The organism is Streptomyces sp. NPDC041713 (assembly GCF_055591085.1).
Genome location: NZ_JBVIZY010000006.1, coordinates 115,344 through 172,699, shown reverse-complemented (window position 1 = coordinate 172,699; position 57,356 = coordinate 115,344). Strand labels below are relative to the sequence as shown.

Sequence of the window (57,356 nt, the reverse complement as noted above, 5' to 3'; positions counted from 1 at the left end):
GTCGACCGGTTTGCGCTCCACGATCTGGTTGTCGCTGCGGGCGAGCAGCAGCAGGCCCTCCACGAGCTGCTCACTGCGTTCGTTGGTGGCGAGCAGGGTCTTGCCGAGCTGATGGAGCTCGGGCGGCGCCCCCGGGTCGGAGAGCGACACCTCGAGAAGCGTGCGGTTGATCGCCAGGGGGGTGCGCAGTTCGTGCGAGGCGTTGCCCACGAACCGCTGCTGGGCGGTGAAGGCCCGCTCCAGGCGGTCCAGCATCTCGTCGAAGGTGTCCGAGAGCTCCTTCAGCTCGTCGTCGGGCCCGTCCAGCTCGATGCGGCGGGACAGGTCCGTGCCGGCCACCCGCCGCGCGGTGCGCGTGATGCGGCCGAGCGGCGAGAGCACGCGGCCCGCCATCGCGTACCCGAAGGCGAAGGCGATCACGGCGAGGCCGAGCAGGGCGAGCAGCGAACGGCTGAGCAGGTTGTCCAGGGCGTGCTGGCGCACCTGGTTGACGCACTCGTTGAGGGCGTCGTTGAGCTGTACCTCGGAGGGACGCTCGGGCAGCCCGTGGAAGCTCGCGCAGGTGCTGCTGCTCACCTGGCTGTTGCCGGTGACGGTGAAGGGCAGCTCACTGCCCACGTTCAGCGCCTGGGCGGCGAGCAGATAGATGATCGAGAGCAGCAGGATGCCCGCGATCAGGAACATCCCGCCGTAGAGCAGGGTGAGCCGTATACGGATGGTGGGGCGCAGCCACGGGAAGGGCGGTTCGACCTTCCGCGGGTCCCACGTGGGCTTCGGAGGCGCTCCTGGTGGCGCCGGGGTCGCGGCCACCGGGGGTCAGATCCGGTAGCCGGAGCCCGGCACCGTCACGATGACGGCGGGCTCGCCGAGCTTGCGGCGCAGCGTCATGACGGTCACCCGGACGACGTTCGTGAACGGGTCGGTGTTCTCGTCCCAGGCCTTCTCCAGGAGCTGCTCCGCGGAGACGACGGCGCCCTCGCTGCGCAGCAGCACTTCGAGGACGGCGAACTCCTTGGGCGCCAGCTGGATCTCCTTGCCCTCGCGGAAGACCTCGCGGCGGTTGGGGTCGAGCTTGATCCCGGCGCGCTCCAGGACGGGCGGCAGCGGCACGCTGGTGCGCCGGCCGAGGGCACGCACGCGTGCCGTGAGCTCGCTGAAGGCGAAGGGCTTGGGGAGGTAGTCGTCGGCGCCGATCTCCAGGCCCTCGACGCGGTCGCTGACGTCGCCCGACGCGGTGAGCATCAGGACACGGGTCGGCATGCCGAGCTCGACGATCTTGCGGCAGACGTCGTCGCCGTGGACGAGCGGGAGGTCCCGGTCGAGCACCACGACGTCGTAGTCGTTGACGCCGATGCGCTCCAGGGCGGCCGCTCCGTCGTACACGACGTCGACGGCCATGGCCTCCCGGCGCAGTCCGGTGGCCACCGCATCGGCGAGCAGCTGCTCGTCCTCGACGACGAGTACGCGCACGTCGCTGTCCTTCCTGTGTGCCCTTTGCGGGCATGTCTGTGTGTCGGTCTCTCGGGGGTAGGGCTCCATCCTGCCCCTTTCGGCCATAAACCGGCTGTAAGACGGCCTGTCATCGCGTCCGGAGCGGGGAATGCCGGATTTTCTCCGGCGGTTGAGGTTTCTGCGGAAGGGAGCGAGGGGAGGACGGCTTTACACCCGCGATCACGCTTTGTATGTGGCACGCCCAAACTGCTTTCCGCAGAGCGGCTTGAGACGTGATCGCCCCTTCTTTGAGGCACACCCCCGTGCCGACGACCCACGACCCAGCCGAGGGGGCGCAACCATGGACGCATTCACCGCAGGACTCCTGCAGCGCATAGAGGCCACGGAGTCCGACCTCACGAAGGCCCGTGAGACGGGCGACGACTTCCTTGCCGAGGTCGAGCTGGCGGAGCTGGAGGATCTGCACCGCCTGGCGGCCGAGCACGGCGTCGAGGTGGGCGCTCTGCAGGCCTGACCGACGTCCCAGGACACACACGGAAGGGCCCCGGCACCTGTGGGACGAGGTGCCGGGGCCCTTTCGTGTGTGCGGGGGTCCTCCGCTCGTGTGTGCGGGGTCCTCCGCCCGTGCGTGCGGGGATCCTGTGCGGGTCAGTCGTGCCAGGCGCCGAGGTCCTCCAGGAGGCCCTGGAGCGTCTCGAAGAGGGCGGGCGGGGCCGCGACGGCCAGCTCGCCCGAGAGGGCCTCTCCGGGGCGGCCACCGGTCAGCGCGCCCGCCTCCCGGGCGACGAGCTCCCCGGCCGCGTAGTCCCAGGGGTTGAGACCGCGCTCGTAGTACGCGTCGAGCCGGCCGGCCGCCACGTCGCACAGGTCGATCGCTGCCGAGCCGGCCCGCCGGATGTCCCGCACCCGCGGGATCAGCTGCCGGACGACCTCGGCCTGCCGGACGCGGCGCTCGGTGATGTACCCGAAGCCGGTGCCGACCAGCGCCTGGTCGAGGGAGGGCGCGGGGCGCACGCGGGCGGGCACGTCGTTGAGGAAGGCGCCCTCGCCGAGGACCGCGCGGCAGGTCTCCCCGCGCATCGGGGCGTGCACGACCCCGACGAGCGTCTCGCCGTCCTTGCGGGCGGCGATGGAGACGGACCAGTCGGGGCGCCCGTACAGGTAGTTGACGGTGCCGTCGATGGGGTCGACGACCCACTGGATCCCGCTGCTGCCCTCGAAGCTCGCGCCCTCCTCGCCGAGCACCCCGTCGTCCGGCCTGTGCTCGGCCAGGAAGCCGGTGATCAGCTTCTCGGAGGCGACGTCCATCTCGGTGACGACGTCCACGGCGCTGGACTTGGTGGCGGCCACGCCGAGGTCGTCGGGGCGCCCGTCGCGCAGGAAGGCGCCGGCACGGTGGGCGGCCTCCAGGGCGACGCGGAGGAGTTCTGCCTTGAGGTCGGTCACGTCGGTCACAGCGTTACCTCGGGGTTCTTACGCGTACGGGCTGTCGGCACCCGCGGCCGCGGGCTTGGGGGCGCGGGCGGGACAGCAGCCCACCGGGCACAGGTCGTGGCTCGCGCCGAGGGAGCCCAGGGCGCAGGGGGTGACGGCCGCGCCGCTCTCCGCGGCGGCCCGCTCCAGGACCAGTTCCCTGATGGCCGAGGCGAACCGCGGGTCGGCGCCGACGGTCGCCGAGCGGCGCACCAAGAGCCCCAGCTCCGCCGCCTTGGCCTCGGCCTCGGTGTCGAGGTCGTACAGGACCTCCATGTGGTCGGAGACGAAGCCGATGGGCACCATGACCACGGCGGGGACGCCGGCCGCGTGCCGCTCCTCCAGGTGGTCGCAGATGTCCGGCTCCAGCCACGGGATGTGCGGGGCGCCGCTGCGCGACTGGTAGACGAGCTGCCAGGGGTGCGCGATGCCGGTCTCCTCGCGGACGGCCTCGGCGATCAGCCGGGCCACGTCCAGGTGCTGCTTGACGTACGCGCCGCCGTCGCCGTGCTCCGCCACCGGGCCCGAGGTGTCCGCCGCCGCGGTCGGGATGGAGTGCGTGGTGAAGGCCAGGTGCGCCCCCTCCCGTACGTCCTCGGGGAGTTCGGAGAGGGACTTCAGGACACCGTCGATCATGGGGCGGACGAAGCCCGGGTGGTTGAAATAGTGCCGCAGCTTGTCGATCTTCGGCAGCTCCAGGCCCTCGGACGCCAGGACGGCAAGGGACTCCGCGAGGTTCTCGCGGTACTGGCGGCAGCCCGAGTACGAGGCGTACGCGCTGGTGGCGAGCGTCAGGATGCGGCGGCGGCCGTCGGCGGCCATCTCGCGCAGGGTGTCGGTCAGATACGGCGCCCAGTTGCGGTTGCCCCAGTAGACCGGCAGGTCGAGGCCGTGCTCCGCGAAGTCCTTGCGCAGGGCGTCGAGCAGCGCGCGGTTCTGGTCGTTGATCGGGCTGACCCCGCCGAACAGGAAGTAGTGCTGCCCCACCTCCTTCAGGCGCTCCGTGGGGATGCCGCGCCCGCGCGTCACGTTCTCCAGGAACGGGACGACGTCGTCTGGGCCCTCCGGGCCACCGAACGAGAGCAACAGCAGGGCGTCGTAGGGAGTCGAATCCAGCGCGTCGGACATGCATCCGATCCTGCCACCCGCCACCGACAGCCGGAAAACGGCCTCCGCCGTTCGGAAAACCCGGTGCGCCGGACCGCCCCGCGGCCGTAAGCTGTATCAGCCATCTTTACGCCTTACCCGGAGCCTCCGCCCTCGGAAGCCGCCCGGAGCCCCAGCGGAGTCCCCCGTGCCCAGCCCCTACCGCGCCATCTTCGCCGCCCCCGGCACCAAAGCCTTCGCCGGGGCGGGTTTCCTCGGCCGTATGCCGCTGTCGATGATGGGCATCGGCATCGTGACCATGGTGTCGCAGCTCACCGGGCGCTATGGCCTCGCGGGCGCCCTGTCGGCGACGGTCGCCCTGTCGGCCGCCGCGATCGGCCCGCAGATCTCCCGGCTCGTGGACCGGCACGGACAGCGCCGGGTGCTGCGGCCCGCGACGCTGGTCTCCCTGGCCGCCGTCGCCGGGCTGCTGCTCTGCGCCAAGTTCGAGGCGCCCGACTGGACGCTCTTCGTCTTCGCCGCCCTGGTCGGCTGTGTGCCGAGCGTGGGCTCGATGATCCGGGCGCGCTGGGCGGCGCTCTACCGCGGCACCCCGCAACTGCACACCGCGTACTCCTTCGAGTCGGTGGTCGACGAGGCCTGCTTCATCTTCGGGCCGATCATCTCGATCGGGCTCTCCACGGTGTGGTTCCCCGAGGCCGGACCGCTGCTCGCCGGCGCCTTCCTCGCCGTCGGCGTCTTCTGGCTGACCTCCCAGCGGGCCACCGAACCGGTGCCGCACCCGCGCGAACACCACACCAAGGAGTCGGCGCTGCGCTCGGTGGGGCTGCAGGTCCTCGTCGCCACCTTCGCCGCGACCGGTGCGATCTTCGGTTCGATCGACGTGGTCACCGTGGCGTACGCGGAGGACCAGGGCCACAAGTCCGCGGCCAGCCTGGTCCTCGCCGTCTACGCGCTCGGCTCCTGCCTGGCCGGTGCCGCCTTCGGGCTGCTGCACTTCAAGGGGGCGCCGGCCCCCCGGTGGCTGCTGGGCGTCTGTGCGATGGCCGTGAGTATGATCCCGCTTCAACTGGTCGGGAACCTTCCGTTGCTGGCCGTGGCGCTGTTCGTGGCGGGCCTCTCCATCGCACCGACGATGATCACGACGATGGCCCTCGTCGAGCAGCACGTACCACGCGCGAAACTGACCGAGGGCATGACCTGGGTGAGCACCGGACTCGCGGTCGGCGTCGCGCTCGGCTCCTCCGCGGCCGGCTGGGTCATCGACGCCGCCGGTTCGGACGCCGGGTACGCGGTGCCGGGGGTATCCGGAGCCGTCGCGGTCGCGGTCGGCTTCCTGGGATATCGCCGGCTGAAGCGGCCGGTTCCGCGACGGGGAGGGACCCATGAGTACGGGCACGGGCAGCGGGAAGAGCACAGCGACGTGGCGTAACTGGGCGGGGAACGTGACCGCGCGGCCGGTCCGCGAGGCCACCCCCGCCTCGGTCGGCGAACTGGTCGCGGCGGTGCGCCGGGCCAAGGAGGACGGCCTGAAGGTGAAACCCGTCGGCTCGGGCCACTCCTTCACCGCCACCGCCGTGACCGACGGCCTCCTGATACGTCCCGACCTGCTCACCGGCATCCGCGCCGTCGACCGCGCGGCGGGCACGGTCACCGTGGAGGCCGGCACCCCGCTGAAGCGCCTGAACGCGGCGCTCGCCCGCGAGGGCCTGTCGCTCACGAACATGGGCGACATCATGGAGCAGACCGTCTCCGGCGCCGTCAGCACCGGGACGCACGGCACGGGCCGCGACTCGGCCTCGATCGCCGCCCAGATCACGGGCCTTGAGCTGGTCACCGCGGACGGCACGGTCCTGAACTGCTCGGCCGACGAGAACCCCGACGTCTTCGCCGCCGCCCGGATAGGGCTCGGCGCGCTCGGCGTCATCACCGCGATCACCTTCGCCGTGGAGCCGGTCTTCTTCCTCACCGCGCGCGAGGAGCCGATGACCTTCGACCGGGTCACCGAGGACTTCGACGCACTCGTCACCGAGAACGAACACTTCGAGTTCTACTGGTTCCCGCACACCGGCAACTGCAACACCAAGCGCAACAACCGCAGCCCGGGTCCCGCGGCGCCGCCCAGCAGGATCAGCGCCTTCGTGGAGGACGAACTGCTCTCCAACGGCCTCTTCCAGGTGGTCAATTCCCTCGGCCGCGCCGTCCCCGCGGCCATCCCCGGGATCGCGAAGATCTCCAGCAAGGCGCTCTCCGCGCGGACGTACACGGACATCCCCTACAAGGTCTTCACCAGCCCGCGCCGCGTGCGGTTCATGGAGATGGAGTACGCGGTGCCGCGCGCGGCCCTCGTGGAGACGCTGCGCGAACTGAAGGCGATGGTGGACCGCTCCCCGCTGCGCGTCAGCTTCCCGGTGGAGGTGCGCACCGCCCCCGCGGACGACATCGCGCTCTCCACGGCCTCGGGCCGGGAGAGCGCGTACATCGCCGTCCACATGTACCGCGGTACGCCCTACCAGGCGTACTTCGCGGCCGCCGAGCGGATCTTCACCGCGCACGAGGGGCGGCCGCACTGGGGCAAGGTGCACACGCGCGACGCGGAGTACTTCGCGAAGGCCTACCCCCGCTTCGGCGAGTTCACGGCCCTGCGCGACCGCCTCGACCCGGACCGCCTGTTCGGCAACGACTACCTGCGGCGGGTCCTGGGCGCCTGACCGGACTCCGGGGAGTGGGCGCCCGCTACGGAGTGGGCGCTCCGCCGTCCTTGGCGTCGTCACCGGCGCCCGACCCGTCGCCGTTGGACGGCGTGGGCGTCGGGGTCGGCGGGGTGGGCGTGGGGGTCGGGGTCGGGTCCGTCTTGGAACCGTCGTCCCCGGAGTCGGAGCCGTCGTCCTTGCCGGTGTCCGTGCCCGTGCCCTTGTCCGGGTCGTCCTGCGAGCCGGTGCCGGTGCCGTTGCCGCTCTCCGGGGTCTGACCGGTTCCGTCCGGGTCCTGCGTGGCGTTGCCGTCGCCCTGCTGGGAACCGTCGCCCGTGCTCGGGGTGCCGTTGCCCGAGGGCTCACCGGCGGGTTCGTCGTCGGACGGCGTGGACTGCTTCTTCGGCGCGGAGTTGTGCCCCGAGATGCCGTTGCCGATCGAGGTGCCCTCGCCGCCGCTGAGGTTCGTCCCGGAGACCACCTCGTACGTGGTGATCCCCGCCATCGAGACGCCGAAGACGACGGCCGCGGCGATCAACGGCCGCTTCCAGCTGCGGACCCGCGTGCGGTGCGTGGTGCCGGCCGTGAACTCCTCCGGCGGGAGCGGCGGCGGCGCGAAGGCGGTCGTCGGCGCCGGGTCCGTGGCGCCCGGGCCCATGGTGCCCGGGCCTGTGGTGCGCAGCACGCGGGTGGCGTCGTCGCGCGGCACCGCGCGGGTGGCGTCAACGGCCCCGAGCAGCTGGGTCCGCTCGGCGTCCGCGCCGGGTGCCGCGGCGGGCAGCATCGTCGTCGCGTCGTCGTCCCCGACGGCGGGCGGCACGGTGGTGGGCGGCACGGTGGTGGGCGGCACGGTGGTGGGGTCCGCGCCCTCGGTGGCCGGCAGCAGGGTGGTCGCCTCCGCGTCGGCCTCGGCCGGGGCCTCCGCGGGCTGCTGCGGCCTCCCCCAACTCGTGGTCACCGGCCCGGTGGCCCGCATGGCTCCCGTGTACGCGGGAGACCTGAACGTCTCGGGCACCGGCGTCGCCGCGGTCACCGGGACCTGCCGCGCCCTCGGCTTGGCCTGCACCGTGACGTCACGTATCTGCTCGCCCGTACGCTTGAAGAAGTGCTGGAAGACGGTGCCGCCACAGGTCGCGATGGCGCTCACGACACCGGCGCCGAGGATCGTCCCGTAGACACCGAGGTTCGAGGCGAGCTTCGCCGCCACGACCGCGGCGATGGCGCTTCCCGCCACCTGCGGCAGACTCAGATCCAGGCGCCGCTTCTCGCCCGGCTCCTCCGGCCCCTTCGACTGGTCCTTCGACTCCTTGCCGGAATCCGGCTTTTCACGCATCTCCGACCCTTGCCTGCCTTTCTCAACCTTTCTCAACTGACCACACGAGACAGGGACGTATGGGCGAAGTGTTTAGTTCCGGTTCGGGACATTCAGTGAAGTGCGCCACCCGCGCGCGGGCGCGGCACAGCGGAGGCGGGGGCCAACTCCCGTCCGGTACGAGAAGTTCGGCGGCGCGGCGGTCCACCCACATGGCCCGAATGGAGTACTGTTGCGAGCCCTGGGTCCGGTCTCCCGCCAGGGTGCCCGGGGCCTTCCAGGACCGCCGGGTGGGGGGCTCGCTGCACAGGGTGACGAACCTCGTCACTTAGCGTTGCGAAAAAGGTAACCGTGCCATAACGGCGATCCAGGGCCCATGCCCGACACGCCGGGCAACTCGGCAAGGTTGTGGCAGGCTGCACCCGGGCAGGCCACACTCGACTAGCGGAAGCAGCGACGCACGTGACGTCGGCAGGCACCACCCGGGAGGTCCCCATGCCCGAACTGCGTGTCGTGGCCGTCAGCAACGACGGCACACGGCTGGTGCTGAAGGCTGCGGACAGCACGGAGTACACGCTTCCGATCGACGAGCGGCTGCGTGCGGCCGTCCGCGGCGACCGGCCCCGACTCGGACAGATCGAGATCGAGGTGGAGAGCCACCTCCGCCCGCGCGACATCCAGGCACGGATACGTGCCGGCGCCAGCGCGGAAGAAGTGGCCCAGTTCGCCGGCATCCCCGTCGATCGCGTCCGCCGCTTCGAAGGACCCGTCCTCGCGGAGCGCGCCTTCATGGCGGAGCGCGCCAGGAAGACCCCCGTCCGCCGCCCCGGCGAGAACACCGGACCCCAGCTCGGCGAGGCCGTGCAGGAGCGCCTGATGATGCGGGGCGTCGACAAGGACACCGTCCAGTGGGACTCCTGGCGCCGCGACGACGGCACCTGGGAGGTCCTGCTCGTCTACCGCGTCGCGACGGAGCCGCACTCCGCGAGCTGGACGTACGACCCGCCCCGGCGGCTCGTCCAGGCCGTGGACGACGAGGCCCGTTCGCTGATCGGCGAGACGGACGACATCTCCGCGCCCGAGCCCAGCTTCCCGTTCGTGCCGCGCATCGCCCGGCTGCCCCGGGACCGCCCGGCGGACCGGCCGCTCGACCGCGCCCTCGAACGCCAGTTGGAGCGCCCGAGCATCCCCGCCCCGCCGGCCGATCCGCCGGAGGAGGGTGCCACCGGCGCGGGCTCCGCGGTCGCCGAGCAGGAACGCGACTCGCTGACCAGCCTTCTGGAGGCGGTGCCGAGCTTCCGCGGCGACATGGTCGTGCCCGAGCGCCCGACGGCCGCCACCACCACGGAACTGCCGCCGGCCGCCCAGGAGGAGCCCGACGAGCAGGAGCCGGACGCCGAGGAGCCGCCCGCGGCATCGGCGGGCGCCGGTGCGGCCTACGCGGACGTGCTGATGCCGCGTTCGGTGGCCAGCCACCGTGACCGCCTGGTCGGCTCCACGGACCGACAGGCCGAGGCCGACGGCGTGCGGCCGGGACGCCGTGCGGCGGTGCCCAGTTGGGACGAGATCGTCTTCGGCACGCGCCGCAAGAAGCAGGAGTAGCCGAGCAGCCGGCCTGAGCGGCCCGCTGCGCAGAGGGGCCCCACCGACGCGGTGGGGCCCCTCTGCAATGTGCGCCTGCGCGCCGCTGGCGCTACCGCGGGTCCGGGCCCGTCGCCACGGGACGCGAGGAGTCGGCCGACCACTCCGACCAGGAGCCGACGTAGAGCGAGGCCGGGATACCGGCCACCGCGAGCGCGAGCACCTCGTGGGCGCCCGAGACGCCGGAGCCGCAGTAGACGCCGATCTCCGACGTGCCGGACGCGCCCAGCGCCTTGAAGCGGTCGGCGAGTTCGGCGGCGGGCTTGAAGCGGCCGTCCTCCTCGACGTTCTCCGTGGTCGGCGCCGACACCGCACCCGGGATGTGCCCGGCGACGCTGTCGATCGGCTCGACCTCGCCGCGGTAGCGCTCGCCCGCGCGGGCGTCCAGGAGCAGGCCGGAACGGGCCAGGGCCGCGGCCGAGTCCGCGTCCAGGAGGTCGGTGCTGTTCGGCTCCGGCTCGAAGGTGCCCTCGGCGGGGGTCTCGCCGGGCCCCTGCTCCAGTGGGCCGGTCCACAGGGCGAGGCCGCCGTCCAGGACGCGCACGGACGTGTGCCCCGTCCAGCGCAGCATCCACCACAGGCGCGCCGCCGCCCAGTTCTGGCCACCGTCGTACACGACGACGTCGCGGTCCGCCGAGACCCCCGCCGCGCGCAGCACGGCGCCGAACCGGCCCAGGTCCGGCAGGGGGTGCCGGCCGGCCGCGCCCGCGGCACCCGCCAGGTCGGCGTCCAGATCGATGAAGACGGCGGACGGAATGTGCCCCTCCGCGTAGGCGGAGCGCTGGGAGCCCTGGTGCTGCCAGCGGACGTCGAGAAGGACCGGCGGGTTCTGGCCCGCCAGCTCGCCCGCGAGTTGGGATGCGGAGATGATGGGATTCATGGGCCCATCCTTGCGTACGGGGTGGTCGTGTCGCCAAGGTCCGGCTACCCTGCCGCCCGGACCACACCGAACACGGGGCGTACGGAACCATGCACACCCTGTACGCCCGATGAACATCTCCCGGTCCTCGCGCGGTCACGGATGAGCAACCGGAAATCGGGCATCTTCCGCGGGAAGCCGGACAGCGCGGCGCGGCCGGGACGCAAGGTGTGGAAGGCGGTGCGAGCATCAGCACGGGCGCGGGTACGCGCGGCGATCGTGCGGCGGTCGTGTGCGCAGTCGAGAGTGGTAGCTGACCGGCCGTCACGACGGCCGAGGAGAGGGTGACGATGACCGAGGCGCGGGCGAATGGGGTCCCCCCTGGTGAGGACTGGTCGCAGTCCTTGGGGAAGGCGCGGCGCGAGGGCGCGGGGACCGGTCGGCGCAGGCCGGGCACGCCCTGCTGGGTGAGCCTGATGACGCACGACCTGACCGCGACTCAGGAGTTCTACGGAGCTCTCTTCGGCTGGGATTTCCGGCCGGGCCCGGAGCAGCTCGGGCCGTATGTGCGGGCGTTTCTCGACGGCCGTGAGGTGGCGGGCATCGGCCGGCTGCCGGCCGACCGTCATCTGCCCATCGCCTGGACGACGTACCTGGCGTCGGACGACGCGGACGCCACGGCCGACGCGGTGCGGCACTGCGGCGGCACGGTCGGCGTCGGTCCGCTCGACGCGGGCGAGGATGCCGGGCGGCTGGCCATCGCCTCCGACCCGGCGGGGGCCGTCTTCGGTGTCTGGCAGGCCGTGGCCCACCTGGGCACGGCGGTGTTCGGCAGGCCCGGCACGCCGGTCTGGAACGAGCTGCTGACCCGGGAGACCGCGAGCGTGCTCAAGTTCTACCAGTCCGTGTTCGGCACGGACGAGGCCGTCGTCTCGGCGGGCTCCGGCGCCGACCACGCGACGATGTGCGTGGGGGGCCGCCCGGTGGCCTCCGTGCACGGTCTGGGCCAGGCTCTGCCGCGCGACCGGGGCCCGCACTGGATGACGCACTTCGAGGTCGCCGACGTGGACGAGGCGGTCGAGCGGGTGGTGGAGCTCGGCGGCCACGTCGTCGAGCCGCCGAGCGACGGCGATCACGGCAGGACGGCGACGGTGGCGGACCCGGAGGGCGCGGTGTTCTCCGTCGTGCACACCGCCGACGCGGACTGATCACCTGAGGCGTCGCCAGCCGGACGCGTACGCAGGTGAACCGCGATGTTCATGTGTACGCGATGTACATGTGTACGCGTACATGTACCCGTACATGCAGATGTACGCGTCCGGCGTGCCGTCGTCAGGCGGAGGCGATGGGCAGGACGTCCGGGGAGAGCGCCGCCGCGCGGGCCGTCGCGCTCGTCATCCGGTTGCGGTGGTGGCGTCGGCACAGCACCTCGTAGCCGACCTCCTCGGCCGACCGGTCGACGTCCCCGACGACGACCTGCTCGCCCTCGACCACCATCTGCCCGTCCACCGTACGGGCGTTGTGCGTGGCCCGCGCCCCGCACCAGCACATCGCCTCGACCTGCAACGTCTCCAGGCGGTCCGCCAGTTCGATCAGGCGCTGGGCGCCGGGGAACAGCTTGGTGCGGAAGTCCGTGGTGATGCCGAAGGCGAACACGTCGAGGTCGAGGTCGTCCACCACGCGCGCCAGCTGGTCGATCTGCTCCGGGGCCAGGAACTGCGCCTCGTCCACGATCACGTAGTCGACCCGGCCGCCCTGCGACAGCTCCCTCACCACACGGCCGTACAGATCGAGGCCGGGCCGCGCCTCCACCGCGTCCGTCACCAGGCCGAGACGCGACGACAGCTTGCCCTCCCCCGCGCGGTCGTCCCGGGCGAAGATCAGGCCCTGGAGTCCACGAGCGGACCGGTTGTGGACGATCTGCAGGGCCAGGGTCGACTTTCCGCAGTCCATCGTCCCGGAGAAGAACACCAGCTCGGACATGCGAAGTTGCGGGCCTTTCAACGGAGTGCGGGGCAAGGGAGGGCGGCGGTCAGGAACGTACTTCGAGCAGCGGGACGAGCTGCTCGACGGGGGTCATGGAGCCGTGCATGCCGACCAGGGCCGACTCGTTGGGCTCGCGCTCCGTGGCGATGATCGCGGCGTCGTCGTGGGCGGCCACGATGATGTCGCCGAGACGCCCGTACACACGTTGATCAATGTGTGGACCGAACCAGCCCGCCTCGATGGCCTCGTCGCGGGAGGCCACCCAGAACTGCTCGCCGAGCACCTCGCGCCAGACCGTCAGGACGTCGTTCTCGGCACCCGGCACCGCGTAGACGTGCCGGGCACGGCCCTCGCCGCCGAGGAGGGCGACACCGGCGCGCAGCTCCCAGTCCTCGTCGAAGTCGATGCGGGACCGCTCGTCGAACGGAATGTCGATCATGCCGTGGTCCGCGGTGACGTACAGGGCACTGCGCGGCGGCAGTTGCTCGGCGAGGCGCTGGGCCAGCCGGTCGACGTACATGAGCTGACCGCGCCAGGCGTCGGAGTCGACGCCGAAGCGGTGTCCCTTGCCGTCCACTTCCGCGTAGTACGTGTAGACCAACGACCGGTCCCCGGCGGCCAGTTGCCGCGCGGCGAGGTCCATGCGGTCCTCCCCCGAGAGCCGGCCACGGAAGGTGCCGCCGCTCAGCGCGACCTTGGTGAGCGGTGTGTGCTCGAAGGTCGGGGAGGAGACCTGCGCGGTGTGCACGCCGGCGTCGTGGGCCCGCTGGAAGACCGTGGGGTAGGGCTGCCAGGCGTGCGGGTCCGTCCACGGGTTCCAGCGGAGCTGGTTCATCAGCTCGCCGGTGCCGGGGTCGCGGACGGTGTAGCCGGGCAGGCCGTGCGCGCCGGGCGGCAGTCCCGTGCCGACCGAGGCCAGCGAGGTCGCCGTGGTGGCGGGGAACCCCGCGGTCAGGGGCCGGCCGGTGCCGCCCCGCGAGCTCTGCAGGAGCGAGCTCAGGAAGGGCGCCTCGTCCGGGTGCGCCTTGAGCTGCTCCCAGCCGAGGCCGTCGATCAGGAAGACGCAGTTCCGGTCGGCCGGGGCGAGCTCGGGGATGACGGGCGCGAAGCCGTCGACGCCCTGGTGGGCGACGAGGGTGGGCAGCAGGTCGGCCAGCGAGCCCGCGCCGTACGCGGGCACCGGGGCGGTGTCGAGGGCGAGCGGTTGTACGTCGTCCCAGGCAGGCAGGGACATCAGCGGGCGGTGTCCGCGGTCGCCTCGGACAGCGCCTGGGCGAAGGCGAGGGTCTGCCGCACGGCGTCGGGGCCGTCGCCCGCCTCGCTGACGCGCAGGCTGAGGTCGTCGGCGGTCGAGCTGCCCGTGTAGCCGTGGTCCGCCTCGCAGTTGGGGTCACCGCAGGCCGCGGGCTCCAGGTCGATGCGGGACACCGCGCCCCAGCCGATGGTCAGGACGACCTCGCGCGGCGGCGTCCCCGGCACGTACTTCTCCGGGTTGGCGACGACGCGGCTGACCACGACCGAGGAGATGCGGCCGATCTTGACCGACTCGGTGGAGGTGGTCGCGTACGGCGTCGGGGAGGTGCTGTCCGCCGCCTGCTCGTCGGTGTGGCTGACGATGAAGCGCGTGCCGGTCAGGACGAGGACGGTGACGTGCCGGCGCACTTCGTTGGCGTCGAACGTCGTCTCCTGGTGGACCAGGTAGGACCCGATGGCCTCGCCGCCGATCGCGGCCTCCACCGCCTCGGCCACGAGGGCCGGGTAGTAGCCGCTGCGCTCGATCGCCGCGCGCAGCCCCTGGGTCGTCGTACCGGTCTTTGCCATGCCGTCCATCCTACGGCCCGGTGCGGGGCGCACGGTGCCCCGTGGCCGCCTCGGCGGGGAGCCGGACGCTCCGGTGCCCGGAAAGGGCGGCTCAGTACCCCGGAAGGGTGCGCGGGCCGAGGTCGTCGCGGGCGGGCGGCGGCGCGAGCCGTACGGAGGCGCCGAGCACGGAGAGGCCGCGCTGGGCGACGACCACGGGCTCCAGGGAGACCCCGACCACCTCCGGGTGGTCGTCGACGAGCCGGGACACCCGCTGCAGCAGCTCTTCGAGGGCCGGGGTGTCGACGGGCGCGGAGCCGCGCCAGCCGAACAGGAGCGGCGCGGTCCGGATGGATCGGACCAGGGAGTTCGCCTCGCGGTCGGTGACCGGGACGAGGCGGTGCGCGGTGTCGCCCAGCAGCTCGGATGCGGCGCCCGCGAGGCCGAAGGAGAGCACCGCGCCCGCCGCCGGATCGATCACCGCGCGGACCACGGTGTCCACACCGCGCGGCACCATTCCCTGCACCACGGGGCGCAGCTCGGCGGGCCCTCCGAAGAGGTCCGTCAACTCCTGGTACGCCCGGCGCAGTTGTTCCTCACCGGTCAGGTCGAGGCGGACCCCGCCGAGGTCCGCGCGGTGCCGCAGGTGCGGGGCGGTGGTCTTCAGGGCGACGGGATAGCCGATCGCCCGCGCGGCCGCCACCGCCGCGTCCGGATCGGGCGCGGGCAGCGCCTGCCGTACGTGGATGCCGTACCGCGCGAGCAGCTCGTGGGCGTCGTCCGGGGCGAGGGTGGCGCCGCGCGGGTCGCCGTCCTTGGCGAGCAGCTCCTCGATGCGCGCCGCGGCCCCGCTCTCGTCGATGTCGTCGTACTCGTGCACCCGCCCCGGCTCGTCGGCCTCGCGCCGCCACTGCGCGTACTTGACCGCTTCGGAGAGGGCCCGGACGGCGCGCTCGGCGGCGGGGTAGGCGGGGATGCGGTACTGGTCGGTGGGTTCGGCGGGCTCGGTGGATTCGGCGGGGTCCGCGGGTTGCGTGGGCTGGGCTGCGGGAGCTGCCGCAGGGCCGGCGGGGGGCGTCGCGGGTACGGGGGCGGGCGCGTCCGGCCGGGTGCTGGTGGCGACCGCCAGCGCCTCCGCGAGACCGCCGAGCTCCACGTGGACCACGGCGACCGGCTTGGCGGGGCACCCCGCGGCGGCCGCCCGCAGCTCCGTGGCCAGCGTCTCGGGGTCGGTGGTCGCCCCGTCCTCGCCCACCCAGGGGATCGCGTTGACGATCACCGCGTCACAGCCGTCGTCCGAGAGCGCCTCGGCGAGCGCCGCGCGGAAGTCGGCCGGGACGGCGCCGGTCGTGAGGTCGCGGGGCGGCAGCGGCCGCAGTCCGTCGGCGATGCACGCGTCGTACGTGAGCAGGCCGAGCGACTCGGAGTTGCCGAGGATGCCGACCCGGGGCCCGGACGGCAGCGGCTGGCCCGCGAGCAGCAGCCCCGCGTCGACCATCTCGGTGACGGTGTCGACGCGGATGACGCCGGCCTGGCGCAGCAGCGCCGAGACCGTGGCGTGCGGCAGCCGGGTGGCCTGCACGGCATGGCCGGTCGGCGCGATGCCGCTGTGCCGGGCGCCCTGGACCACGACGAGCGGCTTGGTGGTCGCCGAACGCCGCGCGAGCCGGGTGAACTTGCGCGGGTTGCCGATGGTCTCCAGGTACATCAGCGTCACGTCGGTGTCCGGATCCTCGTACCAGTACTGGAGGAGGTCGTTGCCGGACACGTCCGCGCGGTTGCCGGACCCGACGAAGGTGGAGAGCCCCGCGCCCCTCCGGTGCAGTCCGGACAGCAGGGCGATGCCGATCGCGCCGGACTGGGTGAACAGGCCGATCCGCCCGCGCGCGGGCGACTGCGGGGCCAGCGAGGCGTTGAGCCGTGCCCGGGGGGCGGTGTTGATGACCCCGAAGGCGTTCGGGCCGATGATCCGCATCCCGTAGGACCGGGCCTGGCGGACCAGTTCGCGCTGTCGCTCGCGCCCCTCGGGGCCGCTCTCGCCGTACCCGGCGGAGAGCACCACGAGGCCCTGCACGCCCCGCTCGCCGCACTCGGCGACGACTTGGGGCACCCGGTCGGCGGGGACGGCGATCACCGCGAGGTCGACGGGCTCCTCGATGGCCGCGACGGAGCGGTACGCCGTCACCCCGTCGATGTCCGGGCCGTCGGTCTCCTCGTCGTACGCGCTGTTCACCGCGGAGAGCCGCCCGGTGAAGCCGGAGTCCCTGAGGTTGCGCAGCACGCTGCGGCCCACGCCGCCCGCGGCCCGCCCCGCGCCGATCACCGCCACCGAGCCGGGCGTCAGGAGGCGCTGCACGGAGCGGCCCTCGGCACGCTGCTCACGGGCGCGCTGCACGGCGAGCGAGCGGTCGGTGGGCTCCAGGTCGAACTCGAGACGGACGACGCCGTCCTCGAAGCTGCGCTTCTGCTGGTAGCCGGCGTCGGTGAACACCTTGATCATCTTGGTGTTGGCGGGCAGCACCTCGGCGGCGAAGCGGCGGATGCCGCGCTCCCTGGCGACGGCGGCGATGTGTTCCAGGAGCGCGGAGGCCACACCGCGGCCCTGGTGGGCGTCCTGCACGAGGAAGGCGACCTCGGCCTCGTCGGCGGGCGCGCTGGCGGCCATGCCGCGCTCGTCGATGCGGTCGTAGCGCACGGTCGCGATGAACTCGCCGCCCACCGTGACCGCGAGCCCCACCCGGTCGACCTGGTCGTGGTGGGTGAAACGATGGACGTCCTTGGCGGACAGCCGTGGGTAGGGCGCGAAGAAGCGGTAGTACTTCGACTCGTCCGACACCTGTTCGTAGAAGCTGACCAGGCGGTCCGCGTCCTCGGCCGTGATGGGCCTGATCCGGGCGGTCCCTCCGTCACGCAGCACCACATCGGCTTCCCAGTGGGCGGGGTAGTCGTGCCGATCCTGCCGATCCGACGCGGTCTGCATGGGGCCAGGGTACGGGTCGCGCGGCCGCCCTGGCCGGGGCAGGCTAGGACGGGTCGAACGGCCACCGGGACCAGGACGTATGTCCGACAGAGCACCCGTGACGGCATGAGACACTGGTCTAGACAAGTGTGAGACACCTGGAAGGGCAGCAACACATGGCTGAGCGCCGCGTCAACGTCGGCTGGGCCGAGGGCCTTCACGCCCGACCCGCCTCCATCTTCGTCCGCGCGGCCACGGCCGCGGGCGTTCCCGTGACGATCGCCAAGGCCGACGGCAACCCGGTCAACGCCGCGTCGATGCTCGCGGTGCTCGGCCTGGGCGCCCAGGGCGGCGAGGAGATCGTGCTCGCCTCCGACGCCGAGGGTGCCGACGCCGCCCTCGACCGGCTGGCGAAGCTCGTCTCGGAGGGGCTCGAGGAGCTTCCGGAGACGGTCTAGGACGCGTTTCCGAAAAACGCCGAAGGGGTCACCCGGAGTATTCCGGGTGACCCCTTCGACGTTTTTCAAGCCTTACGCCGAAAAGGCAGCCCCCGGAATTCCTGCTTTCTCACTCGGCCCCCTCTTTCATAAGGGTCCTCTTTTTATACGGCTCCTCCGTTAATTCCGGAGGCCCACCGTGTTGACGGCATGTTGCGGATCCCTCACACCGCCGCGCCCGGCCCGCCGCGCGGGACGCAGCCGTTGGGCGACCGCCGTCCGCTCGGCGTGCGCGGCGGCGACGGCTCTGGCCCGCTCCACGTCCCTGCGGGCCACCGCGTCGAGGATCGCGGCGTGTTCGGACCACGTCTCGGCCGGCGCCGCCGGGGACTCCGCCACGTACATCCAGGCGACCTTGTGGCGGAGCTGGGTGAGCAGCGCGCCGAGGCCGGGGCTCGCGGACGCCTGGGCGAGCGTCTCGTGGAACCAGCCGCCCAAGGGCCGCAGATCCTCCCCCAGGCCGCTCCTGGCGCGCTCCTGGCCCAGCCGGACGAGTCCGCGCAGAACCTTCAGGTGCGCGTCGTCGCGGCGCTGTGCGGCGCGTGCCGCGGCGAGCGGTTCGAGCAGCGTCCGCATCTCCAGGAGATCCGCGGCCTCCTGCTCCGTCGGTTCCGCGACGCACGCGCCCGCGTGCCTGCGCGTGACGACGAAACCCTCGGCCTCCAAGGTGCGCAGCGCCTCGCGCACGGGGACGCGCGAGACGCCGTAGCGGCGCGCGAGGAGCTCCTCGGTGAGCCGGCCGCCCCGCGCGTGGACTCCGGCGACGATGTCGTCCCGGATGGCCGTGCTGACCGAGTGCGCCGGAATGCGCGTGACCGGACCTCCGCCCACTGACCGGACCTCCATTGAATTCCCCGCGTCAGGCGGTCGACCCGACGCTCGTCCGGTGACTCTATTGCAGAGTGCCGCGATTTCCGATGGCGTCCGGGAATTCATGGATATCTTTTGGCCACCGCGGGACGAGGCGCCGACACGGCAACGCGAAAGCCCCGGCTCATCAGGAGCCGGGGCTTTCGAAGCGATGCTGCGGGGTTCGCGTCCGTCAGACGTTGACGCCGTGTCCGCGCAGGTACGCGATGGGGTCGATGTCCGAGCCGTAGTCCGGGCCGGTGCGGGCCTCGAAGTGCAGGTGCGGGCCGCTGGCGTTGCCGGTGGCGCCGGAGATGCCTATCTGCTGGCCCGGGGTGACCGTCTGGCCGACGGAGACACCGAGGGAGGACATGTGGCCGTACTGGGTGTACGTGCCGTCGTTCATCTTGATGACCACGTTGTTGCCGTAGGCACCGCCCCAGCCGGCCTCGACGACGGTGCCGGCGCCGACCGCGTGGACCGAGGTGCCGGACGCGGCGTGGAAGTCGATGCCGGTGTGGCTGCCGGAGGACCACATGGCGCCGCCGGTCTGGTAGCCCGTGGAGACGTACGAGCCGGAGATCGGGGAGACGTAGCTGTTCAGGCGCTTGCGCTCGGCCGCGCGGGCTGCGCGCTCCTTGGCCTCGCGCTCCTTCTCGGCCTTCGCCTTGGCCTCGGCCTCGGCCTTGCGCTTCTCCTCGGCGGCCTTCTTCTTGGCGGCCTCTTCGGCCTTCTGGGCGGCAGCGGCGTCGTCGGCGGCCTGGCGCTGGGCGGCCGCCTGCGCGTCGATGTTCTCGGCGAGCGAGTCGCCGACGGAGATGGCCTGGGTGAAGCCGGTGTGCTCGAGGGCCGCGTCATCGGCGGCGGCGAGCGCCGGACCGGCGAGGCCTCCGATGACACCGGTGGTGGTGAGCGCTGCGACGCCCGCGACGTTCGCGGTGGTACGCGTGAGGCGGCTCGGACGACGGTGCTTCCCGGTGGCACGGGTGAACGCCATGAAGCGGCTGATCCTTTCCTTCCCTCTCGCCTACCGGGTTAGCTGACGGGTTCGGAGCAGGAAGGTCTCCTACGGGTTCCTCGCCTCGCGGCAAGGTGCCCGATTCACCCCAGGGGACATGTGGGTCCCCGGCTCCCCTGGCTCGCGCCGTACGGGGACTCGGCGATGACTGTCCGGTGCCGCGGGTGCGGCGTACTGCGCGACGAACAGCCGGACCGACGCTAAGCGGGCGCACTTTCAATCGACAAACAGAACTCGACTTTTGTAGCGCACGCCACAGGGCAGACGGGCAACCTCCGTATGAATCCGGACATATGAGGACCCTGGCGCCCGAAGCGGTCACCAGGGGCTCATTTGTCCGGCCTGACGGTCACTCAGCCGGTGACCACACTCACGTCACCGATCCCGAGGGCCCTGACGGGCTCCTCGATCTGCGCGGCGTCCCCGACGAGGACCGTCACCAGCCGGTCCTCCGGGAAGGCGTTCACGACGGCCGCGGTGGCCTCCACGGTGCCGGTGGCCGCCAGCTGCCGGTACAGCTGCGCCTGGAAGTCGTCCGGCAGGTTCTGCTCGACCTGGTCGGCGAGGGTGGCCGCGACGGAGGCCGCCATCTCGTACTTGAGCGGGGCGACGCCCACCAGGTTCTGCACGGCGACGTCGCGCTCGGCGTCGGTGAGCCCGTCGGCGGCGAGGGTGCGCAGCACCTTCCAGAGGTCGTCGAGCGCCGGGCCGGTGTTCGGGGTGTCCACGGAGCCGCTGATGGCGAGCATCGCGGCGCCCGTGCCGTCCGGCGCCGAACGCAGCACCTGGCCGAACGCCCTGACGCCGTAGGTGTATCCCTTCTCCTCGCGCAGGACGCGGTCCAAGCGGGAGGTGAGGGTGCCGCCCAGGCAGTACGTGCCGAGCACCTGGGCGGGCCAGACGCGGTCGTGCCGGTCGGGGCCGATGCGGCCGATCAGCAGCTGCGTCTGGACCGCGCCGGGGCGGTCCACGATGACGACGCGGCCGCGGTCGTCGGCGGTCACCGGCGGCACCGGGCGTGGCTCGCCTGCGGAGCCGGTCCAGGCACCGACGGTGTCCGCGAGGACGGCGTCCAGGTCGGTGCCGGTCAGGTCGCCGACCACGACGAGGGTGGCCGTGGCGGGCCGGACGTGCTTCTCGTAGAAGGCCCGTACCGCCGCCGAGTCGATGGCGGTGACCGTCTCCTCGGTGCCCTGGCGCGGCCGCGACATGCGCGAGGTCGCCGGGAAGAGCTGCCGGGAGAGCTCCTTGGCGGCGCGCCGCGCGGGGTTGGCGGCCTCGTGCGGGATCTCGTCCAGGCGGTTGCGTACGAGCCGTTCGATCTCGCTGTCGGCGAAGGCCGGGGCCCGCAGCGCGTCGGCGAGCAGGCCGAGCGCCTTGGGGAGCCGGGAGACCGGGACCTCCAGGGAGACGCGGACCCCCGGGTGGTCGGCGTGCGCGTCGAGGGTCGCGCCGCAGCGGTCGAGCTCGGCGGCGAACTCCTCGGCGGAGTGCTTGTCGGTGCCCTCGTTGAACGCCCTCGCCATGATCGTGGCGACGCCGTCGAGGCCCTCGGGCTCGGCGTCCAGGGGCGCTTCGAGGTGGATCTCGACGGCGACCACCTGCTGGCCGGGGCGGTGGCAGCGCAGGACGGTGAGGCCGTTGGGCAGGGTGCCGCGCTGGGGAGCGGGGAAGGCCCAGGGCTTGGCCGTGCCCGCCTGGGGCTGGGGGTGGAACTGCATGGTCGCGGCCTCGGTCACTTCGCCGCCTCCTCTTCTTCCTCGTCGTCCTCGTCCGCGTCGGCCGGGGTCGTCGGCTCGTACACGAGCACCGCGCGGTTGTCCGGGCGCAGACGGGCCTTGGCGACCTCCTGGACCTCCTCCGCGGTGACGTCGAGGACGCGCTGCACGGCGGTGAGGGCGAGCTGCGGGTCGCCGAACAGGACGGCGTACCGGCAGAGTTCGTCGGCGCGGCCGGCGACCGTGCCGAGCCGGTCGAGCCACTCGCGCTCCAACTGTGCCTGGGCGCGCTCCATCTCCTCCGGAGTGGGGCCCTCCGCGGCGAACCGGGCGAGCTCCTCGTCGACGGCGGCCTCGATGACGGGCACCTCGACGTCGCCGGACGTCTTCACGTCCAGCCAGCCGAGCGACGGTGCGCCGGCGAGCCGCAGCAGGCCGAACCCGGCGGCGACCGCCGTGCGGTCATGGCGCACCAGGCGGTTGTAGAGCCGGGAGGACTCGCCGCTGCCGAGGACGGTGAGGGCGATGTCGGCCGCGTCGCACGCGCGCGTGCCGTCCTCCGGGAGGCGGTAGGCGGCCATCAGGGCACGGGCCGGCACCTCCTCCTCGACGACCTCGCGCAGCTCCTCGCCGATGCGCTCCGGCAGGGAGCCGTCGCGCGGCGGCTGCTTGCCGTCGTGGCCCGGGATCGAACCGAAGTACTTATCGACCCAGGCGAGCGTCTGCTCCGGGTCGATGTCGCCGACGACCGACAGGACGGCGTTGTTCGGCGCGTAGAACGTACGGAAGAAGGCGCGGGCGTCCTCCAGGGTGGCCGCGTCCAGGTCGGCCATGGAGCCGATCGGCGTGTGGTGGTACGGGTGGCCCTCGGGGTACGACATGGCCGTCAGCCGTTCGAAGGCGGTGCCGTACGGGACGTTGTCGTAGCGCTGGCGGCGCTCGTTCTTGACGACGTCGCGCTGGTTCTCCATGGACTGCTCGTCGAGCGCGGTGAGCAGCGAGCCCATCCGGTCGGCCTCGAGCCACAGGGCCAGCTCCAACTGGTGCGCGGGCATGGTCTCGAAATAGTTGGTGCGCTCGAAGCTCGTCGTGCCGTTGAGCGAACCGCCCGCTCCCTGGACCAGCTCGAAGTGGCCGTTGCCGTGCACCTGCTTCGAGCCCTGGAACATCAGGTGCTCGAAGAGGTGGGCGAGGCCGGTAAGCCCCTTGACCTCGTGGCGTGAGCCGACGTCGTACCAGAGGCAGACCGCGGCGACCGGGGTCAGGTGGTCCTCGGAGAGCACCACGCGCAGGCCGTTGGCCAGCCGGTGCTCGGTCGCTGTCAGGCCGCCGGAGCCGGCCTCGGCCGTGGCCGTGTGACCCATGGGCATGTACGTCCCTTCGATCGCTGGATCATCGCTGGATCAGAACCATTGCTGCCAGTCCTGCCACTGTATGCAAGCGTGTCAGCACCTGACGAAGTTCCCGCTCCGCCCACGGCGTAGTCGCGTGTGACGGCTCCGGTGCACGGGTCGTGGTCTGCGTTGTCAGTGGGACAGTCCACAATGGTCGGCGTCAGAACCCGCACTTGTTGGTGAAGGAGCCGCAGCAGCGATGGCCCGCCGCAGCACGAAGACCCCGCCGCCCGACGACGCGTACGAGGAGAAGATCCTCGACATCGACGTCGTCGACGAGATGCAGGGCTCCTTCCTCGAGTACGCGTATTCGGTCATCTACTCCCGAGCCCTTCCGGACGCCCGGGACGGCATGAAGCCGGTGCACCGCCGCATCGTCTACCAGATGAACGAGATGGGCCTGCGCCCCGACCGCGGCTATGTGAAGTGCGCCCGCGTCGTCGGCGAGGTCATGGGCAAGTTGCACCCGCACGGTGACGCGTCGATCTACGACGCCCTGGTCCGCATGGCCCAGCCCTTCTCGATGCGCCTGCCCCTGGTGGACGGCCACGGCAACTTCGGCTCGCTCGGCAACGACGACCCGCCGGCCGCCATGCGGTACACCGAGTGCAAGATGGCCGACGCCACCTCCCTGATGACGGAGTCGATCGACGAGAACACCGTCGACTTCGAGCCGAACTACGACGGCCAGGAGATGGAGCCCACCGCCCTCCCGGCGGCCTACCCGAACCTCCTGGTCAACGGCGCGTCGGGCATCGCCGTCGGCATGGCGACGAACATGCCGCCGCACAACCTCGGCGAGGTCATCGCCGCCGCCCGCCACCTCATCAAGCACCCGGGGGCCGACCTCGAGACCCTGATGAAGTACGTGCCGGGCCCGGACCTGCCCACCGGCGGCCGCATCGTCGGCCTGAACGGCATCAAGGACGCGTACGAATCGGGCCGCGGCACCTTCAAGACCCGCGCCACGGTCTCCGTGGAGAACGTGACGGCGCGCCGCAAGGGCCTGGTCGTCACCGAACTGCCCTTCTCCGTGGGCCCCGAGAAGGTCATCTCCAAGATCAAGGACCTGGTCGGCTCGAAGAAGCTGCAGGGCATCGCCGACGTCAAGGACCTCACCGACCGCGCGCACGGCCTGCGCCTGGTCATCGAGATCAAGAACGGCTTCGTCCCCGAGGCCGTCCTGGAGCAGCTCTACAAGCTCACGCCGATGGAGGAGTCCTTCGGCATCAACAACGTGGCACTGGTCGACGGCCAGCCCCTCACGCTCGGCCTCAAGGAGCTCCTCGAGGTCTACCTCGACCACCGGTTCACCGTGGTGCGCCGGCGCAGCGAGTTCCGCCGCGGCAAGAAGCGCGACCGCCTGCACCTGGTCGAGGGCCTCCTCGTCGCGCTCCTGGACATCGACGAGGTCATCCGCCTCATCCGCTCCAGCGACAACTCCGCGCAGGCCAAGGAGCGCCTGATGGAGCGCTTCTCGCTGAGCGACATCCAGACGCAGTACATCCTGGACACCCCGCTGCGCCGCCTCACCAAGTTCGACCGCATCGAGCTGGAGTCCGAGCGCGACAAGCTCAACGGCGAGATCGACGAGCTGACCGGCATCCTGGAGTCGGACGCGGAGCTGCGCAAGCTGGTCTCGTCGGAACTGGCCGCGGTCGCCAAGAAGTTCGGCACCGACCGGCGCACGGTGCTCTTGGAGTCCTCGGGTTCCCCGGCCGCCACGGTCTCGCTGCAGGTCGCGGACGACCCGTGCCGGGTGCTCCTGTCGTCGACGGGCCTGCTCGCGCGTACGGCCAACGGCGAGCCCTTCGCCGACGGCGACAGCAAGCGGGTCAAGCACGACGTGATCGTCTCGGCGGTGCCGGCGACGGCGCGCGGCGAGGTGGGCGCGGTCACCTCCGAGGGACGGCTGTTGCGCCTCTCCGTGGTGGACCTTCCCCAGCTCCCGGAGACGGCGTCGGCGCCCAACCTCTCCGGAGGAGCGCCCGTCTCGGAGCTGCTCAGCCTGGAGAAGGACGAGAAGCTGATCTGCCTGATGACGCTCGACGAGTCCTCGCCGGGCCTGGCGCTGGGCACGTCGCTGGGCGTCGTCAAGCGCGTGGTCCCCGACTATCCCTCCCACAAGGAGGAGTTGGAGGTCATCACCCTCAGGGACGGCGACCGGATCGTCGGCGCGGCCGAGCTGCGCACCGGCGAGGAGGACCTGGTCTTCGTCACCGACGACGCCCAGCTGCTGCGCTACCAGGCCTCGCAGGTGCGCCCCCAGGGCCGTCCCGCGGGCGGCATGACGGGCATCAAGCTCTCCGACGGCGCGAAGGTCATCTCCTTCTCGGCGGTGGACCCGGCGGTCGAGGCCGTCGTCTTCACGGTCGCGGGCTCGCGCGGCACGCTCGACGACTCGGTGCAGACGACGGCCAAGGTGACGCCGTTCGACCAGTACCCCCGCAAGGGGCGTGCGACGGGCGGCGTCCGCGTACAGCGCTTCCTGAAGGGCGAGGACTGCCTGAGCTTCGCCTGGGCCGGCCCGACGCCGGCGCACGCGGCCCAGCGCAACGGCTCCCCGGCGGAGCTGCCGGAGATCGACCCGCGCCGCGACGGCTCGGGCGTATCGCTCGGCAAGCCGGTGGCGGCGGTGGCGGGGCCGGTGTAAACGGGGCCCGGTCTCTCGACCGGACCGGGTGCAGCCTCAGGGTCGGACTCAGTATTCGGAGCCGACGTCCTCGTCGGGCTCGCGGGGCTCCTCGTCGGGCTCGCGGGGCTCCTCGTCGGGCTCGCGGAGCTCCTCGTCCGGCGCCTCCTGGACGTACCGCAGGACGCCCCACATGCCGTACTCATCGGCGTGTGGGGCTTCGTCGCGACAGGCCTCAAGGTCCTTCTCCAGCGCCGACACGTCGACGCCCGACCCGATGAGCACGAGCTGGGTCAGCCGCGCCTCCCCCGGGGCCCACGGCTGGGGGTAGAAGCGCAGGAACCGCCCCACGGCGTGCACCTCGTACCGGTTCCTCGGATCGGCCGGGCCGAAGTCGACGTACCCCTTGATGCGGTAGAGCCCTTCGGGCCTGCTGTCGAGCAGGGCCATCAGAGGGCGCGGTCCCAGCGGCACGTCCGAGGTGAAGGAGAGGCTTTCGTAGGCGGAGTGCAGGTGGTTGTGGTGCCCGTCGTCGTGGTGCCCGTGGTTGTGGTGCCCATGGTTGTGGTGCCCGGCATCGGTACCGGCACCGTCGTGCAGGTCGTCGAAGGAGAGCTGTCCGATCCGCTCCCCCACCGGCGCCCGGTCGAAGAACAGTTCCACGTCGACGCGTCCGTAGGAGGCGGCGACGACGGCCGCGCGCCCCGCGAGCCCGCGCACCACGTCGAGGACCCGCTCACGCTCCTGCTCGGCCACCCGGTCGGCCTTGTTGACGACGACGAGGTCGGCGATGCCCAGGTGCCGGTCGACCTCGGGGTGGCGCTCCCTGGTGGCGTCGAACTCGGCGGCGTCGACGACCTCGACGAGTCCCCCGTACACGATGTGCGGGTTCTCGCTGGCCAGCACCATCTTCACGAGTTCCTGCGGCTCGGCGAGCCCGCTGGCCTCGATGACGATGACGTCGATGCGGGCGGCGGGCGCGGCGAGCCGCTCCAGGTACGTGTCGAGCTCGCTTGCGTCCACGGCACAGCACAGGCATCCGTTGCCGAGCGAGACGGTCGAGTCGCCGAGCTGTCCCGCGACGGACATCGCGTCGATCTCGATCGACCCGAAGTCGTTGACGATCGCACCGATACGGGTGCCGCCGCTGCGGTGCAGCAGATGGTTGAGCAACGTCGTCTTGCCGGAGCCCAGAAACCCGGTGAGGACGACGACCGGGATCTGCTGCTTGTTCACGCGGACCTCTCGTGCCGACGCTGGTACGGACCTCAGTGGGCTCCGTACGACGAATGAAGACCGCCCCAGGATAGGTGGGCGTAGTCGGGCCGCGAAGTGAACGATTGTTAGCGGCGCTCGCGGGGCACACGTTAGGCACGGCGCCGGTAAGTGCGACCTCTGCTTCCTTCCGTGCGCCTCCTCTCCGCCTCCCCGCCGATCAGAGCCGCTCGGCACCCTGGGAGACGGCAAGCGCACCGCCCATCGCTCGCCGGTCCGCTCCCTGTCGACCCGCATCCGACGACCGGCGGACGGTCGCCGATTCGGGGGTTGACATGACCACACAGAAAATGTCGATACGGGGGGTGGGTCCGGCCGCCGTGGCGGGGCTCTCATTCGCGACAGGAACGTATCTGCTGCTCCGGTCCAAGGGGCGCCGCGACGCGGCTCACTCCGCGGAGACGGCGGGTCTCGCGGGCACCGCGGGCACCACGGGCAGCGCAGGCACCCCGGGAGCCACAGGCACCACAGGAAGCGCAAGCACCACGGGCACCACGGGAACCATGAGCACCACAGTCACCACGGGCACCGCGGAACACGAGCGCCGGGCGGCCGAGCACGAATGTGCGGCCCTGGCCGTCCAGCGCCGGAACGCCGCGCTCACCGAACAGCACCGGCTCCACTTCGACCTCCTGTGCAAGGCGATGGGGGACGCCTCGCTCGCGGCGGTCCTGAACACCTACGAAGAGGACGTACCGCCCGAGCGACAGCGGCAGTTCCTCTTCGCCAACGCGCTCTACATCAACGCGTTGCACGCCCACCGCATCGGCGCCATGACCCTGCAGGAACTCCATGGACACCTTCGGGTGATGTGCCAGAACCAGATCTTCCGGCAGTACTGGGACGCGACCCGGCACCATCGCGCGAGCCTGGACCGCTCGTCCGATGAGGCCAAGGTGGGGCGAATGATGGACCGACTGGTTCAGGAGTTGGACAGCGCGGAGACGGACGAGTGGTGGGTGGTCGGCGAACCTCCCACCGGGTAGGGCCAGTTGGATTAGTTCAAGCCAACCTCACTGACATCGCCCGGTACGCTGGCCCCGTTTTCGCCTCTACTGACCCCAAGGACCGGGATCGCATTGAAGATCGTGCGCCGCATCGGTGTGTCTCCGCGCGAGCGGGGCAGCCAGACGGGGCAGACCTGCCCCGACATCTTCGAACTCACCGACGGCAACTTCGCAGTGATCGGGACCGACAGGACCGACACCCTGGACAGCGAACTGCCGGCCGATGCCGCACGAGCAGACTACGAACGCATTGTCGTCATCACCCGCGAGACCTTGATCCGCGCCCGGGCGGACATCCCGGAGAACTGAGTCGGCCCGGCCTGCAGCCGCAACGACACCCTGGCCGTTGCGGCGATCGTCATCTGGCTCCGCGACACCGTCCAGGAGCCACCGCGAACGCTCTAGGCCGGGAGCGAGAACCCCTCAGGCAACGTGCCCTCGACGAACAGCATCCCCACACGGACTTTGCCCTCACGTATCGCCCGGGCGCGCCGGTACTCCGGGGAGTCGTACCACTCCCGGATTCGGTCCATGTCGGGAAACTCGATGACCATGAACCGAGAGGAATCCCAGGTGCCTTCGACGGGCTCGGGGGTCGGACCTGCGGCCAGGTAACGGCCGCCGTGGCTGAGGATGGACTCCTGCGCCACGGGCGCGTAGGCCAGGCCGGCCTCCTCGTCGAGCACATCGACCTTGACGATGACGTAAGCGGGCATGAGATCCCCGTCCTCAGGGCGCGGCGTGTACCGATGTCAGGGCCGAGACTATGCGGGAGACGCACCAGAGGATCAGTGTTCTCGCGCGGGCCTAGGCCACCGCATCACCCCGCCGCCCGAGCGGCGGCACCGGCACCGGAACCGGCGGGGCCTCCCCCACATACCGCGCCGCCGGGCGGATGATCTTCGAGTCCCTGGCCTGTTCCAGGATGTTCGCACTCCAGCCCACCACCCGCGCGGACGCGAACGTCGGCGTGAACATCTCGCGGGGCAGCCCGCACAGCTCCATGACGACGCCGGCGTAGAACTCCACGTTCGTGTGCAGCTCACGGCCCGGTTTCAGCTCCGCCAGGATCGCCTCGACGTGCCGTTCGACCTCGACCGCGAACTCCACCAGGCCCCCGCCGAACTCCTGGGCGATGCCTCGCAGCATGCGCGAGCGCGGGTCCTCCGTGCGGTAGACGGGGTGCCCGAAGCCCATGATGCGGTCCCCGGCGAGAACCCGTTCCCGGATCCAGCCGTCGATGCGGTCGGGCGTGCCGATCGCGTCGAGGGTGTCGAGCGCCCGGCTCGGCGCACCGCCGTGCAGCGGCCCCGACAGCGCCCCGACCGCGCCCACCAGACAGGCCGCCACGTCCGCACCGGTCGACGTGATGACCCGCGCAGTGAACGTTGACGCGTTGAACCCATGGTCAATGGTTGAGATCAGGTAGTGCTCGATCGCCCGGACACGCGCGGCATCCGGTTCCGAACCGGTGAGCATGTAGAGGTAGTTGGCGGCGTACGACAGGTCGTCGCGCGGCTCGACGGGGTCGAGGCCCTGACCGAGCCGGTACAGCGCGGTGAGCAGGGTCGGCACCACGGCGGACGCGGCGAGGGCGTCCGCGCGGCGCCGCTCGTCGTCGATGTCGTACACCGGCCGGAAACCCTTCGACGCCCCGAAGAGCGAGAGCGCGGTGCGCAGCCCGGAGAGCGGCCCCGACAGCACACTGGCGCGGGCGATGGCGGGCAGCGCCTCCCGCACCTCGTCGGGCAGTTGACGCAGCGACGCCGTCCGCGCGGCGAAGGCGGCGCTCCGGTCGGCGTCCGGCAGCTCGCCGTGGAACATCAGATGCCATACGTCCTCGAAGCTGCGGTTCTGCGCGAGCTCGACCGCCGAGTACTGGCGGTAGTGGTAGAAGCCTTCGCGCCCCCGGACGTCTCCGAGTTCGGTCTCGGTGACGACGACGCCGGCGAGTCCTCGTGGGACCTCTACGGGCTCGGTGGGACCGGTGGCGCTGGAGCCGGTGGTGTTGGTGGGGCCGGTGGTGGAGCCATTGATCGGCATGTTCTTCCTCGACTTCCTCCCTGGACTTGATTCGACTGTCCATGCTTGACTGAAGTCCTGTCAATATTGATTCGATCAATGCACGGGTACACATGTCGGGATGCGGATACGGTGACGCCCATGACGGATCAAGGAACCACGCACGGAGACCGGCGGCTCAGCACCAAGGAAGCCGCCGAACTGCTCGGCGTGAAGCCCGAGACCGTGTACGCGTACGTGAGCCGCGGCCAGCTCAGCAGCCGCCGCGGCCCGGGGGCACGGGGCAGCACGTTCGACGCCAAGGAGGTGGAGGCGCTGGCCCGCAGGAACAGGCGCGAACCGGCCGCGCCCACCACCGCCAACGAACTCTCCGTACGCACCCGCATCACTCTTATCGACAAGGACCGCTACTACTTCCGCGGCGTCGACGCGACGGAACTCGCCCTCAACCACTCCTACGAAGAGGTCGCCGAGTGGCTCTGGACAGGCACCCTGCGCCCCGGCATCGGCTTCACCGCTCCCGAGGAGACCGCCGCCGCGGCCCGCCGCGCGGTCGACGCGCTGCCCGAGCACAGCGGCCCCACCGACCGGCTGCGCGTCGCGGCGATCTCCGCCGCCACCGCCGACCCGCTCCGCTTCGACCTCTCCGAAGAGGCCGTCATCGGCACCGGTCGCACCCTGATCCCCACCCTGGTGGCCGCCCTCCCGCCGGTCCTGTCCGGCGGCCAGGACGGCGGCCCCCTGGCCCGGCGCCTGTGGGCCCGGCTGACCGGCCGCAAGCCCGACGACGCCGCGCTGCACGCCCTGGACACCGCCCTCGCGCTGCTCGTCGACCACGACCTCGCCGCGTCGACGCTCGCCGTCCGGGTCGCCGCCTCGGCGCGCGCCCACCCCTACGCCGCGGTCTCTGCCGGGCTCGGCGTCCTGGAGGGCCCGCTGCACGGCGCGGCGAGCGCTCTCGCCCACCGCATGCTGATCGACGTGCTCGACCGGGGCAGCGCCGGCCCCGTGGTGGCCGACGAGCTCCGCGCGGGCCGCCGCGTCCCCGGGCTCGGCCACCGCCTCTACCCCGGCGAGGACCCGCGCGCGCAGGCGCTGTTCGCCCTCCTGGAGGTGATGCCGAAGGCCGGCCCCGCCCTGGCCGCGGCCCGCGACGTGGTGGCCACCACCGCCCGCCACACCGACCTGCACGCCAACGTCGACCTCGCACTCGCCGTCCTCACGGTCTCCTCAGGCATGCCGGCGGAGGCAGGCGAGACGATCTTCGCGGTGGCGCGCACGGCGGGGTGGATCGCCCATGCCCTGGAGGAGTACGGGGAGCGCCCGCTGCGCATGCGCCCCAGCGGCCAGTACGTCGGCCTGCGCCCGCCCCAGCCACTGCCCGCACCTGAGGCTCCTGGGGCAGCTACGGCAGCTCCCTGACGCCCGACGCCCTCTGGCGCTTCAGTCGGCGCCCTGCGGAGCTCTGTAGCGCTCAGTGGGCGATTGGGGCACCCACTGCGGCCGTCGCTCCCTCCTGGACCGGAGGGGTGAAAGAGCTGATGCGGGGCGCGAGTTAGGCTCACCTGTGTGAGTACGTGCGCCACCGCATCGCGGGACCTGGACGAGCCTCTCTCGGGCACCGCGGCCACCGCCAGGACATGGCTCCTGCTGGAACAGCCCGGCCCCTGGGGCGCCAAGGCGTTGCGGTCGAGCCACCTCGACCCGGAGGTCGGCCGCGCCCTGGAGAAGGCCGCCGAGGGCACCGGCGTACGCGTCGCCCTGATCCGCCGCCCCGGGCGTCACGCGGACGCTCACGCGCCTGCCCGGCGGCAGGTGTACGTGGCGCACACCGTCCCCGGCCGCACCTGGCTGCGCGGCGCGGCGACCGGCGATCCGCGCCGGCTGCTCGACCTCGACTTCGCGGCGCTCGGTGCCGGCGATCACGGCGGCTTCGGCGCCGCCCACACGGGCGCCCCTCTCGCGCTCGTCTGCACCAACGGCAAGCGCGACCGGTGCTGCGCCCTGCTCGGCAGGCCACTCGCCGCCGAGCTCGCCGACTCGGGTGAAGCCGGCGTTTGGGAAATCACTCATCTGGGTGGCCACCGCTTCTCCCCCACGATGCTCGTGCTGCCCCACGGCTACGCGTACGGCCGGGTGCGGGCCGCCGGCGTCAAAGAGATCATCGACGCCGCCCGCGCGGGGCGCGTCGTCATCGAGGGCTGCCGGGGGAATTCGGCCTGGGAGCGTCCCGGACAGGCCGCCGAGCTGGCAGTGCGCGCCGCGACCGGCGAGGACGCCGCGGGTGCCCTGAGCGTCATCCGTACGGATGACGCGGCTCCGCACTGGGAGGTGACCGTCGCACACACCGACGGCCGCCGGTGGCAGGTCACCGTCGTCCAGGGCGCCTCGGTCCCGCCCCGTCCGGAGAGCTGCGGCGCGGCTCCGGCGTCGCCCGCGCGGATGGATGTGACGGCGGTGCGGGCGATCGCGGACTGAGCGGACGTCCACGGACGAGATCCCCGCCACAGTGACTTCGAAGTAGCCCACCGGCCGCCGTACCGTTCGTACACATGAGCCCCACCTCCCCTGTGCGACGTCGCCGTCTCGGCCTGCCGCGGCGCGTGTTCTCGCAGGTGCTGCTGATGCAGCTGGCCGTCGCCGCGGGTGTCGCGGTGCTCGCCACCGGGCTCTTCCTCGCGCCGCTGAGCGACCAGCTCGACGACCAGGCGATGCGGCGCGCGCTCGCCATCGCGCAGACGACGGCCGCACAGCCGGAGATCGCAGACGAGCTTGCGGCATCCCGGCCCACGCCCGAGGGCCCCGTCCAGGCGGCGGCCGAGCGGATCCGGCGGGCCAGCGGCGCCGAGTACGTCGTGATCATGAACGAGGAAGGCGTGCGCTGGTCCCACACCGACCGCGGCCAGATCGGCAAGGTCGTCTCGACGGACCCCAGCGACGCCCTCGCGGGCCACAACGTCATGGAGATCGACAACGGCACCCTGGGCCGCTCCGCGCGCGGCAAGGTCGCGCTGCGGGACGGGGACGGGCACATCGTGGGCGCCGTCTCCGTAGGCATCGAGTACGACAGCGTGCGGGCCCGCCTGATCCACTCCATCCCCGGGTTGCTCGCCTACGCGGGCGGCGCTCTCGCAGTCGGCGCGCTCGCCGCGTATCTGATCTCCCGCAGAGTGCAGCGGCAGACCCGTGACCTGGCCTTCTCCGACATCTCCGCGCTGCTCGCCGAGCGTGAGGCGATGCTGCACGGCATCCGCGAGGGGGTGGTCGCCCTGGACCGCCGCGACCGGATCCGACTGCTCAACGACGAGGCCCAGCGCCTCCTGGGACTCGGCGCGGAGGTGATCGGGCAGCCGCTGGACGCGGCCCTCGGCCCGGGACGTACGACCGACGTGCTCGCTGGGCGGGTCACCGGCACCGACCTGCTGACCGTCCGCGGACAGCGGGTCCTGGTCGCCAACCGCATGCCGACCGACGACGGAGGCGCCGTCGCCACCCTGCGCGACCGCACCGAACTGGAACAGCTCGGCCGCGAACTGGACTCCACCCGCGGTCTCATCGACGCCCTGCGCGCCCAGGACCACGAGCACGCCAACCGCATGCACACGCTTCTCGGCCTGCTCGAACTGGAGATGTACGAGGAGGCGGCGGAGTTCGTCGGCGAGGTGGCCGGCGCCCACCGGGTGACCGCCGAACAGATCACCGAGAAGGTACGCGACCCGCTCCTGGCGGCCCTGCTCGTCGGCAAGGCCACGGTCGCCGCCGAACGGGGCGTCGCCCTCCATGTGCCGCACGACGCCGCGCTGCCCGACCGGCTCGTCGACCCGAGCGGCCTCGTCACGATCGTCGGTAACCTCGTCGACAACGCCCTCGACGCCGCCGCGGGCACCCGCCACGCGCGCGTGGAGGTCGATCTGCGCTCCGACGGACGGACCGTGGTCCTCCAGGTGCGCGATTCCGGTCCCGGCGTCCCTGTCGAGCAGCGCGAGACGATCTTCACGGAGGGCTGGACCACCAAGGAGCCCCCGGCCCACCGCAAGCGCGGCATCGGCCTCGCCCTGGTCCGCAGGCTCGCCGAACGGCAGGGCGGCAGCGCACGGGTCGCCGAAGCACCGGACGGAGGCGCGGAGTTCACCGTCGTCCTGCCGGAAGCGCTGACGGATCCCGTACTCGCCGCCGCGGACGACACGACGACCGACGCCATGAAGGAGCCACGATGACCACGGCCTTGAAGGAGTCGCGATGATCGACGTCCTGGTCGTGGACGACGACACCCGCGTCGCGGACGTCAACGCCGCCTACGTGGCGAAGATCCCCGGCTTCCGGGTGACGGCCAAGGCACACAACGCCGCCGAGACCCTGCGCCTCGTCGAGGATGTCCCCGTCGACCTGATCCTGCTGGACCACTACCTGCCCGACGAGACGGGACTGTCCGTCGTACGCAGCCTGCGCGAGCGCGGCCACCAGACTGACGTGATCATGGTGACCGCCGCGCGCGACGTCGCCACGGTGCAGGCGGCGATGCGGCACGGCGCACTCCAGTACCTCGTCAAGCCGTTCTCGTACGCCGGCCTGCGCGCCAAACTCGACGCGTACGCGACGCTGCGCCGCACCCTGGACGGTGGAGGCGAGGCCGAACAGGCCGAGGTCGACCGCATCTTCGGGGCTCTCTCCGCGACCGTGGCCCCCGACCTGCCCAAGGGGCATTCGCCCACCACGGCGGAGCTGGTGCGGCGAGCGCTGATGGGCGCTGAAGGGCCGCTCTCGGCCCAGGAGCTGGCGGACCGCACCCGACTGAGCCGGCAGACGGCACAGCGCTATCTGAAGCTTCTGGAGCGCACGGGACGGGTCAGGCTGAGCCTCAAGTACGGCGACACGGGCCGACCCGAACACCGCTACGAGTGGGCGGCCAGCATCTGATCACCCTCGGCCCGAAACCCCCGCGGTGCACCGTGTCCACGAGGGCCCGCTACGCCGCCCCCGCCCCGGTAAGCGAACGCACCTCCGTCTCCGCGTGCTTGACCTCATCGGCCTCCTCGCGCGAGGTCACCGTGCCGAGCCAGCCCGCGAGGAAGCCCAGCGGGATGGAGACGAGGCCCGGGTTCTCCAAGGGGAAATACTGGAAGTCCACGCCGGGGAAGAGCGAGTCGGGGCCACCGGAGACCACGGGCGACAGGATCACCAGCGCGACCGCCGGCAACAGACCCCCGTACACCGACCAGACCGCACCCCGCGTGGTGAAGTTCCGCCAGAACAGGGAGTAGAGCAGCACCGGCAGGTTGGCGGAGGCCGCGACCGCGAAGGCGAGGCCCACCAGGAACGCGACGTTGAGATCGTGGGCCAGCAGGCCGAGACCGATCGCGACCACGCCGATCCCGGCCGCGGCGAGGCGGGCCACCGCCACCTCGCTGCGCGGCTTGGCGTTCCGGCGCCGCAGGGATGCGTACAGGTCGTGGGCCACCGACGCCGAGGAGGCGAGCGTGATGCCGGCGACCACGGCGAGGATCGTGGCGAAGGCGATGGCGGCGACGACCGCGAACAGAACCGTTCCGCCTGTGGAGTTCGCACCGCCGCCCAGATCGAGCGCGAGAAGCGGAACCGCCGTGTTCCCGGCCGCGTTCGAGCCGCGCACCGCGTCCGAGCCGACGAGAGCGGCCGCCCCGAAGCCGAGCACGATCGTCATCAGATAGAAACCGCCGATGAGGCCGATGGACCAGATGACCGAGCGGCGGGCGGCCCGCGCGGTCGGCACCGTGTAGAAGCGGGACAGGATGTGCGGCAGCCCCGCCGTGCCGAGCACCAGCGCGATCCCCAGGCTGATGAAGTCGAGCCGGGCGGTCCAGTCGCCGCCGTACCTCAGGCCGGGCGCGAGGAACCGGTCGCCGTGGCCGCTGCGATCGGCGGCCGTGCGCAGCAGTTGATTGAAGTCCCCGTGGAAATGCACCAGGACGAGCACGGTGAGCACGATGGCCCCGCCCATCAGCAGGACCGCCTTGACGATCTGGATCCAGGTGGTGGCCCGCATCCCTCCCAACGACACATAGATCACCATGAGCGCGCCGACGCCGATCACGGTCCAGGTCTGCGCCGCCCCGCTCGTCCCTCCGAGCAGCAGCGCCACCAGTGAGCCCGCTCCCACCATCTGCGCCACCAGATAGAGAACGGACACGGTCACCGAGGAAGTTCCCGCCGCGATCCGCACCGGCCGCTCCCGCATCCGCGCGGCGACGACATCGCCGAGCGTGAACTTGCCGCAGTTGCGCACCAGTTCGGCCACTAGGAACAGCACGACCAGCCAGGCGACAAGGAAGCCCACGGAGTAGAGCAGCCCGTCGTACCCGAAGAGCGCGATGAGTCCGGAGATACCGAGGAAGGAGGCGGCCGACATGTAGTCACCGGCGATGGCGAAACCGTTCTCCATGGGGGAGAAGAGCCGGCCGCCCGCGTAGAACTCCTCGGCCGAGCCGTGCCGGTTGCGGCTCGCCCAGGTGGTGATCGCCAGCGTGACCGCCACGAACACCCCGAACAACAGCAGGGCGAGGTTCTGGTGATCACCCATCAGCGCTCTACCCCCTGAATCCGTTCCTGCTCCCTCGCCTGCTCCCGCTTCTGCTCGAACACGGCCCAGCGCAGGTCGAGCGCCGGCCTGTCCCGTCGCAACCGCGCATGCCGCGCGTACGCCCACGTCAGCAGGAACGTCGACAGGAACTGTCCGAGCCCCGCCAGCATCGCCACGTTCACGGCGCCGGTGACCGGCCGCGCCATCAGCCCCGGCGCCGTCGTCGCCGCCACCACATAGGCGATGTACCAGGCGGAGAAGACGACCACGGCCGGGACGACGAACCGCCGGTACCGGCTGCGCACCTCCTGGAAGGCGTCGCTGCGCTGCACCGCCAGGTAGATGTCGGCAGGGTCGGCGCTCCGCTGCGGGGGCACGGGGCGGGGCGGCACCACGGTCGCGGGCGCCTCCGCGCCGTCCAGTTCTCCCCAGCCGGAGGCGAGCGCGTCGTACCAGGGATCCCTCAGCTCGCCCGACCGGCTCCGGTCGGCATCGGCCCGGCCCGGCACCACATCGGACCCGTCGTGCTTCTCCACCGAACTCTCCTTAGTCCGCAGCCGTGTTCGGCCGCGTGCCCAAGGATGGGCAGAACGGGGAGACCCGTGACTCTTCTCCCCTCGCTCTTCACCCCATCAGGTGAAGCCACGTCAGGTGCAGCCCGCGTCAGGTGCAGCCCGCGTCAGGTGCGTCCACGTCAGCTGCGCGGGCTCCCTTCCGGCTTGGTGAGCCCATGCCGGTAGGCGTAACGGACGGCCTGCGCCCGGTCCTTGAGGCCCGCCTTGGCGAAGAGGTTGTTGATGTGGGTCTTCACCGTCGCGGTGGAGACGTGCAGTGAGCGGGCGATCTCGTGGTTCGTCATGCCCTCGGCGATCAGGACGAGCACCTCGGTCTCGCGGACGGTGAGGCCGTCGGGCGGCTCAGCGGCCGCCGTAACCTCGGGCTCCGACAGCCGTTCGAGAAGGCGCCGTTGGATCCGCGGGGAGAGCCCCGCGTCGCCCGACAGCACGTCCTCGACGGCACGGACGATCTCGTCCCCGCCGGCGTCCTTGGTCAGATAGCCGCGCGCTCCCGCCTTGAGCGCCGGGAACAGCGAGTCGTCGTCGGCATAGGTGGTGAGCACGACGACCTGCGTCCCGGGGTACTGGGCGCGGATGCGCCGCGTGGCCTCCGCGCCGTCACAGCGGGGCATGCGCAGGTCCATCAGGACCACGTCCGGGGACAGTTCGGCGACGAGGCGGACGGCCTCCTCGCCATCGGCACCCGAGCCCACGACCTCGATGCCGGGCAGCAGCCCCAGGAGCATCACGATCCCCTCACGCACCACGGTCTGGTCGTCGACCACGACCACCCGCGCGGGTGGTCTTCCTCCGCCCGCGGCGGACCCCACCGGGCTCTCACCCGCGATCCCGGCGGCGCCTTCCTCCCCCGTCATCCCGGCACCCTCAGCGTCACCACGAAGCCCTCCTCACCCGGTCCTGCCTCCAGGGACCCGCCAAGCAGCTCGGCGCGCTCCCGCATCCCGAGCAGACCGTACCCGGCGCCGGAGGCGGCCAGTTCCCCCGGCGACTGCCCTCCCGAATCCCGCACGTCCAGCCGCACTTCGCCCTCCCCGTACCGCAGACACACCTGGATCTTCGCGCCCGGCGCATGCTTGCGGACGTTGGTCAGGGCCTCCTGCGCCACCCTCCGCACCGCCTGGGACGCCTCGGCGGGCAAGGCGCGGCGCTCCCCCGTCACGGTGACCGACGCGCGGTCCGCCGTGACCAGCTCGCGCAGGAAGTCCTCGACCGGGGTCATCTCCCCGCGCAGAGCGGACAGCGCCTGTCTGGTCTCGGCGAGCCCTTCTCTCGCCATGGAGCGGGCGGCCACCACACGGTCCAGGATCTGGTCCTTCGTCGCGTCGCCCTCGATCAGCAGCCGGGCCGCCTCAAGGTGGACGAGTTGCGCGGAGAGGCTGTGCGCGAGCACGTCGTGGATCTCGCGGGCGATGCGGGCCCGCTCGGCGAGGGCGGCCGACTCCGCCTCCGCTGCTCGCGCCGCCCGCTCCTGGGTGAGCAGCCGCAGGGCGCTCCCCCGCGCCTCCGCGTCCAGGCGCAGCGTGTACCCGGCGAGCACCAGGCCGATGACGGTGAGCGCCGTGATGAGCCAGCTGTCGTTGTTGTACGTGGCGTAACCGGTCATCGCGGCCAGCACGCAGGGTCCCGCCGCTATGAGCGGCAGCCGCTCCAGGGCGGAGACCGCCGTCCCGCACCACAACACCAGGGCCAGCAGGCGCCAGTCGGCGATCTGCGCGGTGAATGCCGCCCCCATGAGCAGCGCCATCAGCGCCAGGGAGGGCCGCAGCCGGTGGGCGTAGGAGACGCGGAAGAAGGCCCACCCCGCCCAGGTGACGGCAAGGACCAGCGCCACTCCGTCGACCAGGCGCCAGCCACGGTCCGCGTGCAAAGCGTTCCACAGCAGGCTGCCGAGGATCACGACCCGCAGAACCCTGACGAACCAGAGCCGGGCAAGGCTCAGGCCTGCCCAGGTGAGCGCCTCTCGGGAAGGCCATCTCGTCCAGCGGTCCCGATTCACGCGGCTCCCTTCCGCACTGACTCACGCGCCGCGTGCGCCATACCGTACGTCGCCCGCTCGGCCCCGGTCCCGACGCCGGCCCCGATCCCGGCCACCGCCCCGGAGCGCAGGAGGAGCAGGCCGCTGCGGACCAGGAGGGTGGTCGCGAGGGCCAGCATCAGCGTGGCACTGCCCTGGCGCACCTGCAGCAACGAGCCGATCCCGTACAGGCCTGCCCGCAGCGCGATGCCGACGACCCAGACGATGGCGGTGGCCTTGGTGCCCTTGGACCAGGCAGTGCCGTCCTGGTCAGTCCACACATGGGAGGTCCGCGCCCAGCCGGCTCCTATGGCCAGGGCGACGAGCAGCTCGGCGGCGAGCAGGGCCACCGACGCCGTGCGGTGGTGGGGGTCGATCAGGTCGGGCTCGCGCACGGCCATGAAGACCAGCACGGCCGGTATGAGCCACCAGCGCCGGTCCGTGCCGATCTGCTGGGCCTTGAACTGGCGGACCACCACCAGCACCACGACCGCACAGATCACCAGCGCGTTGGTGAGCCCAGACATGTGTGCCTCCGTACGACGAGCGGGACGAGGCCGATCCGAGGGGGATCGACGGCTTCGACGCTACGGAAATCTCCAGGTCATGGGATCGGAGCAGGGGTGGAACACGGGTGGAGCCGGGTGCTCCACCCGTGGGTGGAGGACCCGGCTCCTGCATGTTCGAGCACGGCTCCCGAGGCGCTCGGGCCGTGTCAGGCGTCGATGCGCGAGCGGTCCAGCGTGGCCGCGGAGCTGGTGATGAACTCCTTGCGCGGGGCGACGTCATTGCCCATCAGCAGATCGAAGACCTGCTCCGCCGAGTCCAGATCGGAGATGTTGATCCGGCGCAGCGTACGGAACCTCGGGTCCATCGTGGTCTCGGCCAGCTGGTCGGCATCCATCTCGCCCAGACCCTTGTACCGCTGGATGGAGTCCTTGTAGCGCACGTTCTTGCGCTGCAGCTCCAGCAGCGTCTCGCGCAGCTCACGGTCGGAGTAGGTGTAGATGTACTTGTCCTGGCCCTTCTTGGGCTGGCTCAGCTCGATCCGGTGCAGCGGCGGGACCGCCGCGAACACGCGCCCCGCCTCCACCATGGGCCGCATGTAGCGCTGGAACAGCGTGAGCAACAGGATCCGGATGTGGGCGCCGTCGACGTCGGCGTCGACGAGCAGGATGATCTTGCCGTAGCGGGCCGCGTCGATGTCGAAGGTCCGGCCCGAGCCCGCTCCTATGACCTGGATGATGGCCCCGCACTCGGCGTTCTTCAGCATGTCCGACACGGACGCCTTCTGAACGTTGAGGATCTTGCCGCGGATCGGCAGCAGCGCCTGGAACTCGGAGTTGCGGGCCAGCTTCGCCGTGCCCAGCGCGGAGTCGCCCTCCACGATGAACAGCTCGCTGCGGTCCACGTCGTCGCTGCGGCAGTCCGCCAGCTTCGCCGGCAGCGACGAGGACTCCAGAGCCGTCTTGCGGCGCTGCGCGTCCTTGTGCTGGCGGGCCGCGATGCGGGTGCGGGCGGCGGCGACGGCCTTGTCCATGACCGCGCGGGCCTGCGCCTTCGCATCGCGCTTGGTGGACGTCAGGAAGGCCTTGAGCTCCTTGGCGATGACGTTGGCCACGATGCGGTTGGCCGCGGAGGTGCCGAGCACCTCCTTCGTCTGCCCCTCGAACTGCGGCTCGGCGAGGCGGACCGTGACCACGGCGGTCAGGCCTTCCAGGGCGTCGTCCTTGACGATGTCGTCCTCGGCGACCCGCAGCACCTTCTGGCTGCGCATGACCTCGTTCATCGTCTTGGTCAGCGAGCGCTCGAAACCGCTCACATGGGTGCCGCCCTTAGGGGTGGCGATGATGTTCACGAACGACCTGACCGTCGTGTCGTAGCCGGTGCCCCACCGCAGCGCCACGTCCACGCCGAGCTCGCGCGTGACCTCGGTGGGCGTCATCTGGCCGTGGTCGTCCAGGACCGGCACCGTCTCCTTGAAGGTGCCCTGCCCCGACAGGCGCAGGACGTCGCAGACGGCCTTGTCCTGCGCCAGGTACTCGCAGAACTCGCTGATGCCTCCGTCGAAGCGGAAGGATTCCTCGCCCTTCGTGCCGCCGTCGCCGAGACCGAGCTCGTCCCGTACGACGATCGTGAGACCCGGCACCAGGAACGCGGTCTGCCGGGCACGCTGGTGCAGGTTCTCCAGCGAGAGCTTGGCGTCCTTGAGGAAGATCTGGCGGTCCGCCCAGTAGCGGATGCGCGTGCCGGACCGGCTCTTGGGAACCTTCTTGACCTTGCTCAGCTTGGCCGAGGAGTCGAAGGGAGCCTCAGGCCCCGGCTTGGCGAAGGCACCGGGGACGCCGCGGCGGAAGCTGATCGCGTGGGTGTGTCCTGCGCGGTCCACCTCGACGTCGAGCCGCGCGGAGAGCGCGTTCACCACGGAGGCGCCCACACCGTGCAGACCGCCGGAGGCCGCGTACGAGCCGCCGCCGAACTTTCCGCCCGCGTGCAGCTTGGTCATGACGACCTCGACCCCGGAGAGGCCGGTCTTGGGCTCGACGTCGACCGGAATGCCACGGCCGTTGTCCCGGACCTCCACGGACGCGTCGTCGTGGAGGATGACCTCGATGTGGTCGCAGTACCCGCCCAGGGCCTCGTCGACGGAGTTGTCGATGATCTCCCAGAGGCAGTGCATCAGGCCGCGGCTGTCCGTCGACCCGATGTACATGCCCGGGCGCTTGCGGACGGCCTCGAGCCCCTCCAGGACGAGCAGGTGCCGCGCGGTGTAGTTGGAACCGTCCCGGTCTGCTCCTGTCAGCAATGCTGTCGACGGCACGGACGTATCGGCGGTCACGCGGTTCGCTCCTCGCTGAATTTCAAAGGGGGTCCTTTGGGGTAAGGACGCGGCTTCGGTTACCGGTGAGAGGGTACCGAGGCCTGGTAGAGCCGTTGTAACGCCACCCTCGTCTCAACTCAGACTAGTCCACGCTCGCATGCATGTTCGATCCCTCGATGGAGTGAAGCGCACGTCACGTTCCCTTCGAGGCATGAACCATTTAGGCTCCGGGCACGTCCTCATGAACAACCCGGCAAGCCAGCCGGGCGGACCCCGACCTGACAGACAGCGCGAAACCGTAAGACACGTAAGAGACGCAATACGGCACATTCGCCGCCAACCGGCAACGGACAACCTCCTCAAAAAGAAACTTCGAGGAAAAGCCACGAGCGGGAACGTTTTCGGCCTGGTTGGATGTTGACCCTGGTACGACAGCTCGTCGAGCTAGAGAAGAGGCGACGTGACTACTGTTCTGACCCCCGCGAGCCCCCTGACGGCCGCTGATCGCTGCGACCGCTGCGGCGCCCAGGCATACCTGCGCGTCGTCCTGTTGAGCGGCGGTGAACTGCTCTTCTGCGCCCACCACGGCCGCAAGTTCGAGCCGGAACTCAAGAAGATCGCCGCTGAGATACAGGACGAGACGGAGCGCCTGACCGCCGTTCCCGAGAGCGCCACCGAAGAGGAACGCTGACACCTCGCACCCACGACGAGCCAGCTCCGGCACACCAGGCCGGTGAACGGGCGGTCGCCCCAGCCGACAGGCAGGGACGGCCGCCCGCTCTCGTCTCGCGCCACAGGGGCCTCTGAGGCCCTTCAGGGACCCTCCTGGTCCGACGGCACGGGCCGCCGGGGCGTACGGGCCCCCTAGTGGCGGCTGCGCAGCTCCTTCGTCACACCCGAGACCCGCGTGTAGACGCCAGGGCTCCCCGCGCGCCCACAGCCGCTCCCCCAGGACACCAGGCCGATGAGTTTGCCCTGGGCGACGAGCGGCCCGCCGCTGTCCCCCTGACAGGCGTCCCGGCCGCCCTGCATCTCGCCGGCGCAGACCATGGTCCGCGCGATGTAGCGCCCGTCGGCACTGCCGGGATAGGCCTTCTCGCACACCGAGTCGGCCAGCACTCCCACACGCGCCGAATGCAGCGTCTTGGCGTAGTCACCCGTACCCGAGGTGTCCCCCCAGCCGTACACCGCGGCGTCCGTGCCCGGTGCGTACGCGGAGTCACCCGCCCCTGCCATGGGGATCGTGTACCCCTTGGGCAGCGGCTCGGCCAGAGTGAGTGCCGCGACGTCGCCGGAGTTCGTGTAACTGTCGTACGCCGGGTTGACCCAGACGTCGCTGACCTTGGTCTCGGAGCCCTCCGTCGTACGGAGGTCCGCGCGGCCGGCGATGACCTTCAGATCCGACACCTGCCCCATGGACACGCCGAGTACGTCCTTGCTCACGCAGTGGGCCGCCGTCAGGACCGTCGAGCGCCCGACGACCACCCCACCGCAGAACTGGCCCGCGCGGGCGTTCCCGAACCGGGCACGGCTGGACAGCGCCACCGCCCATGGACTGGCGGACACGTCCACCGGGTGGCCTCCTACCACCACGCTGTCGGCGGCGGCGGGCAGCGGGGAAGCCAACGGAAGGACGGCGGCACCGGCCGCCAGGGCCAGGGCCCCCGTCCACGCTCGGGCGAAGGAACGACGCATGCGATCTCCTCACTCTGGGTTGCCATCGAGTACCCAGAGTGATTCAGTATCGCCCACCGCGCACCCGCGCACGCGAAAGGCCCGAAGCCGTGTATCGCCGGCTTCGGGCCTTTCGTGAGAGTGCACCGGCGCGTGTCCGCGCCGGTTCGCCTGACTAGTCCAGGTAGTCGCGCAGGACCTGCGAACGCGACGGGTGGCGCAGCTTCGACATCGTCTTCGACTCGATCTGACGGATGCGCTCACGCGTCACCCCGTAAACCTTGCCGATCTCGTCGAGGGTCTTGGGCTGGCCGTCCGTGAGGCCGAAGCGCATGGAGACCACGCCCGCCTCGCGCTCGGACAGCGTGTCCAGGACGGAGTGCAGCTGCTCCTGGAGGAGCGTGAAGCTGACCGCGTCGGCGGGCACGACCGCTTCGGAGTCCTCGATGAGGTCACCGAACTCGCTGTCGCCGTCCTCACCCAGAGGGGTGTGGAGGGAGATCGGCTCACGGCCGTACTTCTGGACCTCGATGACCTTCTCCGGGGTCATGTCGAGTTCCTTGGCCAGCTCCTCCGGGGTGGGCTCACGGCCCAGGTCCTGGAGCATCTGGCGCTGCACGCGCGCGAGCTTGTTGATGACCTCGACCATGTGCACCGGGATACGGATGGTGCGGGCCTGGTCGGCCATGGCGCGGGTGATCGCCTGACGGATCCACCAGGTGGCGTACGTGGAGAACTTGTAGCCCTTGGTGTAGTCGAACTTCTCGACCGCGCGGATCAGACCGAGGTTGCCCTCCTGGATGAGGTCCAGGAAGAGCATGCCGCGGCCGGTGTAGCGCTTGGCCAGCGAGACCACCAGGCGGAGGTTGGCCTCCAGGAGGTGGTTCTTGGCGCGGCGGCCGTCCTCGGCGATGATCTCCAGCTCACGCTTAAGCTTCGGCGCGAGCTTGTCGGCGTTGGCCAGCTTGTCCTCGGCGAACAGACCGGCCTCGATGCGCTTGGCGAGCTCGACCTCCTGCTCGGCGTTGAGCAGCGGGACCTTGCCGATCTGCTTCAGGTAGTCCTTGACCGGGTCGGCGGTGGCACCGGCGGCGGCGACCTGCTGGGCCGGCGCGTCGTCCTCGTCCTCGTCGGACAGGACGAAGCCCTGGGCGCCCTCCTCGGCCGGCTCGCCCTCGCCGGGCTTGCCGGCGGCGGGTGCCTCCTCGGTGGTCTCCTCGTCCAGGAGCTCGTCGGCGTCCTTCTTGGCGGTGGTCTTCTTGGCCGCCGTCTTCTTGGCGGTGGTCTTCTTGGCGACGGCCTTCTTGGCCGTCGTCTTCTTGGCAGCGACCTTCTTCGCGGGCGCGTCCTCGGCGACGCCGTCCGCGGTCGGCGCCTCAGTGGCGGCGGTGGCGGTGGGCTTCGCCGTGGCGGCCTTGGCCGCGACCGTCCTGGTCGCGGTGCGCTTGGCCGGACTCTTCGCTGCGACGCTCTTGCGGGGGCGCTTGGGCTCCGCGGCACTGACCATCAGCGTCACACCCTCTTCCTCGAGGATCTGGTTGAGGCTGCGCAGAACGTTCTTCCACTGAGTGGCCGGAATCTGGTCAGCTTCGAAGGCACGACGCACGTCATCGCCGGCGATCTGCCCATCAGCCTTTCCCCGCTCGATGAGCGCCATGACAGAGACGGATTCGGCGATCTCCGGCGGGAGCGTACGGGATGTGCTGGCCGACACGAACAACCTCTCGGAACGTTGGAAAACGGCTTCCGGCCCCGTCCATGGTGGACCGGAGCCGACGACCGGCGGCTGGGGATTGGGCCGACGGCGCGGGCGTCGCCTGGGAGCTGCACAGCGTCGCGAACGACGTCTGTATTCCTTCCTCGGCTATCACCTCTTAGGTCATCGCGCTGTTCCTTGGAGCGTTACGCCCAATCTACGTGGCCCGAGTCACACCCCGTAAGCGCTCAAAAACACCCAGATACGGTCAGAAGCGTCCTATACGCATGCACGAATGATCCCCCGATGCCCCGTGAGGAAACCCCCCACGGTCGTGTCGCCGGACCCCGCCGGGCTCTCGAGGAGCCCGTGAGGGTCCGGCGACACGGGGAGCGGCGGCGGAGCGGTGCACGCGTACGGATCGAGGTACGCGGACGGCTCGGCGCTGCCGCGGGGCGCGTGCACGACCGCGGCGTCGGCGGGGCCGCGGTCAGTGCTCGCGCGGGGCGGGCACGACGCGCTCGACCTCGGGGTGGACGGTGAGCAGCTGCCGCATGGCGGCTTCGGCGCCCGCTCCGTCGCCCGCGGCGAGGGCGTCGACGACGCGCGAGTGGTGCACGAGGGAGGCCTCGGTGGGGCGGTCGCAGCCGCTGGTCGGTCCGCCGGAGACCTGGAGGGCGGCCGAGACGATTCCGGAGAGGTGCTCCAGCATGCGGTTGCCCGCGACCTGGATGAGCAGCGAGTGGAACTCCGCGTCGGCGCGGGAGAAGGTGATCACGTCTCCCTGGGCCAGCGCGTGTCCCATGATCTCGACCATGTCGGCGAGGCGCTGCTGCACCTCCTCGCGGCCGTGCCCGGCGGCGAGGCGGGCGGCGAGCGGCTCGATCATCCACCGGAGCTCACCGAGCTCGCGCCGCTGGTCGTCGCGCTGCGGACCGAAGGCCCGCCACTCGATGATGTCCGGGTCGAGGAGGTTCCAGTCACTGACAGGACGCACGCGCGTGCCGACGTTGGGCCGGGCGCTGACCAGGCCCTTGGCCTCGAGCACGCGCAGCGACTCGCGCACGACGGTGCGGGAGACCTCGAAGCGCTGGCCGATCTCCTCGGGGACGAGCGGGCGGTCGGCGCCGAGGTCACCGGAGACGATCATCTGCCCCAGTTGCTGGACGAGTTGGCCGTGCAGCCCGCGGCCGCGGTTCCCGGCGGCGCGGCGTCCCACACGCCCCAGGTCCTGGTCGGCGCCGTCCCACATGGAAGCGGCGGCACGCTCGCCGCCGGGAGAGTCGGCGTAGGGGTATCGGTCGAGGTCACCCGGGCCGGCGAGACCGGAGTCGGCGGAGCGGGCGGTGGTCATCATGGTGTGCGCAAGGGTACTCACGGATCAGTTGTCGGCTCTGCCTCCAACTCCCTTGAGGTCTTTGGTGAAAAGCACACGAAAGGGTGATCGCTTACCCCGCCGCAATTGACGCCTTATCGGAAAGAAATGGACGTCAACCGGGGAGTTGCGTACACCCTGGAGACGGAAGGCGACGGGCGGCCCTCAACGGACGCGCGTGCGCATCGCCGTGAGCAGATACGCGCAGAGCAGAGCGGTCAGGGACAACATCAGTGCACTGCCCACAGGTTGGGCGATCATGCGTACCCCGACGGCCAGATATCGCTCGGCACCGAACGGCCACTGCACCAGGGCGAGGTCCCGGAGCCGACCCGGAAGCCCGGCCGCCGATCGCACAGACGGTCCCTCAACGGCCTTCTGTACGAGTGGTACGACGAGGATCGGCACCGCGAGCACGGCGGCAAGCCCCGCGGCCGTGGACCGGAAAACGCCTGCGGCCAGCACACCGGCCCAGGCGCATCCCGTCACCAGAGCAGCCCAACTGGCGCCCTGCGCAAGCCAGTCCGCGGGAACTCTGGTGAGCTCTTCTCCGTATACAAGGTGGAGCAGCGCGGCGTCGGAGACCACCGCGAGGGTGCTCAGGAGCAGCGCCGTGGCGGCGGCGACGAGCAGTTTGGCGCCGAGCAGTCCGAGGCGGCGCGGCACGGCGCCTCGGTCGGCGGCGAGTGCGGGGTGGCGGAACTCGTCACCGAAGGCGAAGGCGCCGAGCAGCCCGGCGCCGAGAGCCGCGGGCGGCAGGGGGAGTTCTTCGGGCCAGGCGGCGAGGAGTCGCTGCTGCGGCGTGTGTCCGACCCGCGCGAGGAAGACGCAGAGCACGGCGGAGGCGGCGAGAACGAGGCCCAGCGTGAGGTAGCCGGTACCGACACCGGTGAGGCGGCGCAGCTCGTAGCGCAACGGGCGCAGGGGGCTCCGGCTGGGGCGGACGGTGATGGGCGGCGGCAGGGGGGAGAGCGCGTCTCGCGGGGCCGGCAGGGATGACGGGGCGGAGGAGGCCGCCTCGGCGCGCGTAGTGGCGACGTCGAGCGGAAGGGTGTCCTCGACTTGGCGTGGGGCCTGAGGGGTCGAGGAGGCTGGGGCGTCCGCGCCGGGATGCTCGGACTCGATGATCGAGGCCAGGGCGGGGGCGGGGGAAGTGGCAACGACAAGTGAGGCGGCCGGGCGGGGCTCGTCCGGCTTCTCTCGGTCGGGCAGGACCGCCGTGGGTTCTGACGGTCTCAGCGGGCCCGTATCCCCGACCTCGTCGGCGAGTTGATGGACCAGGATGCCGTGGCGGTACGCGGTCTCGCCCACGTCGGCACAGCAGCTTCCGTACACGGAGAGCCTGTTGCCGTCCTCGCGCACCACCTCGATGGCGCGCCGACTCGCGCGGGCCTCCTTGGCGAGCAGCGCGCCGAGTCGGGCGGCGTGCGGACTGCGGACGGCGACGCGGGGGCGGAGCCTGGTACGGGCGAAGTCCGCGGCCCCCTGGTCGGCTACGAGCCGCCCCTCTTCCAGCGTGACGACCCGGTCGGCGGCCCGTGCGGCCTCCTTGGGGTCGTCCGTGGTGAACAGGACCGTGCCGCCCTCGTGCGCGTGAGCGCGCAGGATCCCGTGCAGCCATGCGGCCTCACGGGCCGAGAGGCCGTCGCCCGGCCCGTCCAGGACCAGCGTGTGCGGGTCGGCGAGCAACGCGCAGGCCAGCCCCAGACGACGGTCCATGCCGCGCGACAGGGTGCCCAGACGCTGATCCCGCAGGCTGACGAGTCCGACGACCTCCAGGACGTCGTCGGCGCGCTGGACGGGCACGCCGGTGGCCGCGCACAGCATGCGCAGATGGCCGCGGACCGAACGTGCGGGGTGTCCCGGGACTTCCCCCAGGAGCACGCCCACCTCGCGCGACGGGTGGGCGATGCGATGCAGGGGGCGGCCTCTGAAGTACGTGATTCCACGGCCCTGTTCGAGTTCGAGCATCAGACGCAGCGCCGTGGTCGTGCTGGTGGTGTCGGCGCCGAGCAGCGCCGTGACACGGCCGTTGCGCGCCTCGAAGGACACGTCGTCCACGGCGGGCGGGAGCTCCTCGCGGGGATTGCTGGTCAGTCCGATGGCCTGGATCATCGCTTCTCTCGCAGGATGTGCGACCGCTCGGCGGCCGGGGCCCGTCCACCGGTCGGGGACGGACGAGCCCCGTGGGTACTGCAGCAAGATAACGCGACATTTACGGCTTTTCGGTCAGGGTGCGGGCGCGGCGACCGGCCCGCCGACGACCGTTGACGGGTTCAGTGGTCCCTGGCGAGCCCGAGGGGGTCAGACTTCGGGGCGCAGCATCGGCGGGTTGAGGAGGGTCGCGCCGCCCGCCCGAAAGAGCTGCGCGGGGCGGCCGCCCTGACGGGTGGTCGTCCCCCCGGTGGGCACGAGAAAGCCCGGGGTGCCCGTGACCTTGCGGTGGAAGTTGCGCGGGTCGAGGACGACGCCCCAGACCGCCTCGTACACACGTCGCAGCTCGCCGACGGTGAACTCCGGCGGGCAGAAGGCGGTCGCCAGCGAGGAGTACTCGATCTTGGATCGGGCGCGTTCCACGCCGTCCGCGAGGATCTGGGCGTGGTCGAAGGCGAGCGGTGCCGCCTGCTCGTCCTCGCGGCCGTAGCCCCCTTGATGGAGCAGGGCTTCGACGGGTGCCCAGCGCGCACTGTGGGCGTCGCCGCCGGGCCGGGGCGCGGGCAGGTCCGGGGCCAGGGCGAGGTGGGCGACGCTGACGACCCGCATACGCGGATCACGCTTGGGGTCGCCGTACGTCGCGAGCTGTTCGAGGTGCGCTCCGTTGGCCTGCGCCGGGGCGCCGGGGTCGTGGGCACACAGGCCCGTCTCCTCGATCAGTTCGCGAGCCGCCGCTGCCGAGAGGTCCTCATCCGCCCGTACGAAACCTCCGGGGAGTGCCCAACGGCCCTGGAACGGCTGTTCACCACGCCGCACGGCCAGCGCGCAGAGCGCGTGACGGCGCACGGTCAACACGACCAGGTCGACGGTGACTGCGAAGGGCGGGAAGGCCGACGGGTCGTAGGGCGACATGCCGCGATCATAGTCGTCTGCCTGACGATAAACACCTCCTTCGCCCATTGCCTCCCGGTCCGGGCCACCAGGGCCGGCTGACCGCACCTCTTGCCCCTCCGCTCGGTCGCGCAGCGGAGTCACACCCCCAACTGCAGCCCGTCGGCCGCCTCCTCGACCATGGCGAGACCGAGCCGGCTCACCCGTACGGAGAACGGGGCGTCCGCGACACTCAGGCCGTGCAGTTCCAGCTCCCCCAGCGGGGCACTGCGGACCGGGCGCAGCGTGACCGTGCCGGCCGGCGCGTCGGGCCGGATCCCGGCGACCGCCACGAGGACGTGGATCCCGGCGGCAGCGGCGGCCCCCGCCGGACGGCAGGCGGCGGGGTGCGGCAGCGGTGCCCCACCCACGGTGCGCTGCTCTCCCGCGAACATCTCGGGCAGCCGGTGGTCGAAGGACTCGGCCGCGGAGAGCATGCCGTGCAGCAGCGCGCTCGCCTCCTTCTCATAACCGGCTGCCACCAGACCGGTGATCGCGACCGCCGTCTCCTGCACGCGGACCGATCCGCCCCGGTGTCCGAACGGGTTGTACGCGGCCTCCTTAGCGCCCAGGCTGCGCAACCCCCAGCCGGAGTCCATGGCGGGGCCGCCGAGCAGCCGGGCGAGTTGCTCGGTCCTGACCTTGTCGAGCAGACCGGGGGCGAGCGTGCCGGACCCGAGCAGGCCGGTGTCCAGGAGGTGGGCCGCGCCACCGGTGAGGTGGGGCACGGGCCGTCCGTCGGGCAGACGGGCGGCGGCCGGTCTGCCACCGGCCCGGTCCTCCACCCAGAACTCCTCCCGGAACGCGGACCGCAACCGCGCCGCCCACTCGCGCAGGCCCGCCGCGTCGCCACCGCCGTGCGCGTCGAGCAGATCGGCACCGAGCAGTGCGGCCCGGTGCGCATGCGCCTGGACCTCGCCGCGCGCGATCCCTCCGGGACGGGCTCTTCGGGCTCCGGGACCGCTGGCCGCGCCCGGGCCGTCGCGGTGGGCCTGACTCTCCTGGCGAGCACCCGGGCGGGCACCTGGAAGAGCGTCGGCCAGGAACACGCCGTCGTCGACCGCTGCCTGCAGCCACCGCAGACACCGCCGGGCCGCGGGCAGCAGCTCCTCGACCTCCTGTGCGGGCATTCCCCAGCGCCATGCCTCCGCCAGGAGCACCGGGAAGAGCAGCGTCGCGTCGGTGCCCGTGCAGCCCGGGGGCAGGTGGGGGCCCGCGTCCCGCAACGGCCCCGGGATCATGCCCGCGCGGTGTCCTGGGCCGGTGATCTGGCTGCGGGCGAGGGTGCGCAGCGTCCCCGCGGCGATCCGGGTGCCCAGTGGCAGCGCCATGCGGGCCGCGGCCAGCGCTTCGGCGGGGGCGAGTCCACAGCGCCACGGTGCCCCCGCGGCCGGGTAGAGGTCGGTCGGGTGTTCGGGGTCGCGCAGCAACAGTGCCTGCAGATCCTCCACGGATCGATCGAGGAGCGGCTGGACCCGCGGGTCGTCGCCGACCGCCCGCGCCCCGGCGACGGATCGCATCCCACCGTGCCCCGCCGCCCGCACCGGCCCGGCTCCCTCGGGCCGTACCCGCAGCTCCACACTCCGTGAGGCGCCGGCCGGCAGATCCATCTCCCAGCGCAGCAAACCCGCGGAGGCCATGGCGTCGTCGGGCGCCGGGTCGGCCGTCACCACACAGTGGGTCGTGGCGGCGGACCACCGCATTCCTGAGTCGTGCACGCTGGCCGGGAGTTCGGGACCGGCCCGGCCGGAAGCGACCGCACCCACGTCGGCCAGGTCCGTGCCGAGCGAGATCTCGACGGGAAGTCGGAGAGGTCGCGCGGCCGCGCTGTGCAGGGTGATCCGCTCCGTGCCGTCCGCGTGACGGATCCGTTCGACGATGATCTCCGGGTCGGGGCCGCGGTCGGTCGGCAGTCGCAGCGTCGCGACGAACCGCGCCCTGTCGGCGGACAGTATGCGGGCCTGCACGGCCACCGGTTCGCGTCCCGCCACCCGTACCTGACATCGCGACAGGGTCCGGCGCCCGGCGCGGTAGAACCCCTCCAGTCCCCGTCCGGTCAACTGCCCCTGGTCCGTGGAGATCGCGAGGGCGGGCAACGCGACGCAGGTCAGCACCGTGTGCGCGGGCGGGAGTTCCACAGGACGGGGCGGTGCCGGGGTCGGATTCCGGGCCGGGCCGGCGGGCAGGGGCGGGCGGGCCTGCACGGCCCGCCGGGGCCCCTCTCTGTCGGAGACGGAAGACGGAGCGGGGAGAGACATGGGGCAGCTTCTTCTGCGTTGTCTGCGCTACGGGAAGTCGGAGGAGGTGCGGCGGCGCGCCCCGGAGGCGGGTACCGCCACACAGGTGAACGGGCCGACCCCGCTCCAAGTCACGCCCTCGCGGCGGGCAGCCGACCGTATGGCCCCGGCCTGCCATCCTCACCAGGACCTCCAGAAGCGTCAGGCTCACCAAGCCCGTCAACCTCGCCGATCCCTGTCGTAGTCGCGCCGCCCATCCGGCCGGCCACCGGGGCCAGCCGCTCATCGGTCGTCCCGTGTGCTGCGCCGCAGGGTGGGGCGGCGGTTCCGCGGTCCGGTGCCCGAGGCGCCCGCGGCCCGTGTGCCTCCGAAGGCCGGGCCGCCGGGTGCCCGAGAGCCGCCGGGCGTCCGGAAGCCGCCGGGCGTGCGGGGGCGGTGCGTGTCGCCGCTGCCGGCCGGGCGCGGCAGACGTCGGCGGCGGCGCCGTGGAGGGGTGTCGGCCGGCGCGTCGTCGGCACAGCGTGGGACTTCTTGACTCTCGCCCCCTCCTTCGCCCTCGCCGTCGCCCTGGTCGGCGGCCACTTTCTGGCGTTCCTTCTCGCCTTCTTTCTCGCCCTCTGCCTCTCCTTCGCTCACTTCTTCGCCCACTCCCTCGTGTGCCTCTCCCTCCTCGTCCGCCTCATCGCTCTCGCGGTTGTCCCGCTCCCTGCGCAGGCAGCGGCGGATCGCTTCCGGGTCCAGGTCCTCGTTACAGGCCTGGTTGAGGAGCAGCGCGAAGGCGTACCCCGGGTCAGCGCGCAGCGCCATGTCCAGGGCCTCCTGGCCTTCCGTGACATCGCCCAGGGACCAGGCGACCCAGCCGGCGAGGGACAGGGGGGCGGCCGCGTGTTCCGCGTACGCCCCGACACAGCGCCGGGACAGGCTCCTCCAGAGCCGGAGCGCGGGCAGCGCCGCGGGTCCCTCCATCCACTCCGCCGCACGGTCGCGGGTCGAGCGGTCCTGCAGGCCGAAGATCAGCGCGGCTGCTTCGTCGTGCGCGATCAACTCGTCGTCCCTGCGGTCGGCTTCGAGTGTGTCCGCGAGTGGGGGTTCTGCGGCCAGGCGCGTCATGATGCGACGGGCCAGGTCGAGCGTCTCCGCCGCTACGAGTCCGTGGCGGTCGGCGCCCTGCTCCTTCGTCCCCCGGCCACGGTCCGTGCTGGCGCCTCCCGTGCTGTCGTCGCGCGGACGCGTGTCACCCAGGTCCATGTCCATCAGCATCCGGGGAATGAGGGTGAGACCGGCCGCGTCGAGTGCGCGTTCCTGGTCCGCCGCCGCGGCGGTCCGCCAGGGCGCGAGCCTCCCCCGCAGAGCGCTCTGCGTGACGCCCGCCGGGATTCCCATATAGGTCGCGGCCGCGGCCAGGACCGATGTGCCGGGCCTGAGCAGGGGCATGCCCTCCGGTGGGCAGCACCGGGTGTCCGGGCAGCAGAAGGTCCAGAGGCTGCCGTCCGAGATGCACACGACCTCGATGACCGGGACGTCGAGGCGACCGCACGCCAGGCGCAACTCCTGGGCCAGCGGGCGCAGGCGCTCCCTCACCTGCCGGCCGGACTCCGCGCCCACCGGCTCCTGACAGAGGAAGGCCACGACGCCGTCCGGCCGTGCTCCCCTCCGCTCGCACCCGCCCACCAGGCACTGGGCCAGTTGTTCCGCCACGCACGGCCAGTCTCCCGCGCGCTCGGGAACCCCGAGGCGCACGCGGCCGCCGAACCGTCCGTGCTCGCCGTGCATGGCGATGAGCACGATGCTCTCCTCGGGCTTGAAGCCGAGCAAATACGGCAAGGCGTCGGCCAGTTCGGCCGGCGAGCGGAGGGTGACCACCGGCGCGTCCAACGAACCCGTGGCGCGGGCAGCGTTGTTGGGGTCGAGCGGGCCGGTTGCTTCGCTGTGATTTTTCGTCATGCGCCGACTCTCCCGCGGATCGACCAGTTCCGGTTGACCCTGTGGATAACCCCGATCAGGGGCACGCCAAGAGTTATCCACAGCCGAAGGCACCCACTCGCCAGGTCGCACCCTCCGAGCGCAGAGTTGATGTCTCGCAACCGAACCCGGGAGGTGACAGAGGGTCATGCCACACCAGCGAATCAGTTAATTAGGTTAGGCTAAGCTAAGGTCGACATCGCCAGCGAGACAGGCACGCACGAGGGACGGGACCATGACAGTACGGGCCGCGGTGGCCGGGGCGAGTGGGTACGCGGGCGGGGAGATCCTCCGGCTGCTGACGTCACACCCGGAGGTCGAGATCGGTGCGGTGACCGCGCACAGCAGCGCCGGGCAAAGGCTCGGGGACGTGCAGCGGCACCTGAATCTGTCGCACCTCGCGGACCGGGTTCTCACCGAGACGTCGGTGGACCAGCTGCGCGGTCACGACGTCGTCTTCCTCGCATTGCCCCACGGCCGGTCCGCCGAGGTCGCGCGGGAGTTGGGGGACGACACCCTCGTCGTGGACTGCGGCGCGGACTTCCGGCTGCGCGAGCCCGCCGACTGGAAACGGTTCTACGGCACCCCGCACGCCGGAACCTGGCCCTACGGACTCCCCGAACTCCCGGGAGCGCGAGACGAGTTGAAGGACAGTCGCCGGATCGCCGTGCCCGGCTGCTACCCCACGGCCGTGACGCTGGCCCTGTTCCCGGCCTTCCTTGCGCAGTTGGTGGAGCCGGAGGCCGTCGTCGTCGCCGCCAGCGGGACGTCGGGTGCGGGCCGGGTGGCCAAACCCCATCTGGTCGGCGCCGAAGTGATGGGGTCGATGGCGCCGTACGGGGTCGGGGGCGGGCACCGGCACACGCCGGAGCTGACCCAGAACCTGTCGCAGGTCGCGGGCGAACGCGTGACCGTCTCCTTCACGCCGACCCTGGCCCCCATGCCCCGGGGCATCCTCGCCACCTGCTCGGCGCGGCTGCGCCCAGGTCTGCCGGTCGGCGCGGCGGAGGACGACGTGCGTGCCGCGTACGAGACCGCCTACGCCGACGAGCCGTTCGTACGCCTGCTGCCGCCCGGCACCTGGCCGTCCACCTCCGCCGTCCTCGGGTCCAACACCGCCCAGATACAGGTCACCGTCGACGCCGCCGCCCGCCGGCTCGTCTGCGTCAGCGCGATCGACAACCTGACCAAGGGCACCGCCGGTGGCGCGGTGCAGAGCATGAACATCGCCCTCGGCCTGCCGGAGCGGACGGGCCTGCCCATGAACGGAGTGGCTCCGTGAGCGTGACCGCTGCCCGGGGGTTCCTCGCCAGCGGGGTGTCCGCCGGCATCAAGGAATCCGGGCACCCGGATCTGGCACTGGTGGTGAACCGTGGGCCGTCGACCGCGGCAGCCGCCGTATTCACCTCGAACCGTGTGCAGGCGGCACCCGTGCGCTGGTCCCGGCGCGTGGTGGCCGATGGCGCGCTGTCGGCTGTCGTCCTCAACTCCGGTGGCGCCAACGCCTGTACCGGGCCTGCGGGTGAGGGCGACGCCCGGGAGATGGCGGGCCGCACGGCGCGGGCGGTCGGCGCCGAGGCGGACCGGGTCGCGGTGTGCTCCACCGGGCTCATCGGTGTTCCGCTGCCCATGGACCGGGTGACGGCGGGGATCGACGCCGCCACGGCCCGCCTCTCGGACGACGGTGGTGAGGACGCCGCCGTGGCGATCAAGACGACCGATTCCGTGCACAAGACGGCGGTGGCGTCAGGGCCGGGCTGGACCGTGGGCGGCATGGCGAAGGGTGCGGGCATGCTCGCGCCCGGCCTCGCGACCATGCTGGTGGTGCTCACCACCGACGCGGACGTCAGTGCGCCCGAACTCGACTCGGCGCTGCGGGAAGCGGTGCGCACCACCTTCGACCGGGTGGACTCCGACGGTTGCATGTCGACCAACGACACCGTACTGCTGCTCGCGTCGGGCGCCTCGGGGATACGGCCCGACCCGGCAGCCTTCGCTCAAACCGTGCACGACGTCTGCCACGACCTGGCGCGCATGCTCATAGCGGACGCGGAGGGCGCGTCGAAGGAGATCGAGGTGCGCGTGATCGGAGCGGCCTCGGAGCGGGACGCCGTCGAGGTGGGCCGGTCGGTGGCCCGGAACAACCTCCTCAAGTGCGCCCTGCACGGCGAAGACCCGAACTGGGGCCGGGTGCTGTCGGCGATCGGCACGACTGCCGCCGTCTTCGAGCCCGACCGCCTGGACGTGACGATCAACGGCGTCCTCGTGTGCCGGGACGGTGCGGCCGGGGAATCCCGTGACCTGGTGGACCTGTCGGGGCGTCAGGTGACGGTCGTCATTGACCTGCGCTCCGGGACGGCGACGGCGACGATCTGGACGAACGATCTCACCGCCGCGTACGTCCACGAGAACAGCGCGTACAGCTCGTGAACGGAGTAAGGGCAGACATGCACGCGGACATGGACGCGGACCCGGCCGTCGCCGGAGCACTCCCCCACTTTCCGGGGGTGGCCGAGGACTTCCAGGGGGTGTCCAAGGGCCTCCAGGGGGTGCCCGAGCAACTGCAAGGGGAGTCCGAGGAATTCCAGGCGGTGTCCGCGGAACTGCAAGGGAGCGTGGTCGTCGTCAAGTTCGGTGGACACGCCATGGTGGACGCGACCCTGCAGCGGACGTTCGCCCGTGACGTCGTGGAGTTGTGGCGCGCGGGGCTGCGACCGGTCGTCGTGCACGGCGGCGGGCCGCAGATCAGCGCGATGCTCGACCGACTCGCCCTGGAGAGCCGCTTCGAAGCCGGCCTGCGCGTGACCACGCCGGAGACCATGGAGGTCGTCCGCATGGTGCTGACCGGCCGGGTGCAGCGGGAGTTGGTCGGTCACATCAACGCACATGGACCGTTCGCCGTGGGGATGACGGGTGAGGACGCCCACACGATGACGGCCGTGCGGCGGCCGGCCTGGGTGGACGGCCGGCCGGTGGACATCGGCCTCGTCGGCGACGTCGTCGACGTGAACCCGGGCATGGTGCGCACGCTTCTGGAGCAAGGGCACATACCCGTGGTTTCTCCGGTGGCCCGTGGTGAGGAGGGGGAGGTCTACAACGTCAACGCCGACCTCGCGGCGTCGGCCTTGGCCGTCGCCCTGGACGCCGAGCGCGTCGTGATGCTGACCGATGTGGAGGGCCTGTACGCGGACTGGCCGCGTAGCACCGAGGTGATCGGGCGCCTGACGGCCAACGAGCTGGAGGAGCTGCTGCCGGGGCTGGCGAGCGGGATGTTGCCGAAGATGGAGGGTTGCCTGCGGGCCGTCCGTGGGGGCGTGCGCAAGGCACACGTACTTGATGGGCGTGTGGCGCACGCGGTGTTGCGGGGGGTGTTGGGGGAGACGAGCCCCGGCACGACGGTTGTTGTCGGTGACGGGAGTGACGGTGTGGCTGCCGGGATCTCCGGTGTCGCCGGGGCCGCCGGGGCCGCCGGGGCGGCAGGCCGTCATCTCGGTGACGCGGGGGACTCCGGTGCCGCCGGTGCCGCCGGGACCTCCAGTGTCGCCGGGTCTCCCGGTGTCGCCGGTGCCGCTGGGATCCTCGGTTCCGCCGGGACCTCCGGTGTCTCCGGGACCTCCGATGCCCCCGCGACCTCCGGTGCCGCCGGTGCCCCCGGGACCTCCGGT

Annotated in this window: 46 protein-coding genes, 1 pseudogene and 1 riboswitch (1 of these 48 only partly in view); of the genes and pseudogenes, 17 read left to right on the top strand and 30 right to left on the bottom strand. The window is 71.6% G+C overall.

The window, feature by feature from the left end:
• Positions 1–810, bottom strand: the 5' portion of a protein-coding gene (locus tag ACZ6CV_RS20225) for a sensor histidine kinase (protein ID WP_355804486.1). The gene continues 438 nt to the left of window position 1, outside the view; 810 of the gene's 1,248 nt are visible here — the first part of the coding sequence; the start codon lies at positions 808–810; its stop codon lies off the left edge, out of view.
• Positions 811–816: 6 nt separating this feature from the next.
• Positions 817–1,470 carry a response regulator transcription factor gene (locus ACZ6CV_RS20220; RefSeq protein ID WP_055563081.1) on the bottom strand — a complete coding sequence of 218 codons (654 nt, stop codon included), beginning with the start codon at positions 1,468–1,470 and terminating at the stop codon, positions 817–819.
• Positions 1,471–1,792: 322 nt separating this feature from the next.
• Between ACZ6CV_RS20220 and ACZ6CV_RS20215 the strand changes: the two genes are divergently transcribed.
• On the top strand, positions 1,793–1,966 hold the full coding sequence (locus ACZ6CV_RS20215) for a hypothetical protein (RefSeq protein ID WP_355804484.1): 174 nt from the start codon (positions 1,793–1,795) through the stop codon (positions 1,964–1,966).
• Positions 1,967–2,100: 134 nt separating this feature from the next.
• Here the strand turns inward: ACZ6CV_RS20215 and ACZ6CV_RS20210 are convergent, their stop codons facing one another.
• Both ACZ6CV_RS20210 and ACZ6CV_RS20205 read right to left on the bottom strand, forming a co-directional pair.
• Entirely contained in the window at positions 2,101–2,898 is a 798-nt protein-coding gene (locus ACZ6CV_RS20210; protein WP_469252452.1) for an inositol monophosphatase family protein, read from the bottom strand.
• A gap of 27 nt (positions 2,899–2,925) precedes the next feature.
• Positions 2,926–4,053: a ferrochelatase gene (locus ACZ6CV_RS20205; RefSeq protein WP_469252124.1), complete on the bottom strand. Its 1,128-nt coding sequence runs from the start codon at positions 4,051–4,053 to the stop codon at positions 2,926–2,928.
• A 166-nt stretch (positions 4,054–4,219) separates the two neighbouring features.
• On the opposite strand from ACZ6CV_RS20205, the gene ACZ6CV_RS20200 reads away from it, so the two are divergent.
• The gene (locus ACZ6CV_RS20200; protein WP_362375826.1) at positions 4,220–5,464 is read left to right on the top strand and encodes an MFS transporter; all 1,245 of its coding nucleotides are present in this window, start codon (positions 4,220–4,222) and stop codon (positions 5,462–5,464) included.
• Positions 5,418–6,743, top strand: a complete 1,326-nt coding sequence (locus tag ACZ6CV_RS20195; protein ID WP_362375829.1) for a D-arabinono-1,4-lactone oxidase — start codon at positions 5,418–5,420, stop codon at positions 6,741–6,743. The genes ACZ6CV_RS20200 and ACZ6CV_RS20195 overlap by 47 nt, the downstream gene beginning before the upstream one ends.
• Before the next feature lie 25 nt (positions 6,744–6,768).
• Here ACZ6CV_RS20195 and ACZ6CV_RS20190 read toward each other — a convergent pair whose 3' ends face one another.
• A complete protein-coding gene (locus tag ACZ6CV_RS20190; RefSeq protein ID WP_469252123.1) occupies positions 6,769–8,058 on the bottom strand; it encodes a hypothetical protein in 1,290 nt (429 codons plus the stop codon).
• Positions 8,059–8,532: 474 nt separating this feature from the next.
• Here ACZ6CV_RS20190 and sepH point away from each other — a divergent pair, with 474 nt between their 5' ends.
• Positions 8,533–9,639 (top strand): septation protein SepH, encoded by a 1,107-nt coding sequence (gene sepH / locus ACZ6CV_RS20185; RefSeq protein WP_362375833.1) that lies wholly within the window; start codon positions 8,533–8,535, stop codon positions 9,637–9,639.
• 91 nt (positions 9,640–9,730) lie between these two features.
• Here sepH and ACZ6CV_RS20180 read toward each other — a convergent pair whose 3' ends face one another.
• The gene (locus ACZ6CV_RS20180) at positions 9,731–10,558 is read right to left on the bottom strand and encodes a sulfurtransferase (RefSeq protein ID WP_469252122.1); all 828 of its coding nucleotides are present in this window, start codon (positions 10,556–10,558) and stop codon (positions 9,731–9,733) included.
• Positions 10,559–11,013: 455 nt separating this feature from the next.
• Between ACZ6CV_RS20180 and ACZ6CV_RS20175 the strand changes: the two genes are divergently transcribed.
• Entirely contained in the window at positions 11,014–11,745 is a 732-nt protein-coding gene (locus ACZ6CV_RS20175) for a VOC family protein (protein WP_469252121.1), read from the top strand.
• Between the two features lie 124 nt (positions 11,746–11,869).
• Here the strand turns inward: ACZ6CV_RS20175 and ACZ6CV_RS20170 are convergent, their stop codons facing one another.
• The 4 genes from ACZ6CV_RS20170 to ACZ6CV_RS20155 all read right to left on the bottom strand — a co-directional run bounded on the left by ACZ6CV_RS20170 (position 11,870) and on the right by ACZ6CV_RS20155 (position 17,303).
• Positions 11,870–12,520, bottom strand: a complete 651-nt coding sequence (locus ACZ6CV_RS20170; protein ID WP_469252120.1) for a thymidine kinase — start codon at positions 12,518–12,520, stop codon at positions 11,870–11,872.
• Between the two features lie 49 nt (positions 12,521–12,569).
• Positions 12,570–13,757: an alkaline phosphatase family protein gene (locus ACZ6CV_RS20165; RefSeq protein ID WP_469252119.1), complete on the bottom strand. Its 1,188-nt coding sequence runs from the start codon at positions 13,755–13,757 to the stop codon at positions 12,570–12,572.
• Positions 13,757–14,344, bottom strand: coding sequence for a DUF5998 family protein (locus ACZ6CV_RS20160; protein WP_362375845.1), 588 nt, complete (start codon positions 14,342–14,344; stop codon positions 13,757–13,759). The genes ACZ6CV_RS20165 and ACZ6CV_RS20160 overlap by 1 nt, the downstream gene beginning before the upstream one ends.
• Positions 14,345–14,435: 91 nt before the next feature.
• Positions 14,436–17,303, bottom strand: coding sequence for a bifunctional acetate--CoA ligase family protein/GNAT family N-acetyltransferase (locus tag ACZ6CV_RS20155; protein ID WP_469252118.1), 2,868 nt, complete (start codon positions 17,301–17,303; stop codon positions 14,436–14,438).
• 155 nt (positions 17,304–17,458) lie between these two features.
• Here ACZ6CV_RS20155 and ACZ6CV_RS20150 point away from each other — a divergent pair, with 155 nt between their 5' ends.
• Positions 17,459–17,740 (top strand): HPr family phosphocarrier protein, encoded by a 282-nt coding sequence (locus ACZ6CV_RS20150; RefSeq protein WP_003993478.1) that lies wholly within the window; start codon positions 17,459–17,461, stop codon positions 17,738–17,740.
• A 159-nt stretch (positions 17,741–17,899) separates the two neighbouring features.
• On the opposite strand, the gene ACZ6CV_RS20145 is transcribed toward ACZ6CV_RS20150, so the two are convergent.
• The 4 genes from ACZ6CV_RS20145 to ACZ6CV_RS20130 all read right to left on the bottom strand — a co-directional run bounded on the left by ACZ6CV_RS20145 (position 17,900) and on the right by ACZ6CV_RS20130 (position 22,734).
• Complete coding sequence (locus ACZ6CV_RS20145; RefSeq protein ID WP_469252117.1) at positions 17,900–18,610, bottom strand: GntR family transcriptional regulator; 711 nt, start codon at positions 18,608–18,610, stop codon at positions 17,900–17,902.
• A gap of 211 nt (positions 18,611–18,821) precedes the next feature.
• A complete protein-coding gene (locus ACZ6CV_RS20140) occupies positions 18,822–19,625 on the bottom strand; it encodes a M23 family metallopeptidase (protein ID WP_469252116.1) in 804 nt (267 codons plus the stop codon).
• A 12-nt stretch (positions 19,626–19,637) separates the two neighbouring features.
• Positions 19,638–19,800: riboswitch (cyclic di-AMP (ydaO/yuaA leader) on the bottom strand.
• Between the two features lie 199 nt (positions 19,801–19,999).
• Positions 20,000–21,385 (bottom strand): M16 family metallopeptidase, encoded by a 1,386-nt coding sequence (locus ACZ6CV_RS20135; RefSeq protein ID WP_469252115.1) that lies wholly within the window; start codon positions 21,383–21,385, stop codon positions 20,000–20,002.
• A complete protein-coding gene (locus ACZ6CV_RS20130; RefSeq protein ID WP_469252114.1) occupies positions 21,382–22,734 on the bottom strand; it encodes a M16 family metallopeptidase in 1,353 nt (450 codons plus the stop codon). The genes ACZ6CV_RS20135 and ACZ6CV_RS20130 overlap by 4 nt, the downstream gene beginning before the upstream one ends.
• 223 nt (positions 22,735–22,957) lie before the next feature.
• Here ACZ6CV_RS20130 and ACZ6CV_RS20125 point away from each other — a divergent pair, with 223 nt between their 5' ends.
• The gene (locus ACZ6CV_RS20125) at positions 22,958–25,411 is read left to right on the top strand and encodes a DNA gyrase/topoisomerase IV subunit A (RefSeq protein ID WP_469252113.1); all 2,454 of its coding nucleotides are present in this window, start codon (positions 22,958–22,960) and stop codon (positions 25,409–25,411) included.
• Positions 25,412–25,459: 48 nt separating this feature from the next.
• Here the strand turns inward: ACZ6CV_RS20125 and ACZ6CV_RS20120 are convergent, their stop codons facing one another.
• Positions 25,460–26,626: a CobW family GTP-binding protein gene (locus tag ACZ6CV_RS20120; protein ID WP_469252112.1), complete on the bottom strand. Its 1,167-nt coding sequence runs from the start codon at positions 26,624–26,626 to the stop codon at positions 25,460–25,462.
• Positions 26,627–26,940: 314 nt separating this feature from the next.
• On the opposite strand from ACZ6CV_RS20120, the gene ACZ6CV_RS20115 reads away from it, so the two are divergent.
• Both ACZ6CV_RS20115 and ACZ6CV_RS20110 read left to right on the top strand, forming a co-directional pair.
• Positions 26,941–27,651 carry a DUF6082 family protein gene (locus ACZ6CV_RS20115; RefSeq protein WP_469252111.1) on the top strand — a complete coding sequence of 237 codons (711 nt, stop codon included), beginning with the start codon at positions 26,941–26,943 and terminating at the stop codon, positions 27,649–27,651.
• Between the two features lie 93 nt (positions 27,652–27,744).
• A complete protein-coding gene (locus ACZ6CV_RS20110) occupies positions 27,745–27,981 on the top strand; it encodes a hypothetical protein (RefSeq protein ID WP_355804443.1) in 237 nt (78 codons plus the stop codon).
• Between the two features lie 92 nt (positions 27,982–28,073).
• On the opposite strand, the gene ACZ6CV_RS20105 is transcribed toward ACZ6CV_RS20110, so the two are convergent.
• A complete protein-coding gene (locus ACZ6CV_RS20105) occupies positions 28,074–28,388 on the bottom strand; it encodes a DUF1330 domain-containing protein (RefSeq protein ID WP_469252110.1) in 315 nt (104 codons plus the stop codon).
• 91 nt (positions 28,389–28,479) lie between these two features.
• The gene (locus tag ACZ6CV_RS20100; protein WP_469252109.1) at positions 28,480–29,715 is read right to left on the bottom strand and encodes a citrate synthase/methylcitrate synthase; all 1,236 of its coding nucleotides are present in this window, start codon (positions 29,713–29,715) and stop codon (positions 28,480–28,482) included.
• A 120-nt stretch (positions 29,716–29,835) separates the two neighbouring features.
• On the opposite strand from ACZ6CV_RS20100, the gene ACZ6CV_RS20095 reads away from it, so the two are divergent.
• From ACZ6CV_RS20095 to ACZ6CV_RS20080, 4 genes are all read left to right on the top strand, one after another.
• Positions 29,836–31,116, top strand: a complete 1,281-nt coding sequence (locus ACZ6CV_RS20095; protein WP_469252108.1) for a citrate synthase family protein — start codon at positions 29,836–29,838, stop codon at positions 31,114–31,116.
• Positions 31,117–31,263: 147 nt separating this feature from the next.
• Positions 31,264–32,172, top strand: coding sequence for a sucrase ferredoxin (locus tag ACZ6CV_RS20090; RefSeq protein WP_469252107.1), 909 nt, complete (start codon positions 31,264–31,266; stop codon positions 32,170–32,172).
• Positions 32,173–32,246: 74 nt separating this feature from the next.
• Positions 32,247–33,911: a sensor histidine kinase gene (locus ACZ6CV_RS20085; RefSeq protein ID WP_469252106.1), complete on the top strand. Its 1,665-nt coding sequence runs from the start codon at positions 32,247–32,249 to the stop codon at positions 33,909–33,911.
• A 22-nt stretch (positions 33,912–33,933) separates the two neighbouring features.
• Positions 33,934–34,611, top strand: a complete 678-nt coding sequence (locus tag ACZ6CV_RS20080) for a response regulator (RefSeq protein ID WP_469252105.1) — start codon at positions 33,934–33,936, stop codon at positions 34,609–34,611.
• A 49-nt stretch (positions 34,612–34,660) separates the two neighbouring features.
• On the opposite strand, the gene ACZ6CV_RS20075 is transcribed toward ACZ6CV_RS20080, so the two are convergent.
• The 6 genes from ACZ6CV_RS20075 to ACZ6CV_RS20050 all read right to left on the bottom strand — a co-directional run bounded on the left by ACZ6CV_RS20075 (position 34,661) and on the right by ACZ6CV_RS20050 (position 41,681).
• Positions 34,661–36,253, bottom strand: a complete 1,593-nt coding sequence (locus ACZ6CV_RS20075; protein WP_469252451.1) for a solute symporter family protein — start codon at positions 36,251–36,253, stop codon at positions 34,661–34,663.
• Positions 36,250–36,786: a DUF485 domain-containing protein gene (locus tag ACZ6CV_RS20070; protein ID WP_469252104.1), complete on the bottom strand. Its 537-nt coding sequence runs from the start codon at positions 36,784–36,786 to the stop codon at positions 36,250–36,252. Before ACZ6CV_RS20070 ends, ACZ6CV_RS20075 begins: the two co-directional genes overlap by 4 nt.
• A 158-nt stretch (positions 36,787–36,944) precedes the next feature.
• On the bottom strand, positions 36,945–37,682 hold the full coding sequence (locus tag ACZ6CV_RS20065; RefSeq protein WP_469252103.1) for a response regulator: 738 nt from the start codon (positions 37,680–37,682) through the stop codon (positions 36,945–36,947).
• Positions 37,679–38,824, bottom strand: a complete 1,146-nt coding sequence (locus tag ACZ6CV_RS20060) for a sensor histidine kinase (protein WP_469252102.1) — start codon at positions 38,822–38,824, stop codon at positions 37,679–37,681. Before ACZ6CV_RS20060 ends, ACZ6CV_RS20065 begins: the two co-directional genes overlap by 4 nt.
• A complete protein-coding gene (locus ACZ6CV_RS20055) occupies positions 38,821–39,369 on the bottom strand; it encodes a DUF1453 domain-containing protein (RefSeq protein WP_469252101.1) in 549 nt (182 codons plus the stop codon). Before ACZ6CV_RS20055 ends, ACZ6CV_RS20060 begins: the two co-directional genes overlap by 4 nt.
• A 188-nt stretch (positions 39,370–39,557) precedes the next feature.
• Positions 39,558–41,681, bottom strand: a complete 2,124-nt coding sequence (locus ACZ6CV_RS20050; RefSeq protein ID WP_469252100.1) for a DNA gyrase/topoisomerase IV subunit B — start codon at positions 41,679–41,681, stop codon at positions 39,558–39,560.
• A gap of 442 nt (positions 41,682–42,123) precedes the next feature.
• On the opposite strand from ACZ6CV_RS20050, the gene ACZ6CV_RS20045 reads away from it, so the two are divergent.
• Positions 42,124–42,354 carry a DUF7455 domain-containing protein gene (locus ACZ6CV_RS20045; RefSeq protein ID WP_055544920.1) on the top strand — a complete coding sequence of 77 codons (231 nt, stop codon included), beginning with the start codon at positions 42,124–42,126 and terminating at the stop codon, positions 42,352–42,354.
• Positions 42,355–42,527: 173 nt separating this feature from the next.
• Here the strand turns inward: ACZ6CV_RS20045 and ACZ6CV_RS20040 are convergent, their stop codons facing one another.
• The 7 genes from ACZ6CV_RS20040 to ACZ6CV_RS20010 form a co-directional block, all read right to left on the bottom strand.
• A complete protein-coding gene (locus ACZ6CV_RS20040; RefSeq protein ID WP_469252099.1) occupies positions 42,528–43,358 on the bottom strand; it encodes a serine protease in 831 nt (276 codons plus the stop codon).
• Between the two features lie 154 nt (positions 43,359–43,512).
• Positions 43,513–45,057: an RNA polymerase sigma factor gene (locus ACZ6CV_RS20035; RefSeq protein WP_469252098.1), complete on the bottom strand. Its 1,545-nt coding sequence runs from the start codon at positions 45,055–45,057 to the stop codon at positions 43,513–43,515.
• A gap of 466 nt (positions 45,058–45,523) precedes the next feature.
• Entirely contained in the window at positions 45,524–46,411 is an 888-nt protein-coding gene (locus ACZ6CV_RS20030; RefSeq protein ID WP_469252097.1) for a FadR/GntR family transcriptional regulator, read from the bottom strand.
• Between the two features lie 162 nt (positions 46,412–46,573).
• A complete protein-coding gene (locus ACZ6CV_RS20025; RefSeq protein ID WP_469252096.1) occupies positions 46,574–48,523 on the bottom strand; it encodes an ATP-binding cassette domain-containing protein in 1,950 nt (649 codons plus the stop codon).
• A 189-nt stretch (positions 48,524–48,712) separates the two neighbouring features.
• Positions 48,713–49,474, bottom strand: coding sequence for an NUDIX hydrolase (locus ACZ6CV_RS20020; protein ID WP_355804410.1), 762 nt, complete (start codon positions 49,472–49,474; stop codon positions 48,713–48,715).
• A 119-nt stretch (positions 49,475–49,593) separates the two neighbouring features.
• Entirely contained in the window at positions 49,594–51,750 is a 2,157-nt protein-coding gene (locus ACZ6CV_RS20015) for a glycogen debranching N-terminal domain-containing protein (RefSeq protein WP_469252095.1), read from the bottom strand.
• A gap of 261 nt (positions 51,751–52,011) precedes the next feature.
• Positions 52,012–53,673: a DUF4192 domain-containing protein gene (locus tag ACZ6CV_RS20010; protein WP_469252094.1), complete on the bottom strand. Its 1,662-nt coding sequence runs from the start codon at positions 53,671–53,673 to the stop codon at positions 52,012–52,014.
• 253 nt (positions 53,674–53,926) lie between these two features.
• Between ACZ6CV_RS20010 and argC the strand changes: the two genes are divergently transcribed.
• The 3 genes and pseudogenes from argC to argB form a co-directional block, all read left to right on the top strand.
• Positions 53,927–54,973, top strand: a complete 1,047-nt coding sequence (gene argC / locus ACZ6CV_RS20005) for an N-acetyl-gamma-glutamyl-phosphate reductase (RefSeq protein ID WP_469252093.1) — start codon at positions 53,927–53,929, stop codon at positions 54,971–54,973.
• Complete coding sequence (gene argJ, locus ACZ6CV_RS20000; protein ID WP_469252092.1) at positions 54,970–56,121, top strand: bifunctional glutamate N-acetyltransferase/amino-acid acetyltransferase ArgJ; 1,152 nt, start codon at positions 54,970–54,972, stop codon at positions 56,119–56,121. Before argC ends, argJ begins: the two co-directional genes overlap by 4 nt.
• Positions 56,122–56,252: 131 nt before the next feature.
• Positions 56,253–57,101 (top strand): annotated as a pseudogene (argB, locus tag ACZ6CV_RS19995) (acetylglutamate kinase); the annotation flags it as partial.
• Positions 57,102–57,356: the final 255 nt, after the last annotated feature.

Coding starts and splice junctions, on each gene's coding strand:
- ACZ6CV_RS20215 (WP_355804484.1), top strand. CDS start 1,793: ATGGACGCATTCACCGCAGGACTCCTGCAGCGCATAGAGGCCACGGAG.
- ACZ6CV_RS20205 (WP_469252124.1), bottom strand. CDS start 4,053: ATGTCCGACGCGCTGGATTCGACTCCCTACGACGCCCTGCTGTTGCTC.
- ACZ6CV_RS20195 (WP_362375829.1), top strand. CDS start 5,418: ATGAGTACGGGCACGGGCAGCGGGAAGAGCACAGCGACGTGGCGTAAC.
- ACZ6CV_RS20190 (WP_469252123.1), bottom strand. CDS start 8,058: ATGCGTGAAAAGCCGGATTCCGGCAAGGAGTCGAAGGACCAGTCGAAG.
- sepH (WP_362375833.1), top strand. CDS start 8,533: ATGCCCGAACTGCGTGTCGTGGCCGTCAGCAACGACGGCACACGGCTG.
- ACZ6CV_RS20180 (WP_469252122.1), bottom strand. CDS start 10,558: ATGAATCCCATCATCTCCGCATCCCAACTCGCGGGCGAGCTGGCGGGC.
- ACZ6CV_RS20175 (WP_469252121.1), top strand. CDS start 11,014: ATGACGCACGACCTGACCGCGACTCAGGAGTTCTACGGAGCTCTCTTC.
- ACZ6CV_RS20170 (WP_469252120.1), bottom strand. CDS start 12,520: ATGTCCGAGCTGGTGTTCTTCTCCGGGACGATGGACTGCGGAAAGTCG.
- ACZ6CV_RS20165 (WP_469252119.1), bottom strand. CDS start 13,757: ATGTCCCTGCCTGCCTGGGACGACGTACAACCGCTCGCCCTCGACACC.
- ACZ6CV_RS20160 (WP_362375845.1), bottom strand. CDS start 14,344: ATGGCAAAGACCGGTACGACGACCCAGGGGCTGCGCGCGGCGATCGAG.
- ACZ6CV_RS20155 (WP_469252118.1), bottom strand. CDS start 17,303: ATGCAGACCGCGTCGGATCGGCAGGATCGGCACGACTACCCCGCCCAC.
- ACZ6CV_RS20150 (WP_003993478.1), top strand. CDS start 17,459: ATGGCTGAGCGCCGCGTCAACGTCGGCTGGGCCGAGGGCCTTCACGCC.
- ACZ6CV_RS20140 (WP_469252116.1), bottom strand. CDS start 19,625: ATGGCGTTCACCCGTGCCACCGGGAAGCACCGTCGTCCGAGCCGCCTC.
- ACZ6CV_RS20130 (WP_469252114.1), bottom strand. CDS start 22,734: ATGCCCATGGGTCACACGGCCACGGCCGAGGCCGGCTCCGGCGGCCTG.
- ACZ6CV_RS20125 (WP_469252113.1), top strand. CDS start 22,958: ATGGCCCGCCGCAGCACGAAGACCCCGCCGCCCGACGACGCGTACGAG.
- ACZ6CV_RS20115 (WP_469252111.1), top strand. CDS start 26,941: ATGACCACACAGAAAATGTCGATACGGGGGGTGGGTCCGGCCGCCGTG.
- ACZ6CV_RS20105 (WP_469252110.1), bottom strand. CDS start 28,388: ATGCCCGCTTACGTCATCGTCAAGGTCGATGTGCTCGACGAGGAGGCC.
- ACZ6CV_RS20100 (WP_469252109.1), bottom strand. CDS start 29,715: ATGCCGATCAATGGCTCCACCACCGGCCCCACCAACACCACCGGCTCC.
- ACZ6CV_RS20095 (WP_469252108.1), top strand. CDS start 29,836: ATGACGGATCAAGGAACCACGCACGGAGACCGGCGGCTCAGCACCAAG.
- ACZ6CV_RS20085 (WP_469252106.1), top strand. CDS start 32,247: ATGAGCCCCACCTCCCCTGTGCGACGTCGCCGTCTCGGCCTGCCGCGG.
- ACZ6CV_RS20080 (WP_469252105.1), top strand. CDS start 33,934: ATGATCGACGTCCTGGTCGTGGACGACGACACCCGCGTCGCGGACGTC.
- ACZ6CV_RS20065 (WP_469252103.1), bottom strand. CDS start 37,682: ATGACGGGGGAGGAAGGCGCCGCCGGGATCGCGGGTGAGAGCCCGGTG.
- ACZ6CV_RS20055 (WP_469252101.1), bottom strand. CDS start 39,369: ATGTCTGGGCTCACCAACGCGCTGGTGATCTGTGCGGTCGTGGTGCTG.
- ACZ6CV_RS20040 (WP_469252099.1), bottom strand. CDS start 43,358: ATGCGTCGTTCCTTCGCCCGAGCGTGGACGGGGGCCCTGGCCCTGGCG.
- ACZ6CV_RS20025 (WP_469252096.1), bottom strand. CDS start 48,523: ATGATCCAGGCCATCGGACTGACCAGCAATCCCCGCGAGGAGCTCCCG.
- ACZ6CV_RS20020 (WP_355804410.1), bottom strand. CDS start 49,474: ATGTCGCCCTACGACCCGTCGGCCTTCCCGCCCTTCGCAGTCACCGTC.
- ACZ6CV_RS20015 (WP_469252095.1), bottom strand. CDS start 51,750: ATGTCTCTCCCCGCTCCGTCTTCCGTCTCCGACAGAGAGGGGCCCCGG.
- ACZ6CV_RS20010 (WP_469252094.1), bottom strand. CDS start 53,673: ATGACGAAAAATCACAGCGAAGCAACCGGCCCGCTCGACCCCAACAAC.
- argC (WP_469252093.1), top strand. CDS start 53,927: ATGACAGTACGGGCCGCGGTGGCCGGGGCGAGTGGGTACGCGGGCGGG.